Annotated in this window: 50 protein-coding genes, 1 pseudogene and 1 riboswitch; of the genes and pseudogenes, 11 read left to right on the top strand and 40 right to left on the bottom strand. The window is 31.3% G+C overall.

Translation table 11 applies throughout. The annotated features are described in order from the left end of the window. Nucleotides 1–147: 147 nt before the first annotated feature. Nucleotides 148–1413, bottom strand: a complete 1266-nt coding sequence (gene aroA / locus QZ286_RS09375) for a 3-phosphoshikimate 1-carboxyvinyltransferase (RefSeq protein WP_291256703.1) — start codon at nt 1411–1413, stop codon at nt 148–150. Between the two features lie 87 nt (nt 1414–1500). Between aroA and QZ286_RS09370 the strand changes: the two genes are divergently transcribed. From QZ286_RS09370 to QZ286_RS09360, 3 genes are read left to right on the top strand one after another with little or no spacing between them, the layout of a single operon-like run. Continuing rightward, on the top strand, nt 1501–1788 hold the full coding sequence (locus tag QZ286_RS09370; RefSeq protein ID WP_291256702.1) for a chorismate mutase: 288 nt from the start codon (nt 1501–1503) through the stop codon (nt 1786–1788). A gap of 2 nt (nt 1789–1790) precedes the next feature. Continuing rightward, nucleotides 1791–2132: a BMC domain-containing protein gene (eutS, locus tag QZ286_RS09365; protein WP_291256701.1), complete on the top strand. Its 342-nt coding sequence runs from the start codon at nt 1791–1793 to the stop codon at nt 2130–2132. 1 nt (nt 2133) lies between these two features. After that, nucleotides 2134–2556, top strand: a complete 423-nt coding sequence (locus tag QZ286_RS09360) for a EutP/PduV family microcompartment system protein (protein ID WP_291256700.1) — start codon at nt 2134–2136, stop codon at nt 2554–2556. 72 nt (nt 2557–2628) lie between these two features. Here the strand turns inward: QZ286_RS09360 and brnQ are convergent, their stop codons facing one another. The 3 genes from brnQ to yfcC all read right to left on the bottom strand — a co-directional run bounded on the left by brnQ (nt 2629) and on the right by yfcC (nt 6935). Next, nucleotides 2629–3903, bottom strand: a complete 1275-nt coding sequence (gene brnQ, locus QZ286_RS09355; protein ID WP_291256699.1) for a branched-chain amino acid transport system II carrier protein — start codon at nt 3901–3903, stop codon at nt 2629–2631. A 95-nt stretch (nt 3904–3998) separates the two neighbouring features. Beyond that, nucleotides 3999–5360, bottom strand: coding sequence for a sodium/glutamate symporter (locus tag QZ286_RS09350; RefSeq protein ID WP_291256698.1), 1362 nt, complete (start codon nt 5358–5360; stop codon nt 3999–4001). 72 nt (nt 5361–5432) lie between these two features. Further along, nucleotides 5433–6935 carry a putative basic amino acid antiporter YfcC gene (yfcC, locus tag QZ286_RS09345; RefSeq protein ID WP_291256697.1) on the bottom strand — a complete coding sequence of 501 codons (1503 nt, stop codon included), beginning with the start codon at nt 6933–6935 and terminating at the stop codon, nt 5433–5435. A 335-nt stretch (nt 6936–7270) separates the two neighbouring features. Between yfcC and QZ286_RS09340 the strand changes: the two genes are divergently transcribed. Then, a complete protein-coding gene (locus QZ286_RS09340) occupies nt 7271–8638 on the top strand; it encodes an ATP-binding protein (RefSeq protein WP_291256696.1) in 1368 nt (455 codons plus the stop codon). Nucleotides 8639–8704: 66 nt separating this feature from the next. Here QZ286_RS09340 and QZ286_RS09335 read toward each other — a convergent pair whose 3' ends face one another. From QZ286_RS09335 to QZ286_RS09235, 21 genes and pseudogenes are all read right to left on the bottom strand, one after another. Then, on the bottom strand, nt 8705–9163 hold the full coding sequence (locus QZ286_RS09335) for a hypothetical protein (protein ID WP_291256695.1): 459 nt from the start codon (nt 9161–9163) through the stop codon (nt 8705–8707). 317 nt (nt 9164–9480) lie between these two features. Beyond that, nucleotides 9481–9564, bottom strand: a pseudogene (locus QZ286_RS09330) (transposase); the annotation flags it as partial. A gap of 231 nt (nt 9565–9795) precedes the next feature. Beyond that, nucleotides 9796–10080 (bottom strand): type II toxin-antitoxin system RelE/ParE family toxin, encoded by a 285-nt coding sequence (locus tag QZ286_RS09325; RefSeq protein ID WP_291256694.1) that lies wholly within the window; start codon nt 10078–10080, stop codon nt 9796–9798. Beyond that, nucleotides 10061–10345 carry a hypothetical protein gene (locus QZ286_RS09320; protein WP_291256693.1) on the bottom strand — a complete coding sequence of 95 codons (285 nt, stop codon included), beginning with the start codon at nt 10343–10345 and terminating at the stop codon, nt 10061–10063. The genes QZ286_RS09325 and QZ286_RS09320 overlap by 20 nt, the downstream gene beginning before the upstream one ends. Nucleotides 10346–10519: 174 nt before the next feature. Next, entirely contained in the window at nt 10520–11275 is a 756-nt protein-coding gene (locus QZ286_RS09315; protein ID WP_291256692.1) for an MIP/aquaporin family protein, read from the bottom strand. A gap of 18 nt (nt 11276–11293) precedes the next feature. After that, nucleotides 11294–12121 carry an ethanolamine utilization protein EutJ gene (eutJ, locus tag QZ286_RS09310; protein WP_291256691.1) on the bottom strand — a complete coding sequence of 276 codons (828 nt, stop codon included), beginning with the start codon at nt 12119–12121 and terminating at the stop codon, nt 11294–11296. 20 nt (nt 12122–12141) lie between these two features. After that, a complete protein-coding gene (locus QZ286_RS09305; protein ID WP_291256690.1) occupies nt 12142–12699 on the bottom strand; it encodes a BMC domain-containing protein in 558 nt (185 codons plus the stop codon). 72 nt (nt 12700–12771) lie between these two features. Further along, nucleotides 12772–14178, bottom strand: a complete 1407-nt coding sequence (locus QZ286_RS09300; RefSeq protein WP_291256689.1) for an aldehyde dehydrogenase family protein — start codon at nt 14176–14178, stop codon at nt 12772–12774. 9 nt (nt 14179–14187) lie between these two features. After that, nucleotides 14188–15177: a cob(I)yrinic acid a,c-diamide adenosyltransferase gene (locus QZ286_RS09295; protein WP_291256688.1), complete on the bottom strand. Its 990-nt coding sequence runs from the start codon at nt 15175–15177 to the stop codon at nt 14188–14190. A 12-nt stretch (nt 15178–15189) separates the two neighbouring features. Next, entirely contained in the window at nt 15190–15462 is a 273-nt protein-coding gene (locus QZ286_RS09290; protein WP_291256687.1) for a EutN/CcmL family microcompartment protein, read from the bottom strand. Between the two features lie 14 nt (nt 15463–15476). Further along, on the bottom strand, nt 15477–16178 hold the full coding sequence (locus tag QZ286_RS09285; protein WP_291256686.1) for a flavoprotein: 702 nt from the start codon (nt 16176–16178) through the stop codon (nt 15477–15479). A 55-nt stretch (nt 16179–16233) separates the two neighbouring features. Then, entirely contained in the window at nt 16234–16854 is a 621-nt protein-coding gene (locus QZ286_RS09280; RefSeq protein WP_291256685.1) for a phosphate propanoyltransferase, read from the bottom strand. Between the two features lie 9 nt (nt 16855–16863). After that, entirely contained in the window at nt 16864–17142 is a 279-nt protein-coding gene (gene pduA / locus QZ286_RS09275) for a propanediol utilization microcompartment protein PduA (protein WP_176846659.1), read from the bottom strand. Between the two features lie 27 nt (nt 17143–17169). Next, nucleotides 17170–17583 (bottom strand): BMC domain-containing protein, encoded by a 414-nt coding sequence (locus tag QZ286_RS09270; protein WP_291256684.1) that lies wholly within the window; start codon nt 17581–17583, stop codon nt 17170–17172. Further along, nucleotides 17580–17954 (bottom strand): glycerol dehydratase reactivase beta/small subunit family protein, encoded by a 375-nt coding sequence (locus QZ286_RS09265; protein WP_291256683.1) that lies wholly within the window; start codon nt 17952–17954, stop codon nt 17580–17582. The genes QZ286_RS09270 and QZ286_RS09265 overlap by 4 nt, the downstream gene beginning before the upstream one ends. 1 nt (nt 17955) lies before the next feature. Continuing rightward, nucleotides 17956–19770 carry a diol dehydratase reactivase subunit alpha gene (locus QZ286_RS09260; RefSeq protein ID WP_291256682.1) on the bottom strand — a complete coding sequence of 605 codons (1815 nt, stop codon included), beginning with the start codon at nt 19768–19770 and terminating at the stop codon, nt 17956–17958. Between the two features lie 21 nt (nt 19771–19791). Next, entirely contained in the window at nt 19792–20301 is a 510-nt protein-coding gene (locus QZ286_RS09255; RefSeq protein ID WP_291256681.1) for a diol dehydratase small subunit, read from the bottom strand. Between the two features lie 22 nt (nt 20302–20323). After that, entirely contained in the window at nt 20324–20989 is a 666-nt protein-coding gene (locus QZ286_RS09250) for a propanediol/glycerol family dehydratase medium subunit (protein WP_291256680.1), read from the bottom strand. Nucleotides 20990–21005: 16 nt separating this feature from the next. Then, nucleotides 21006–22670, bottom strand: coding sequence for a propanediol/glycerol family dehydratase large subunit (locus QZ286_RS09245; RefSeq protein ID WP_291256679.1), 1665 nt, complete (start codon nt 22668–22670; stop codon nt 21006–21008). A 53-nt stretch (nt 22671–22723) separates the two neighbouring features. Continuing rightward, entirely contained in the window at nt 22724–23515 is a 792-nt protein-coding gene (gene pduB, locus QZ286_RS09240) for a propanediol utilization microcompartment protein PduB (RefSeq protein WP_291256678.1), read from the bottom strand. A 111-nt stretch (nt 23516–23626) separates the two neighbouring features. Next, nucleotides 23627–24733 carry an iron-containing alcohol dehydrogenase gene (locus QZ286_RS09235; protein ID WP_291256677.1) on the bottom strand — a complete coding sequence of 369 codons (1107 nt, stop codon included), beginning with the start codon at nt 24731–24733 and terminating at the stop codon, nt 23627–23629. A gap of 135 nt (nt 24734–24868) precedes the next feature. On the opposite strand from QZ286_RS09235, the gene QZ286_RS09230 reads away from it, so the two are divergent. The 7 genes from QZ286_RS09230 (at nt 24869) to asrC (ending at nt 32353) form a co-directional block, all read left to right on the top strand. Further along, nucleotides 24869–26782, top strand: coding sequence for a response regulator (locus QZ286_RS09230; protein WP_291256676.1), 1914 nt, complete (start codon nt 24869–24871; stop codon nt 26780–26782). Next, on the top strand, nt 26779–27450 hold the full coding sequence (locus QZ286_RS09225) for a response regulator transcription factor (protein ID WP_291256675.1): 672 nt from the start codon (nt 26779–26781) through the stop codon (nt 27448–27450). Before QZ286_RS09230 ends, QZ286_RS09225 begins: the two co-directional genes overlap by 4 nt. Before the next feature lie 15 nt (nt 27451–27465). Further along, complete coding sequence (locus tag QZ286_RS09220) at nt 27466–28278, top strand: PocR ligand-binding domain-containing protein (RefSeq protein WP_291256674.1); 813 nt, start codon at nt 27466–27468, stop codon at nt 28276–28278. A gap of 117 nt (nt 28279–28395) precedes the next feature. After that, nucleotides 28396–29265, top strand: coding sequence for a LysR family transcriptional regulator (locus QZ286_RS09215; protein WP_291256673.1), 870 nt, complete (start codon nt 28396–28398; stop codon nt 29263–29265). A 164-nt stretch (nt 29266–29429) separates the two neighbouring features. After that, nucleotides 29430–30467, top strand: coding sequence for an anaerobic sulfite reductase subunit AsrA (gene asrA, locus QZ286_RS09210; protein ID WP_291256672.1), 1038 nt, complete (start codon nt 29430–29432; stop codon nt 30465–30467). Between the two features lie 4 nt (nt 30468–30471). Next, on the top strand, nt 30472–31281 hold the full coding sequence (gene asrB, locus QZ286_RS09205; protein WP_291256671.1) for an anaerobic sulfite reductase subunit AsrB: 810 nt from the start codon (nt 30472–30474) through the stop codon (nt 31279–31281). A 16-nt stretch (nt 31282–31297) separates the two neighbouring features. Next, on the top strand, nt 31298–32353 hold the full coding sequence (asrC, locus tag QZ286_RS09200; protein ID WP_291256670.1) for a sulfite reductase subunit C: 1056 nt from the start codon (nt 31298–31300) through the stop codon (nt 32351–32353). Between the two features lie 46 nt (nt 32354–32399). Here the strand turns inward: asrC and QZ286_RS09195 are convergent, their stop codons facing one another. The 15 genes from QZ286_RS09195 to tuf form a co-directional block, all read right to left on the bottom strand. Further along, on the bottom strand, nt 32400–34250 hold the full coding sequence (locus tag QZ286_RS09195) for a fructose-specific PTS transporter subunit EIIC (RefSeq protein ID WP_291256669.1): 1851 nt from the start codon (nt 34248–34250) through the stop codon (nt 32400–32402). A gap of 9 nt (nt 34251–34259) precedes the next feature. After that, complete coding sequence (pfkB, locus tag QZ286_RS09190) at nt 34260–35171, bottom strand: 1-phosphofructokinase (protein ID WP_291256668.1); 912 nt, start codon at nt 35169–35171, stop codon at nt 34260–34262. Then, on the bottom strand, nt 35168–35887 hold the full coding sequence (locus tag QZ286_RS09185; RefSeq protein ID WP_291256667.1) for a DeoR/GlpR family DNA-binding transcription regulator: 720 nt from the start codon (nt 35885–35887) through the stop codon (nt 35168–35170). Before QZ286_RS09185 ends, pfkB begins: the two co-directional genes overlap by 4 nt. A gap of 152 nt (nt 35888–36039) precedes the next feature. Beyond that, nucleotides 36040–37242 (bottom strand): cation:proton antiporter, encoded by a 1203-nt coding sequence (locus QZ286_RS09180; protein ID WP_291256666.1) that lies wholly within the window; start codon nt 37240–37242, stop codon nt 36040–36042. A gap of 35 nt (nt 37243–37277) precedes the next feature. Continuing rightward, nucleotides 37278–37336: riboswitch (Fluoride riboswitch) on the bottom strand. A gap of 46 nt (nt 37337–37382) precedes the next feature. After that, the gene (locus QZ286_RS09175; protein ID WP_291256705.1) at nt 37383–39089 is read right to left on the bottom strand and encodes an ABC transporter ATP-binding protein; all 1707 of its coding nucleotides are present in this window, start codon (nt 39087–39089) and stop codon (nt 37383–37385) included. A 51-nt stretch (nt 39090–39140) separates the two neighbouring features. After that, nucleotides 39141–40034 (bottom strand): GTPase Era, encoded by an 894-nt coding sequence (era, locus tag QZ286_RS09170; RefSeq protein ID WP_291256665.1) that lies wholly within the window; start codon nt 40032–40034, stop codon nt 39141–39143. Beyond that, nucleotides 40035–40826, bottom strand: coding sequence for a site-specific integrase (locus QZ286_RS09165; RefSeq protein ID WP_291256664.1), 792 nt, complete (start codon nt 40824–40826; stop codon nt 40035–40037). Nucleotides 40827–40828: 2 nt separating this feature from the next. Next, nucleotides 40829–42496, bottom strand: a complete 1668-nt coding sequence (gene recN / locus QZ286_RS09160) for a DNA repair protein RecN (RefSeq protein WP_291256663.1) — start codon at nt 42494–42496, stop codon at nt 40829–40831. Beyond that, complete coding sequence (locus tag QZ286_RS09155; RefSeq protein WP_291256662.1) at nt 42490–43287, bottom strand: NAD(+)/NADH kinase; 798 nt, start codon at nt 43285–43287, stop codon at nt 42490–42492. Before QZ286_RS09155 ends, recN begins: the two co-directional genes overlap by 7 nt. Before the next feature lie 16 nt (nt 43288–43303). Next, nucleotides 43304–44377, bottom strand: a complete 1074-nt coding sequence (locus tag QZ286_RS09150) for a peptidoglycan DD-metalloendopeptidase family protein (RefSeq protein WP_291256704.1) — start codon at nt 44375–44377, stop codon at nt 43304–43306. A gap of 11 nt (nt 44378–44388) precedes the next feature. Then, a complete protein-coding gene (locus tag QZ286_RS09145) occupies nt 44389–45252 on the bottom strand; it encodes an ABC transporter permease (protein ID WP_291256661.1) in 864 nt (287 codons plus the stop codon). 81 nt (nt 45253–45333) lie between these two features. Further along, the gene (locus QZ286_RS09140; RefSeq protein WP_291256660.1) at nt 45334–46263 is read right to left on the bottom strand and encodes a transketolase family protein; all 930 of its coding nucleotides are present in this window, start codon (nt 46261–46263) and stop codon (nt 45334–45336) included. Next, nucleotides 46263–47084 (bottom strand): transketolase, encoded by an 822-nt coding sequence (locus tag QZ286_RS09135; RefSeq protein WP_291256659.1) that lies wholly within the window; start codon nt 47082–47084, stop codon nt 46263–46265. The genes QZ286_RS09140 and QZ286_RS09135 overlap by 1 nt, the downstream gene beginning before the upstream one ends. A gap of 91 nt (nt 47085–47175) precedes the next feature. Next, nucleotides 47176–47769 (bottom strand): hypothetical protein, encoded by a 594-nt coding sequence (locus QZ286_RS09130; RefSeq protein ID WP_291256658.1) that lies wholly within the window; start codon nt 47767–47769, stop codon nt 47176–47178. Nucleotides 47770–47839: 70 nt separating this feature from the next. Continuing rightward, the coding region (tuf, locus tag QZ286_RS09125; RefSeq protein WP_291256657.1) for an elongation factor Tu at nt 47840–48946 on the bottom strand (1107 nt) is incomplete at its 5' end.

Below are 48946 nucleotides of genomic sequence, written 5' to 3'. Positions count from 1 at the left end.
GGTATATTGTATTAGAAATTTGAAAAAATTTCGAGTACTTTATACCTTTTTTTATTTTAAAAATAAAAAAGCCAAAGAGATTAAAAAATCTCTTTAGCTAATTTTAAAACATATAGCTATTAAGTTTGCAACAGCCCCATTCTTTTTTTATAAATACTCTATTTTTATCTCTAAGCTTGATAAATCTTCAAAAAATTTAGGATAAGATTTATTAATAGCCTCTGCTCCTTCAATAGTAAGAGGTTTATCTAAGAGAGTAGCCATTATAGCCAAACTCATTACAATTCTATGATCTTTGTGTCCAAAAACATCTATACAAGAGTTATAACTACTCTTTCCAACAATAGTTATACTACTTTCATCAGAGGAGATCTCAACACCCATTTTTTTTAATTCAATCTCCATAGCTTCAATTCTATCACTCTCTTTCAGTCTCAATCTTTGAGCATTATAAATTTTAGATTTTCCCTCTCCATAAGCTAACAAAACTGTTAAAATAGGGCCAAGATCTGGACAATTCTCTAAATCTATATCCATCTCCTTAGGAGTTCCACTATAAAATTTATATCCATCTTCTTGCTCTTCAACTTTTAACCCTGCTCTTTTTATGATATTTATAATCTCTCTATCTCCCTGTTTTGAGTCTAACTTCAACCCTTTACAAACTACATCATTATTCAAAACTCCCAACACTGCAAAAAATCCAAGTTGTGAATAATCTCCCTCAACTTTATAATCAGTTGCTCTATATTTTTGATTTCCCTTGATGTAAATCTCCAGTTCATCTCTATATTCAACCTCTACACCAAAAGTTTTAAGCATATCAATCGTTAAATCCACATATGATTTTGATTCAAATGGAGGATTGATTTTTATTATTGAATCTCCATTGAGTAAAGGAAGTATAAATAGTAGTCCACTTATAAATTGTGAGCTGATATTTCCATCTACTACATACTCTCCTGACTTTAAACTTCCATCTATTACAATCTTCTCATCATCTTGCTCAAATACTAACCCCTGATCCTTAAATATTTTTTCATATATCTTCTGTGGTCTTTTTAATAATCTATTTCTCCCATAAAACTCTATATTTTTTCCAGTGAGAGAGAAGATAGGTATAAAAAATCTCAGTGTAGAGCCAGACTCATTACAATCAATTTTATTATCATCAAATTTTGAAAAATCCTCAATCCCCTCTACTATCAGACTATCTTCCATCTCAGAGATATTTGCTCCTAATTTTCTCATTCCTGCAATAGTTGCTAAAATATCCTCTGAATATGCTATATTTTCTATTTTACTTTTTCCTCTAGCTAAAGTAGCACATATTATCGCTCTATGAGCCATACTTTTAGAAGGTGGGAGCTTTATATCTCCTTCAGCTTTAGACGGATATATTTTAACTTTCATCTCATTCTCCTTAATTTAAAATTTTATTATATTTTACAACTTTTTTTTATTAAATAATAGTGGTATAATTAAAAAAAGGAGAGATGTATGAATAGATTAGAATTAGCTAGAATAGAGATAAATAGGGTAGATAAAGAGATTGCTAAGCTTTTTGAAGAGAGAATGAAAGCTGTTGAAGAGGTTATTAATTTCAAAATTGAAAACAACTTAGACATTTTAGATTCTTCTAGAGAAAATGAGGTTATTGAAAGAAATAAAAAACTCATTGAGGAAAAAAAATATGAAAAATACTATGTAGATCTAATTACAAATATGATGAGAATATCAAAAAATTATCAGAAGGAGATAGTTGATAAATATAGTAAGGGGGAGTAAATTTGGAAAAAAATAGGGTTATACAGGAATATGTACCAGGAAAGCAGATAACACTTGCACATATTATTGCACATCCAGATAAGGATATCTGTAACAAATTGGGGCTAAATATTGAAACAACTCAAGCTATTGGAATACTTACAATCACACCTGGGGAAGCTGCAATCATAGGGGCTGATATTGCTACTAAAGCAGGAGAAATAGAGATCGGATTCTTGGATAGATTCAGTGGAACACTTGTTATTAATGGTAAGGTCTCAAGTGTTGAAACATCTATTAACAGTGTCTTAAATTTTTTAGAAAACACTTTAAAATTCTCAATTTGTGAGTGTACGAGGTCATAGTATGAAGATAATGCTAGTGGGAAAAACAGGAAGTGGTAAGACTACTCTCATACAAAGATTAAAAGGTAGTGAAGTTAAATACTCAAAAACTCAGATGATATCCTATGATGATAGATATATTGATACTCCTGGTGAGTATCTTGAGAACAAGATGATGCTTAGAAATCTACTTGTAAGCTCTATGAATGTTGAAAAGGTCATCTTTGTTCAGAGTTCAGAGGACACTCAAACAATGTTTCCTCCTAATATCTCCAATATGTTTATGGGCAAAAAAATAATTGGGGTAATCACCAAAATTGATAAGGGTCAAAATATTAAGATGTGTGAAGAGTGGTTAAAAATAGCTGGAGCTACTCAAATATTTCATATTGGTTTTAATGATGAAAATGAGTTGAATAGATTAAAAGCTGAATTAGATAAATAATTAGCTAAAAAGAGCAAGTACCAACCTGCTCTTTTTATTATTGTCTTAAATTAATAATTTTTTCTAATCGCTCTATTTTTTAGGAATGAACTTAAAAATTACTCCTCCTAATATTGCTGGTAATACCCAAGCTAATCCTAAAGATGTCAATGGAATTACTGAATATATTTTATCAAATAATTCTATACTATATCCCATAGCTTGTAAAGCTTCATAACCACTTATAACCCCAGCTCCAATAACTGTTCCAAAAAAAATATTGTCATTTTTTATATTATTTTTAAATATATTCAAAAATATCAAAGCTATTGCAATCGGATATAGAAAAACTAGTACAGGAACAGCTAGTTTTATTATTATATCCACTCCAAACATTGCAAAGATAATACTTATAACAGTAGTGATCACTGCTAATTTCTCATATGATATCTTTGTAAGTTCACTAAAATAATCAGCCACAGTAGCAGTTAATCCAATTGCTGTTGTTATACAAGCCCCTGTAACACAGATTGCTAAAATTATTTTTCCACTATTTCCCAATAAAGTTTTCACTATTGAAGTTAGTAGCTCAACACTTCCAGCACCTTTCAATGCCTCATCTGTTATTGTACTTCCTATAAAGCTCAAACCACCATAGACAATAGCCAATCCTCCAATAGCAATTAAACTCGTTTGTAGTAAAAATAAAAACTCTTGCTTAGGTGAAAGGTTCTTATCTTTTCTAATTGATTTTAAAATAATATCTGAAAAAACAATAGCTGCCAATGTATCCATTGTTTGATAACCATTTAAAAATCCATATTTAAATGGTGCTAACTCTTTTACAGTTGTAATAGAGTTTCCAATAGGAAAAAATACCCCTTTAAATATTATTATTGCAAGTACTGCTAATAATATTGGTGTCAATATAGCTCCAACTCTATCCACTACCTTACTAGATTTCAAAGAGAATAAAAGTGATACTCCAAAGAAAACAACAATAAAGATAATTTTATACATGTTATAGTTACTACCACCCTTTGAAAAAATCATCTCAAAGGCTGTAGCTCCTGTTCTAGGTAAGGCTAACAATGGACCTATAGCAAGTATCAAAGCCACATTAAAAAACTTACTAAATTTAGGTGACACCCTCTTAGCAAAGCTATCTAAATCCTTTCCAGCAAAAGCTGAAGTAAATATAGCTAAAAGTGGAAATCCAGCTCCTGTCAATATAAATCCTATTGTTGCTAGAGCCCATTTATCTCCATTGATAAATCCTACCATAGGTGGAAAAATAAGATTTCCAGCACCAAAAAGCATAGCAAAAAGAGCAAAACCCGTTATAATAACATCTTTCTTTTTATACATTTTCTCCCTCCAAAATTATTAATATTTACATAGAATACTATATTTATTACTATATAATATAAAAATAATTTTTTACTGTCAATATAAAAATCAGATTATTTTTTTCTATTTATATTATAAATTACAAGTGAGAAAACTATAATTAATATAGTATGGAATATCACTGGTATCACTGGATTATATAGCGAACTCAAAGTTATCGAATATATGATCATAAACGGTCCAACTAATGCTGTTAAAGAGAATCCTAAAGAGTAATCTCCCAATACTGGTGACTTAAACTCTGGATCACAGATTTTTAAAAGTAACATACCTGTAAAAAATACTCCAAAACTAGTTCCTGCCATTGATATTGCTCTTTCAAATGGGTAATTATTTTTGAAATATCTATAACAATAGTATTTTATACAATACCAAGTTCCTAAAAATCCCAAAATTACCATGATAATTATTGGATAAAAATATGTAAATACCGCTTTAAGAGGAAGTGAAGTTATGGCACTCACTATTGCAAACTCTGTAAATAAGCTTGAGATTCTACTCTTCACCTTCACATCTATGCACCACTCTAAATTTAATTTCTTTATAATCTGCCATACAATCATCATTAATAACATTGCAAATATCCAAATAGATATTGATGAAAGAACTGGCACCCTATATTTCTTCACTAAGCTTAAAATTATATAAGCAAGACCACATACTGAGAAAACAAGTGCCATATGAAAAGCTAGAGTATCAATTGATGATGCTAACATAGTCTCTCTTCCCAATGAGTTCTGTTTTGAAATATCTGTATAATACCCTCTTTTCAACTCTAAAGGTATATCACTTGGATTTTTTAATATAGCTGTTTCTCCTTTTTTACATGCTCTATTAATTAAAACTATTCCAAATAAAATTCCACCTATAAGTCCAAAAGTAGCAGTGGTTGTAGCTATTCCTTGAGCTGTCTCCCAATACCCCATATTCATCTCTTGCAAAACTCTTCCTATCATTCCTGCTGTTCCATGACCACCAGCAAATCCTGTATTTAATTCAGCACCAAAAGTTTCATATAGGGGTTTATTTAATATATATTTATAGACAAAATTTACAAAATACCCTATCCACAATTGAAGAAATGTGACTATGAATAGAATGAATCCTGTTATTAAAATATCTCTAAACTCACCCTTACTATTTTTTATCTTTAGATTCATTCCTAAGGGAATACTCGCAATTACTGGAATAATCAATAAACTTGGGAGTAAAGAGATCTCTTTGCTCCACACTACTGGAGTAGAGATATTAAATACTCTCCCCATAATTTCAGGACCTATTAGTAAACCAACTGTTCCACCAATAATTGATGCTGGAATAAATAGATCTTGAAAAATTTTAAATTTTGATTTAATAATAACTCCCAAAATTAAAAGAAAACTTAAATAACATAAAATATAAAAAAATTGTTGCACTATACCTCCTAAAATAAAGAGTGACCAAAAGATATCACTACTATCAATTGGTCACTTAAAATATAATATAAATTACTGTAAGTTCATTAAAACTCCACCTACAACAAATAAAGAACCTAAGAAGAATAAAGCTCCTTGTAGTTTAATTTGATATTTAGCCCAAACTACCCAATCTAGTTTTGCTATTCCTAATATGGCAATTAAAATTCCTGATGTTGGAACTATTAGGTTTGTAAATCCATCTCCAAGTTGGAAAGCAAGAACAGCAACTTGTCTAGGTACACCAACTAAGTCAGATAATGGTGCCATTATAGGCATAGTCAAAGCTGCTTGTCCTGATCCTGATACAACAAAGAAATTGAATACTGATTGGAATATATACATTACCCAAGCACTGAATGCTGCTGGTAGTCCACTTAATCCTTCAGCTACCCAGTTAAGTATAGTGTTTAAAACACTTGGCTCTCCAGCTTCAGAACCACCTAAAACTAATACAATACCTTTAGCCATACCAACAACAATTGCAGCTCCTATTAAATCTTCTGCACCCTTTTTAAATGAGTGTGCAATATCATTTACACACATATTTTCAAGTTTGAATAAAACTCCTATGATTCCAGAAACTACTCCCATTATTACAAATTGAGTTGCTATCTCAGGTAAATAATATCCAAATTTTAATACTCCATATATTATCCAACCCATACCTAATGCTACAACTAGTAAAACTAATTTATGTCCCAATTTAAATTCCATCTCTTGTTGTTCTGATAGATTAAATTCATTTCTATAAAATGCATCTGAAGCATATGAAATAGAGCTTTCTGGATTTTCTTTTACTTTTTTAGCATATCTCAATGTATATGCTATACCTAATCCTGTGAAGAATACCCACATAAATATTCTAAATCCAGCTCCTGATAATACTGGTACTCCTGCTACCCCTTGAGCTATTGCAACACTAAATGGATTCATCCAAGAAGTTGCAAACCCTATCTGAGTTGAAACATAAGTTATTAATATTCCTGTAATAGCATCGTATCCCATTCCAATTACTATTGGTATCAATACCATTGCAAACGGAATCGCTTCCTCTCCCATTCCAAATACTGCTCCTCCTAAAGAAAAGAAGAAAAATACAATTGGAAGTAATAGATATTCTGATCCCTTTGTCTTTTTAATCAATGAAAATAATCCAGCTTCTACAGATTTAGTTCTTAAGATAATTCCAAATGCTCCACCTGTTATTATCAAGAAAGCTATTACTCCAACAGCTGTTCCCCATTTATCTCCACTTACAATCCCTTCAAATACATAGTTAGAAACTCCAACTTCTCCTCCAGGCTCAAAAAACTTTACTCCCTCTACAAGTGGCTTTCCTTGTTCATTTAACTCATAAGAAAAACTTCCTGCAATTGGAACTACTCTTGTTTTTTCTGCACCTGTCTCAGTAATATAAGTTACCTTTTCCATCTGAAATTTCCCCACTGGAACTGTATGTGTAAGTATTGCTGCAAATATTACAACAAAAAATATTATCACATACGTGTCAGGCATATTAAATTTTTTCTTCATTGTTATCCCCCCTATTTTAAAGTTCGTCTATATGATTATACTTTATAACTTCAAATTTATCAATAGAATAAATCAATTTTATATATTACTTTTTTAATATTTTTCAAAAAATTCTTAACTTTTTATAAATTATTAATAAAAAAAATTGATATTGATATATTTTTTTTATGTAAAAAAATAAATTAGTATAAAAAATTATATAAAAATAAAAAATGATAAATTTTTATAATCGGTAAAAAAGATAATCTAAATTATGATAATTTAAATTATCATAATTTGAATTATATTTATTAAAGTGGTATAATATAGTAGAATATAATTTTCGAGGTGATAAAATGAAATTTATTAACAGAAAAAGAGAGATGGCTACCTTAGAAAAAGAATATACTCGAGAAAAAAGTTTTGTTGTTTTATATGGAAGAAGAAGAACAGGAAAAACTACACTTATAAAAGAATTTATAAAAGATAAAAATGCTTTTTATTTTTTTGCTGACAAACAAAATGAATCACTTCAAATTAGTAGATTTAAAAAGCAATTGGCAGAATATTTTAAAGATGAATTTTTAAAAAAAATAGAAATTAATGACTGGGACACAATTTTTGACTATTTTATAAATAAAATTAGAGATGATGAAAAATTTATTCTAGTTATAGATGAATTTCAATATCTATGTTCTGTAAATAAGGGGTTTTCCTCTATATTTCAGAGAATATATGATGAAAAAATGTGTCATAAAAATATTATGGTTATTCTGTGCGGTTCTTTAATTTCTATGATGTATTCTGAGGTTCTATCCTATGATAGTCCTCTCTATGGAAGAAGAACAGCTCAAATAAAGCTTCAACCTATTACTTTTGAATACTATAAAGATTTCTTTGAAAATAAATCAAAAAAAGAACGTATTGAATTTTACTCAATAACTGGTGGAATTCCAAAATACATTTTAGAATTTGATAAAACCGAATCTCCTCTGTGGAATATAGAGAATAATATTTTTAATAAAGATAACTTCCTGTATTCAGAACCAAAATTTTTACTTCAAGAGGAGATTAATGATTTATCAAGATATTTTTCTATATTAAATTCTATAGCTTCAGGAAATACTAAGCTATCTTCTATCTGCTCTAATCTTGAATTAAATTCAAATGGAATAACACCTTATATTACTAAATTAATAGATTTAGATATATTAGAAAAGGAAGTTCCTGTTACCGAAAATTTAGAAAATAGTAAAAAAGGATTATATAAAATTAAAGATAACTATTTGAAATTTTGGTTTAGCTATGTTTATCCTTATCAAAGTTATTTAGAAATCGAAAATTTAACCTATCCTCTAGATAAAATTAAAAATGAATTTAATCTTTGGGTATCTAAAATATATGAGGAATTGGCTAGAGAAACTTTATTCAGTAATTTACAAATTCCATTCCCTATAAAAAAACTTGGAAGATGGTGGAACAATAATGAGGAGATTGATATTGTTGCATTGGGTGATAAAGATATAATTTTTGGTGAATGTAAGTGGAGTAATAAAAAAGTAGGTTTAAGTGTCTTATTTTCATTGAAAGAAAAGAGTAAAAAAGTAAACTGGAACAACAATAGTAGAAAAGAGTATTTTATCCTATTTTCTAAAGAAGGATTTAGTGAAGATTTGATAGCTCTAAGTCAAAAAGATAAAACAATTATACTTTCTGATTTTTGATAATATCTAATATAAAAGAAGGTTGCAAACTAATAATTTTTAACTACTGATTTGCAACCTCCACTATTATTTTATTTTTTCAATAAGATTCAAAATTACATATTCTTCTTTCTTATTTACTGTTATATGTAATACAAGTTTAACTGGAAGTTCAAGTGCTTTTTCTCCCCCCTCTACCCAGAAATCATCAATATTACTTGTCTTATTTATAGATTTTGTAGTTTTTGAGTACGGAGCTAAAACTGTCTTTGGTAACAAAGTATTTCTTTGACTGTATAACTGCCCACTTATAATAACAGAATCTCCATCCAAACTAGAAGAGTTCCAATCTATTTCCAAGACCTCATTTGTTAGATTTTCTATAATTAATCCTATTCCTTTATCTAAAAGACCTAATTTTTCTTGAGTAACTTCTATTTTAACTAAATTTTTATTATTTGTCAAAAATTCTGTTCTTATTAGAGTATTGGAACAACCTACTAAAAGAAATAAAACTAACACTAACATTATATAAACTCTTTTCATAAAACTCCCCCAAAATATTATTTTAATAAATTATATTTTTCCTTCAAATACAGTATTTTATCTATAATATAATAAAGCTTCTAGTAAATTTAAACAAAATCCTCTTGAGTACTTCCAACACTATTAGTTTTATAATGTTGATATCTAAATCTAGGATTACTATTCACTCCAACTCTTCCTTTTGGATAAACTCTCCTTCTGTTATTAGTAACTCTCTAATTTTTTTTAGTCATAACCTAGAAACTCCTATTATTAATATTTTTAATTATAATATAAAATTTACTCTTTTTCAAGTTCAAACTTTTCAAGCGATTGGTTATTGAACTTTTTCCTTTTAAATAACCCATAAAACTTGATACACTTAATTTTGGTAGAATACTTACTAACATATGTATGATATCCTCTTTTGCTTAATTTAATTGGTCAGCAAACCTAACTTTATTATATCAAAGGAGATTTTTTTGTCTATGCATAGCCTTCCGGCTTCTTTAAACCACTCGCTTAGCAAGTGGTTATCTTTATACAAAGAGACCTTAGTAATTTTTTTAATAAATTGCTAAAGCCTCATTGAAATTTTATTTTGTTTTACTTATCAATACTATTTGACAAAGAATCTTTTTAATTAGAGTTTTTTATTTACCTTTTTTATAAATGTCTCCACGACTTCCTATATCTAATACTATAACTACAATTTTATCTTGATGAACTTCAAATAGAGCTCTATTACTTCCAATTCTTAATCTATAGGTATAGTCATTAGAACAATGGTATTTTTTAATATTATATTTTTTTACATTCTCATTACTTTCAGTCAATTCTTTAAAAGCCTTGTAAAACCTTAATCCTTCAATTTTATTAGACATTAAAAATTTTTCAGCACTCTTTTTATATAGAACCTTATAATTGTAATAACTCATCTAAAGAAATCTCCCTACCCTCATCAGTATCATTTTCTAATTTTTTCATTAATTCATCAATTTCATCTTGCTCTTTGCTATCTACGTATTCACAATTATTAGCTAAGAATTGAGCTAGATCCTGTTTTTCAGTTTCTTTTATATAATTAAGAGTTGCTGTTCTCATCACTTCAGAAAAAGATTTTCCTATTTTTTTACAAAAATCTTGAATGATTTGGTTTTCTTCTTCTGATAAAGTAATATTTTTTCTTAGAGCAATTCCCATAATATACCTCCTCATATGTATAGTGTGTATTATAAGTATAGTATATAATAGAAAAGAAAAAAAGTAAATAAAAAAATTCCTTTTGATAAAATTATTATGATACAAAACATATAGCCACTAAAACTGAAAATAGGAGCTTTCAAATTTTTGAAAACTCCCATTTTTTCAAATATCTTAACTAAATAAAGCTTGATATACTAAAGCTCCTATTACCCCTCCAAGGATAGGTCCAACTATTGGTACTAAAGAGTAGCCCCAATCTGATCCCCCTTTATGTCTTATAGGTAATAAGGCGTGCATAATTCTTGGTCCTAGATCTCTTGCTGGGTTTAGAGCATATCCTGTTGGTCCACCAAAACAAAGTCCCATAGCCCACACTAAAAATCCAACTAATAATGCTCCTAAAATTCCAATACTTCCTGTTGCCTTATCTCCATTTGAAAGAGTAAATTCAACTAAAGTATTATGTGAATTTCCTAATCCTAAGATTGAAAATATAAATATTGCTGTTGCTATTACCTCAGTAACAGTATTCCACAGATAATCTCTTATAGCAGGACCTGTACAAAAGATCGCTAATAATGCTCCTGAATCAGTTTCCTCATCAAAATGCTTTTTATAAGCTAAAAACATCAATAGACTTCCAAACATTGCCCCTAATAATTGAGCTATTATATACCCAGGTACAAACTGTAAATCTAAAGCTCCTATAGTTGCTAAGGCTATAGTCACAGCTGGATTAAGATGAGCTCCACTCACCCAACCTACAGTATATACTGCCACAGCTATTCCCAATGCCCAACCTGTTGTTATTACCATCCAACCAGCATCTTTTGCCTTTGATTTTGTCAAAACAACATTGGCTACAACTCCTCCCCCAAAAGCAGTTACCATTGCTGTTCCAATAAATTCTGCCAAATAAACATTCATACTTTACCTCCTAATAGATTATTGTATCTCTAACCCTGTTAAAGCTATTCCTAGTGGTGTTACTAATAATGGTTTATATGTTTTTATGATATTTTTCTTTAATTCCTTTCTAAAAACCTCTTCAAACTCTGTAAATGTACAAGCTCCTCCAACTATATAGACATCTTCCACATCAAAATCTTGTAGGAATCTTTTTACTATATGAGCCATTTTTTCAACTACTGGTCTTATTATTGGAAAGATCTCCCTCTCTCTTGAACTATCTTTTTTCAACTCTTCAGCCTCAGAAAAAGTTATCCCATAATTTCCAGCTAATACCAATGACATATGTGTACCACCAGTAGGCTCATCAGCTGTAAATATCACCTCTCCATCTTTTATCACACTTATACCTGTTGTTCCTCCACCTACATCTACTACTGCACCATTTTTTATTTTTAAAACTTGTGCTGCTGCTGTTGGTTCATCTACTACCTTTTCTACATCTATTTCAGCAGAATCAATAACATTCACTATAGCTTTTACACTCCCACTCTCTACTCCTGGTGGAATTGCTGTATATCCCTTTGTTATCTCAATCCCCAATCTCTCCTCTAATCTTGCCTTCATCTCTCTTACTATTCTTATTGCTCCAACAAAATCAACCACTATTCCATCTTTTACCACTGAAGATTGATAAACTTCACCAGCTACTGGATTTCCATCTTTATCTACAACACTCATGACAATATTAGCAGTTCCTAAGTCTACACCAACATAAAATTCGCTCTTATCAAAATCTAAAATTGGTTTATCTATAACTTGATCAAATCTTTTAATGTACTCATTTACTCTATTTAAATCCATATACTCTCTCCATTCTTTCCTTAGATTTTAAAGCTCTTTAAAAAATTTTCAGAAGGTGAGTTTATAGATTCTGCACTTACCAACTCTTTTATCCCTCTACTTTTTACTCTCTCAATTGCATTTTTTACTGCTGATGTGTCCCCTTCAAATAAAACAACACCCTTATCAAACATTCCAACTCCAGCTCTAATTGTTATAATCTCAACTGGACTCTCATCTTCTAAAAAATCTCCTATCTCAATAGCTCTAATACTGTTTGAAAACTCTATTAACCCCAAACTTCTAACCTTGTCTTCATATTTTATAGCCCTATTTAACTTTCCTAAAATACTGATACTCACTCCACTGACAACTATTTTGCTTATATTTTTATCTGAATATTTTGACTTTAGCTCTTCAAGATAATTATCTAGGGATACAATTTCACCCTGTAATCCACTACATACTATCATATATTTTCCTGGACATAGGATACCCACTCTTTCTATATCTACATTAAAATTTTTAGTAATCTCATCTAAAAATACAAATCCTGTCCCTATACTCCTAAATTCTAAAAGTAAAAGTGTTTTTTTCATCCATGTCCTCCTTTCAAATTTTGGTATAGAAGGATGAAAACTTCATCCTTCCTATCAAAACTCAAATTTTTTCTATTTTATTGAAAGTCCTCCAACAAGAACACATCTTCTATTTCTAGCAAAGCTTTTTGCAGAAGTTAATCCCTCTCCAGTAGGTCCTGCTATAGTAAATGTAGTATGTCCCTCTCCACCTACTCCTATTCCTGCATATGAAGGTCCATTTTTAACTAAAATAGTTGTCTCCATCTCTCTTGCATATTTTGTTAATACATCTATATTTTTTGAGTGTATCATTGAAGTGTGTCTTAAGCCATGCTCTAACTCCTTAGAAACTTCTATTCCTTCCCAAGCATCTTTGACTCTTATAATTGGAAGAATAGGCATCAACATCTCTTTAACTGCAAAAACATGTTTTTTGCAAGTCTCCATTATGATTACTCTAACTTCATCTCCAACTTCTATTCCTATATCTTTTAGTATAACTTTAGCATCTCTTCCCACATATTTTCTGTTAGGTTCTCCATTTTTTAATGTTATCTCTGCCAATTTTTTTATTTGTTCCTCATCTTTTATTAAATATGCACCATTTTTTTGCATCTCAAATATTAAATAATCTGTAATTGAGTCTACAGCCACTACCTCTTTTTCAGCTATACAAGGAAGGTTGTTGTCAAAACTACATCCTGCTACTATATCTCTTGCAGCCTTTTCTATATCTGCTGTTTCATCTACTAATACTGGTGGATTTCCAGCTCCAGCTCCAATAGCTTTCTTTCCACTAGACATTACACTTTTTACTACACCTGGTCCTCCAGTTGCAACTAGCATCTTAACATCTGGGTGAGCCATCAATTTATTTGTATTCTCTATACTTGGCTCATCAATAGTTACCACTAAGTTTTCTGGTCCTCCTGCTAATCTTATAGCTTCATTTACAAGCTCTACTGCTCTTAAAGATGTTTTCTTTGCTCCTGGATGTGGAGCGAAAACTACAGCATTTCCAGCTGCTATCATTCCTATTGAGTTACATAGTATTGTTTCACTTGGATTTGTTGAAGGAGTTATTGCTCCTATTACCCCATATGGAGTTAATTCTAAAACTGTTAATCCATCATCACCACTAAAAGCAAATGCTCTCAAGTCTTCAACTCCTGGTGTTTTTTCTATTGTAACTTGATGTTTTAGAGCCTTGTCATACACTCTTCCCATTCCAGTTTCAGCTACTCCCAATTCTGCTAACTCTTGAACATATTTTGCTAGATGCTCTCTTATTGATTTTATTATCTTATCTCTAACTTCCAATCTTGAATCAAATAGCTCTCTTTGAGCCTTTTTAGCTGCTGCTACTGCCTCCTCAACACTGTGAAACACTCCATTTTTTCCACAACAAACTGTATTATCTCCTTCAAGATTTAGCTTATTAAGCTCTTTCATTATTAAATTAACTACTGTTTCCATATTGTTTGCATCTATATTCATCTTTTCCTCCTATATCTTCTCAAAAGCTTCAACACAAGCTTTGGCTACTGCTGTATCCTCTTCAACACTTCCACCACTGACTCCTACTGCTCCAACTATCTCTCCATCTATCTTCAGTAGTTCACCGCCACCAAAAACTATATATCTACTATCATTTTGTAGTCCATATAGTGATCCTGTTGGTTTAGTTAATTCTGTTAAATCAGAGGTAGCTATTTTTAAAGCTGCTGCTGTATAAGCTTTTTTAAAGGCTATATCTATACTTGCAAAAATAGCTTCATCCATCTTTGCTTCCAAGATAAGTTTTCCATCTTTACTCACTACTGCAATAACAAAATCTAATCCTAACTCCTTAGCTTTTTTCTCTCCTGCTTCTACTATCTTTTTAGCACTCTCTAAATTTAATCTTTTTTGAACAATATTTAAATTATTTAAAATCACTTTTGAAATTGTTTTTACTTTTATATTATCTTCTACTACTCTGGAAATTACAAATAACACATCTGATACTCTATTTACATATTTTAATAGTCTTGGGTCGATACCCTCTTCTCCCTTTAGAGCTACCATTCGTCTTTCACTTCTTCTCACTACTGTTCTAGCTATATGTAAACTTGCACTCTCTATGCTCTCTCCAGGGATTATAAATTTATATAGTGGAAGTAGTGTCTTAGAATACTTATCTATCACTCTTTCTAGCTCCTCAATATCACTATCCTCTATACTCTCTTTGAGCTTTCCTATCCCTTTTTTATCACTAGCTAGATGAGCTCCTACTACTAAAAATTTTTCCTGTATTTTATATAGAATATCTTTTAATTCCCTATCTTCTAATCTGGCTCTAGCTTCTCCTATAAAGGCTGCTGCTTCATCTATACTGCCATAAGCCTCCACTTTTAGACTATCTTTGGAAATTCTACTTCCTCCAAATAATCCTGTTTCTCCTGAGTCACCCTTTTTTGTATATACCTTTATCAAATTGGTGTAGACATCTTTCAACTGTATCACCACCTAATTTTTTTCTATTGTATCTATTATTGCCACAATAGCAGAATCAATAGCTACATTTCCATTTTCAGCAAAAGCATAAGCAGATACACTTCCTGTTGTAATTAAAACTAAATCTCCTATTCCAGCTCCTACACTATCTATGCTTACAATCCTCTTTTCATTTACTAGATTTCCGTCCATATCTACTGGAGCTGTAATTAGGATCTTCTTTCCATTCAATCCCTCATCTTTAGTTGTAGAAACAACCTTTCCAACCACTTTTGCTAAAAACATAAGACCACCTTCCACTATTTTTCCTGCTTAAACAAAATTCTATTCTCTTGAGCTTTCTCTTTAGCTAATGTTGTAACAATAGCTTCTTTAGAAATTATAACTTTCTTATCTTTTATACTAAAGATATCATCTGCTGTAATTATCTTTTTATCCTTCAAATTCAAGTATTGATTTTTTTGCTCTTTCAATACATAGTCAGCTAAATCTTTACTTTCTACAAAAGCTATTCCATAACTTTGTAATTTCTTTATATTTAAATTTAGTTGTTTTCCATACTCATTATCATCTCTAACTCTACATGAATCATACACAGCAACTATTTTTTTCCCAGCTAAAATCGCCTTTGATATCACATAGGTTGAGATATTATCTCTTATTCCCACTGCTACTTTTGCACAAGTATTTTTAGTCAATAGTGGTAACAAGATAATTTCATTTTGGTTTATCAAGCTACTACAATTCTCCATTGTAATGTTTTCTTTTATCTCGAAGTTTTTTAATTTTTCCTCTCCAACTATCTTTTTCCCAGCTTCTGAAAAAATTACCTCTACTTCATACTCCTGTTTTATCTTCTCTAACTCTACTAATATTTGATCAAGATTAGCAGTTCCACCATTTATTATTACTAATCCTCTCTTCTTTTTAGAAATACTCTCTTCCTCTAATCTCTTCAATACCTCTTTTACTATATAATCTACCATAAGATTAAATTCCATTTTACACCCCTTTTATCAGGGTTTTTATTTAGAGGACACCCTAAGGTGTCCTCTCTTAATCCCTTATTATTTTTACATAATCATCATTTTTAAGTCCAGCAGCGTTGGCTTCGTCCATATCTAAATGTATCTCCTTTGCCATATTACTTCCTACTCTCAAAAGTACATTGTATAGCACTACTTTTCTTTCGCCAGAAGTCTCTACTTTCACAAGTTCTCCATCTTTATACCCTTTTATATCAGCTATATATTTAGGCATATGTATGTGTCTTCCAGCTACTATTACTCCTCTTTCTTTAACAATACTTCCCTTTGGACCTATTATTTTTATTCCAGGAGTTCTATCCAATTTTCCTGACTCTCTTATTGGAGGTTTAACTCCTATTTTAAAACTATCTGATATTGATACCTCAACTTGTGTCTCTTTTCTCACAGGACCTAAGATTCTCACACCTTCAAATCTTCCTTTTGGTCCCTCAATAGTCACTGTTTCCTTTGCAGCAAATTGACCTGGTTGTTTCATATCTTTCATCTTAGATAAGCTGTATCCCACTCCAAAAAGCTCTTCTAAATCCTCTTGAGAAAGGTGTATATGTCTATTTGAAACTCCAACTACCACCTCATCAGAGATAACTTCATTTAGAACCTCTCTCAATGTACTCTCTAATGATTTCATAACTCATCACTATTTAACTAATTTTGGAAGTAATTTTTCTGTATCTGTATGTGGTCTTGGAATTACATGAACTGATTCTACTTTTCCTACTCTCTCAGCTGCTGCTGCTCCTGCATCTACCGCTGCTTTAACAGCTCCTACATCTCCTCTTACCATAACAGTTACTAATCCAGATCCTATTTTTTCATATCCTACTAACTCTACATTAGCTGATTTTGTCATTGCATCTGCTGCTTCTATTGCTCCTACTAATCCTTTAGTTTCTATTAATCCTAATGCGTTTCCCATTTTGATTCCTCCTTATTATTTATCATTTTATTTGTTTTTTCTATTTTTTTTACCAGTTGTTTCAACTACCTCTATTTCAGTAGCTTCTTTCTCTTGCTCTACAACCTCTTCTACCTGTTTCTCTTCTACTTCCTCTTTTATCTCTTCCACTACTTCTTCTGTCACTTCAGTAGGTTCTACCATTTGTCCCACTTCAACAGAAGGTCTTGCTATAACTAATTTACTAACTACAGTAGTCAATCTCTCAGCAGCCATAACTCCAGCTTCTACTGCTGCTGTTACTGCAGATACCTCTCCTTCTATCTTAACAGTAACCATTCCACCACCTTTTGTAAGCTCAATTCCTATCAATCTTACATTGGCAGCTTTTACAGCTGTATCTCCTGCTTCTATTGCTCCCACTAGACCAACTACCTCTATCAATCCTAGTGAACTTATCATTTTTCCCCTCCTGTCTCCTCTGGGATAATAAATGGATTTCCCTTGATCAATCTAGCACCATTAATTCCCAAAGCTCTTAGGATATCATTATTACTATGAATATCATATTTAAATAATGGTTTTTCTAATTTTAACTTCTCATGATAAAGAGTGATCTCTTCTCTTCCAATCCCTATTCCTACCTGTAGCTTAGATTCTTTTGCTCCGTTATACCCCAATATCTTAGCATCAGGCTCATTACAGCTCCTTAGTATAAATGGTATCTCTTCCTCTTCTATTCCCCATAGAATATTACTCAATCTCTCATCTATCTCTATTTCTGAAAAATAGAAAATATTAATTCCTATCTCCTCTTTTTTTCCTCTCTGCATATTACTCACCTTCATAAGAGAGAGCTAATCCTGTTGCAACTGCATTTCTTGGTCCCTCTACTCCTCTTATATTTCCTCTTCCTGCTACAACTCCATAGTATGATAGTTTATCTGTAACCATTTGAGGAACTTCAAAGTCAAGTGATGAACCTCCCACAAGTACCACATGCTCTATATCTCTTATATTTCCACTTGGAGTAACTTTCTTCAATGCCCTTACAGCATTTACCACAAAGACCTTCTCCTTAGCATCCCTTCTCACTCTCTTAATCTTCTCAATAGGTTCATCTAATTCCAATGGAATCATTGCCCCCTCTTTTAAGATTACTACTCTTGCAAATGTTTTTGGATCCAGTGGTTCATCAAAGAATTGAACACTTCCATCTTCATGTCTTATATGAAATAAACTCTCCACTTTTGCTAATGGATATTTTTTTATATCTTCAGCTAAATCAAAGTTGCCTAACCCTAGCTCTTTATCTATTAGCATTGTTACCATATTTCCAGCCCCTGCCAAATGACAAGAAGCTATCTTTCCATCTCTAGTTATTACAGAAGCATCTGTTGACCCTGCTCCCATATCTATTATAGCCAGTGGTTTATTTGTTCCCGGTGTTGTTAAAGCTCCTATTATTGCCATCTCTGCCTCTACTCCTCCAACTACAACCCTCTTTTGGAGTTTTTCTTGTAGATCATTGGCTATCATCTCCATTTGTAATCTATCAGCCTTTACCATTGCAGCTAATCCAATGGCATTCTCCATTGAAAACTCCTCTGCAATTCCCCCTTTGACCTTTTTAGGAACAAAAGTATTCACTGCCAATAGGTCCTGAATATTGATATTTTTAGGATCTTGGTTAGTAAGTTGTGCCATTACAATTCTTACTTTCTCCAACATTCCACCAGCATTAGTTCCCTTTTCTCCCCAGATATCAGTTACTGGATAACAAACTTCTAAAGCTTCCATTATCTCCTCAGCACCCTTATCCACAGGGATATCTCTATTTTTACTCTCACCAGCTATATGTATAGATCCTGCTGGAATAACTCTTGATTTTACATCTCCCTTTGGAGTTTTTATAACAACTGCTGATCTATTTCCTATTAATGCTCTTGAAATTGGAACTATCATTTTAGTCTCTTCTGAATTTAACTTAAATAAAGTTGCTATTCCATATGGATTGGAAAGCATTGAGATTACTTTCCCCTTCTCTGCCACTTCCAATGCTGTCAACATATTTACTGGTATCTTTTCAAAATAAAGTACTTCATCTACAATTGGCATCTTTCTATTCAATCTATTATTTATTAAGACTGCATCATCTTTTTGAGCTATGGCACCCTTTATCTCAACTCCTCTTTCCACCCACATATTTATTATGTTAGCTGCTTCCTGGAAGTCTATCTCTTTTGAAATAAGTGCTACTATCTCTTTTCCAATCATAGTATTATCTATTTTTTCAATAGGAGTGGATATCCCCACTCCTATCCCTGCTCCCCCTGGAGTAGTAGGATTATGACCTATCATAGTAGATTCTGTTATTATAGTCTCTGTTATAGTTTCCATAGCCACATCTCCAATTACTGGAGCTGCCTCATTTATTCTCACCAAAGATAGTTCAGAGATATCTCTTCCGGCTTTTTTAAAAGCTTCATTTAAAGATGAGAACACTCCCTTCACATTCTCCTTAGTTCCTTTTATTCCAGTTGTCTTAGCTATTCCACTACTCAAAACTCTTATATCTTTTCCATTTACTTCAGCTAGAGTACTCTCTGTTGTTGCATTTCCTATATCTATCCCTATAATAAGTTTCATTCTTCCTCCCTACTGGAAAGATTAATCTTTTCTTAATCTATCTCTTTTTTCATATAGTTCTGCTGCCTCTCTTACAAATTCAGCATTTACTTTTGCAGCATATTTATGCTCTAACTCATCAGCTATCTCTAATAACTCTGCTTTTGTTGCTCTATATGGTCTTAAATAGTTATATATCTCTAATATTCTATCGTCAGGTATAGATATCAATTCTGCTGCTCTTCTTAAGTTTCTTGCAAAAGAGTGTCTATTTACACTCTCAGCTACTTGAGCTTGCATCTCAAGAGTTTCTGGAGCTATTCTACAGTCTGCTGCTCCTATTGTTCCATTCATTACATTTTCCATTGTAAACTCATCTAATTTCTTTCCAGTAGCTGATTTTACTACATCTGCTTTTTTCTTGCTCAATGGATAATCTTCTTTAGTTGTTGTTCCACAAGTTTTTGTTACTGTATTTATACTATTGCTCTCTCCTTTAGCCATAGAAAGCATAACTTCTCTTATCATTTTTTCAAGTAATTGTTGGTCCAAATCATTCACCACCCTTAAATTCTTATTTGAAACTTACTTTTAATTCAACTGGTTTAGCGTTTACTACAACGTGTTCAGTCTCTTTGATATGTAATAATGCTGCAATAGCTTGATATTTAGGTCTTGCCATCTGATCGTTCATTTGAGTTACTGGTTTTGGAGATTCTCCTTTAGCATACTTAGCAGCATTTTTTCCTATCATTCTGTAGTGCTCTCTCTCTAATAATGGAGCTTGTGGGAATAATTCTAAGTTAGTTAATGGGAATAGATCTTTTTGGTGAATTACTGTTGTCCCTTTAGATTGTATTCCTATTCCTATTCCTGATCCACTTAATTTCGCTCCGTCATTTGCTAGTATAGAAACATCTGAAGTTCTTAAAACTCTAATTACTCTTGGAGTTAATCCCTCTTCCTCTATTCCAGCCATCAACTCTTTTAATACATCTATATGTGGTATATGAGTTATTGTTTCAGTTTGGAATTTTCCAAAAGCTGGTGCTAAAGCTATTACCACTTCATCACTCTTTGTACTCTTCTTAGCTTCTCCAACTTCCTCTATAACTAAATTTCCAGATGTAACTACTTTTTTCTCCTCTTTTACTGGAGTAGGAGTAGCCACTTCCTGTCCTGCATATCTTCTTATAACTTCTTCTATTAATCCTCTGATTTCATTTTCATTAAGTTGCATCTGTTACCTCCTACTACTATTTGATTTTTGATGCATCTACTGCATTTCCAATATTTGAAAGTTCTTCCCATCTTTCTGCAGAGATTTGATATCCTGTTCCAGGTCCACTGTAATCATTTCTATCATTAACTGCACTGATTACATTGAAATCTCTATCTAAGATAGCTGATGTATGTAAGTGGTCTCCTGCTACTCTTAATTTCATAAGTTTTAGTAGATCAGATGCAACATCATCAAATCCTTTTGTTTTAAGAGCTTTTACAACGTCCATTCCTGTAATTCCTCTTTCCATCATCTCTGTTGCAGCTTTCATATCTGCTACCATATCTCTTTCAGGCATATCTTTACTTCCATGAGCATATGTTGCTGCTTCTACCTCTGCATCTGTGATCTCTGGTAATCCCAATGCTTCAAACACAGCTTGAATTGCTTTAGCAGCTTTATTTCTAGCTCTTACAACATCTTCCTCTTTTACCGGTCTCAATCCAGCATCTATTTTAAGGTCTCTTTGAATTATATTCCAGTCATCATAGTCTTCTGCGTCCCAGTTTGATCCTGCAAACATATTATCATAGTTAGGTGTTGAACTGTATCCTGAACAGATAAAGTCAGTTCCAGGAATCATTTGCATTAGTGATCTTGCTACTCTTCTTAAATCTGAGTGAGTAAATGTTTGGTCATTACTTGATGCACACTCTAGGTCTAACATCATAGCTACTAAGTTTTCAGCTAATATCTCTCTTACTCCACTTGGTACTGCTCCCGGTACTCCTACACAACTTACTGAACCATTTTGAATTCCTTGAACCCCTGCTCCTTTAGTTATGAACAAGCAACGAGCTTCTAGATATAACATTGAACATCCTTCAGCATATCCCATCAATACCTCTGATCCACTTCCAGATGTATATCTCATTTTTAATCCTCTAGATGCATAAGCTGATGCTAAGAAAGATTTTGACCATGGAGTGTCATCACCATCTATAAATACTGGCTCTGTTCCATATACTGATACTGTTTCTGCATAAGCAGTTAGTCCTCTCATTCCTAATAATAACTCTGTAGCTTCCTCAACTGAACATTGAGTAAGTATTCCAGGTCTACCAACTTGTGATCCAACCAATAGAGCTATTGCATTGAAAGGAGCATATCTTGTTACAGCTACTGTTGTTTCCTCTTCAGCAAATCCTCTCAATGAAGCTTCTGCTGCATCTGCAGCTATCTGTACTGGATTATCTTTTAAGTTAGTAACGTGACATTGGTTAGAAGGAGTTTTTCTAGCTCTCATCTTGTTAACTGCCATCATCATCTCTAGTACAGACATTTTTCCCATTACCTCTGCAACTTTTGCAGGAGTTAGAGATAGAGTTATCTTTAATATCTCATCTCTAGATACGTTTATATCTACAAGTTTTCTAGCTATTTCTAATGAATCCATAGCCATAACTTTTTCTGCATTCTCTACTACTATTCCATAATCTGCTATAAAGTGATCTAGTAAGTCAAAGTCCTCTCTTCTCTTCCCATCTAGTTCAACTATTTTTCCATTTACAACCTTTACACTTGGTTTTGGATCCAAAGGAGAGTTCATTGATATTAACCCTACTTCTGGCCACTCTTTTACATATCCATCTTTATTTACAGGTCTTTCACCTAACACTTCAAAACGTTTTGATCTCATTATAACCTCCTATTTATTTCCTCCATATCTATTCTTCAATAATGAGCCTCTCTCTAAATATATGGAGTTGATGATGAAGGAGCTGGTCCTCCTAAAGTTTCAAGTAATTTAACTCCTACTTCTTTAGCTGCAAGTATTGCTTGTCTTACTGCTCCAGAATCTCCACATATTGTTAATATTACTTCATTTGAGAAACTTGTTCCTTTGGCTGGTGAACTATATCCTAAAACTTCAACATTAGCTGCTTTAAGAGCTATATCTGCTATTACTACCCCTATTGCTGCTGGAGCTCCAACTATTAGACCAAAAGATTTTCCTAGTGGTGCATTGAAAGCTTTGTTACAAGCATATGATGCTCTTGCTGTATATTGTAATTCAATATGCCCTGCATCATTTCCATATACATCTCCAAATTTTTCAGTTACTGCTGCTATTGCAACCTCTACTGCTCTTTTAGCATCTGACACATCTTCAGCACCAAATAATATTAATGATCCGTGTCCTGCTCCACCTTTTGTATCTCTAGGAAGTTCAATAGCAATAACTTCTGTATTAGTTGCTTTTACAGCCTCATCTGCTGCCATAATAAATGGTCCTGCACCTGTTCTAGCTCCAATTATTCCAATTGAACGATATTTTTTATCTAATCCCATAGCTTCGTGAAGAGCTGGATCTACATTTGCTATTACAAGCCCTATTCCATCTCCATGTGTTGTTACTCCAACAAATTCAGTTAAACGACACTCTCTTGCAGGTACACACTCAACTTTTGGAGCTTCTCCACTCTTTTCTTTTAATTTTTCCATCACTTCTGCCATCATTTTTTCAACTAAATTGTCTTGCATTAAATTACCCCCCTTAATACTAGTCTCTATAAAAAAAACATATCACATTGTAATTATAAAAATGTAAAATGTCAGAAAAATGTCATTTTTTACTTTTAATAAAACAGATTTTTAATATATCATTTCAAAAATCTTTTTCATATCCTCTAGTGTAACTCTCTTTAAATTTCCTGATGTACATATATCATTCATAGCTACCTCTGCCATCTCAGGAATAAGAGATCTATACAAACTCTCCTCTACACCCAAATCTCTAACACAGCTTTGAATTCCTAATCTCTCATTTAATACCTCTATAGCTATAGCTAAACTCTTTGCTCCCTCTTCAATTGTATTTGCTGGTAACTCCAACTCTTTAGCTATCTCATAATATCTTCTTGCTGTTTCTAAATCTGTTGAATTGAATCTAATCACATATGGTAAAACTACTCCATTTGCTCTTCCATGAGCCTTATGAAATTTTCCTCCTATATTATGGGCTATACTATGATTTATTCCTAACCCCGCCTTCTCAAAAGAAAATCCAGCTATACATGAAGCTTTTCCCATCTCCACTCTAGAATCTCTATCAGCTATATTCTCAAACATCTTTAAAAGATTTTTGAATATAGTTTTTATTGCATAAAGTGCATATATCTGTGTATAAAGATTTGCTCCTTTAGAGGTGTATGCTTCTATTGCATGAGTTAATGCATCTATTCCACCATCTGCTACCACTGATTTTGGTAGTGTTTTTGTAAACTCTGGATCCAATATAGCTATCTTTGGTATCATCTTATTATCTTTAATTGGTATCTTCACCATATTTTTTGTATCAGTTATAACTGCATAAGAGGTAACCTCTGACCCTGTTCCACAAGTAGTTGGAATAGCTATCACTGGAAGCTCTATTCCAGATCTCCCCATAAAATATGAAACTGCCTTAGCAGAATCCAGTGTTGATCCTCCACCTAAAGCTATAATCTTTTCTGGAGAAAACTCAACTACTTTCTCTAGTGCTTTTTTTATAGAATCTAATGATGGATTCACTTCAATTTCACTAAATACTTCATAAACAATACCTTTTCTTTTTAAAATATCCTCTATTTTTTTACTCATTCCAATTTTTTCCATCATTGGATCTGTCATAAAAAAATATTTTTTACAAGATATTTGATCTAAAACTTTTTCTGTGTCTATCCCTGCAAATATCTCTGTATCTGCCTGAAATATCTCCATTTTTATACCCCCTTAAAAAAAAGTAGTTGCTATATTTTTAATATTCATATATTATTAAAGTAAAATGTCACATCAATGTCACTATATATTTTTTTAAAACATTATAACTAAAATTTATACTTAGTGGGGTAGGTTATGAAAATACATAAAAAAATAGCTTTTTTCAATACGATTCTTTTTTCTTTAAATACTTTATTGATAATTTATCTTTTAAAACCTCAAGAAAATTTCTCGATATTTAATAACTTTTTATATGTTAAGATTTTTTTTACAACTGTTATTTTTTTTCTAATCTCAAATTTTTTAGCAAAATTCACTCTATTAAATATCTATAAAACAATAGAGAGATTTGATGAGATCATCTCTCTTGTAAACGAAAAGTTTATTACTGAATTAAAAAAAGAGTTTGCAAATATGGAAGAGTGTCTCTATCAAGTTTTCTCCTCTATTAAGATTGATATTTTAGATATCTTAGTCAAAGAGGGAGAGATAAGAAAAGAGAAGGAGAAAGCCCAACTTTTAAGTGATGAGCTCCAGCAATTAAATAAAAATCTTGAGGAGATCGTTTTACAAAGAACGAAAGAATTAAGTATCTCCAAAGAGAATGCAGAATCAGCAAATAGAGCAAAAGATGAATTTCTAGCCAAAATTAGCCATGAGATGAGAACACCACTCACACCTATTATTGGTTATTCAAGATTACTTCTCAAAGAAAATGTGGATCCTAACTTCAAAGAAAAATTGGATATCATTCATACCTCTGGAGTTAAGCTACTAAACTTTACAAATGAACTTCTTGATTTTTCTAAAATAGAGTTGGGAAAAATTGATTTAAATTATGAAAGTTTCTCTGTTAATGAACTTTTTCAAGAGATTTACTATGAACACAATGCTCTCGCCTTACAAAAAAATCTTAAGTTTGAATTGGAGTTTTTACAAAAAGATAAATATATATACTCAGATAAGATGAAAATTTATGAAATTGCTAAAAATATTATTCATAATTCTATTAAATATACAGAAAAAGGATTTGTGTTATGTGAAATTGATATTAAAGATAATTACCTATATTTTAATGTTTATGATAGTGGTATTGGTATTGAAAAAGAGAATTTAGAATATATTTTTGAAAGCTTTGGACAGATTAATAAACTATCTTCTGGGGCTGGACTCGGTTTAAGCATTAGTAAAAAATTAATTGAAATTTTATTAGGAACAATCCAGGTAGAAAGTAAACCAAATGTTGGAACAACATTTAAAATAAAAATACCTATTGAAGTTTATTATAAATATGGTGAGAATTTTTCAGCAGCTTTAAATAAACTTCTCAATTCAAATAATGAAAAACTAAAATCTATTATTCTTATGAGTATCTTAAAATTTCCAATCAGATTAAAGAAATTGAAAGATGCTTATAAAAAGCAAGATATAGATCTTTTGAGAGAGACTAACCACCTTATTCAGGGAACTTACGGTAATCTTAATCTCACTTTGATCTATGAAACATCTCTCAAGATATCTACAGAACTAAAAAAAGAGAACATCAACTTTAATGCTATTTTATATTTGATTGAAGAGATGGAGAAAATGACTCATACCTTAGATTACTCTGATCTATTTAATCAATATCTCAATTTTAGAGAGGAAAAACTTTCTCTTTTAATAGCTGAAGATGTAGAAGATAATCGAGAGTTTTTAAAATCAATTTTAGTTTCAGAAAATATTGAGGTTACCTGTGTTGAGAATGGTTTACTTGCCTTAAAGCAACTACAGACTAAAAAATTTGATGCCATATTCCTAGATATTAGAATGCCTGTTATGGATGGACTTCAAACTATAAAATATATTCGTGATAAGCATCTATACACCAACACACCAATACTTGCTCTAACTGCTCAAGCTATTATTGGAGATAAAGAAAAATACTTACCATATGGTTTTGAAGGATATATTACCAAACCTATAAATGAGTCTGTACTTTTTAGTTATCTATATTATGTAGTCAATTGGAAGAAATTATTACCAGATGAAAAAGGGGAATTACAATGATAAAATTATTGATAGTTGATGATTCAGAAGAGACAAGAGAGCTCTTAAAAATGGTACTTTCAAAAAATACCAATTTGGATATCTCTGAAGCATACAGTTTAGCTACAGCTATAGAAGAGATAAAAAGAACCATACCTGATATTATTCTTTTAGATCTCTCATTACCTGATGGTAATGGAAGTGAGATCTGTAGTAAAATCAGAACTTGTCCCAATATTTATGGGAATCCATTTATTTTAGCTTTAACTGCTGATACATCTCAAGAGAGTGTCAACAAAAATCTTAGACTTGGTTGTGACGACTATATTAAAAAACCTTTTGATTTTACTGAATTATCTATACGTATTGAAAAATTTATTGAAAGAGTTCCTATAGTAAAAGATTATATATCCTATGAAAATATTAAGCTTTTCCCTAATAACAAAACTGTACAATACAATGATGTATTTGTCACTCTATCTAAAAATGAGTTTGAAATACTTCAATACTTCATATTGAACAGAGGGCTTCTACTATCTAGGACAAACATTTTAGACAATGTTTGGAGTGATAATTTTGATATCAGTGATAAAGCTGTAGATCAATGCTTAAAAAGATTACGGAAAAAATTACCTATACTTAATGATTTTTTAGTTTCTAAACGTGGATTTGGATATATTTTAAAATAAAGTTGAGGTATTCTTATGAAAAATAAAGAAAATTTATCAGAGTATTTAGATATTGAATTTTTTCAAACTATTCAGGATAAATTAGCATTTGAATTTGGAATTGGTAGTATTATTACTGATATTAATGGAAAACCGTTAACAAAACAGAGTAATTTCTCAGATTTTTGTAGCAAATGTATCAGAGGAACAGAATTAGGATTTAGAAGATGTATGGAGTGTGATTCCTATGGTGGAAATAAAGCCAAGGAAATAAAAAAACCTATCATCTATAAATGCCATGCTGGTCTTATTGATTTTGCTAGTCCTATCATTATAAAAGGAGAGATTGTAGGTTGTTTTCTATGTGGTCAGATACTATCTGAAAAACCTGATGAGAATAAATTTAAAGAGATAGCTAGAGAGTTAAATATAGATGAAGAAAAATACATTACAGCCCTAAAAAAGGTTAAGATAATTCCATATGAAAATATTGAATATGCTGCTAATTTTTTATATGAACTCTCTTCTAAACTCTCAAACTTCTTAGATTATCAAGAAATTGGTATGAAAACAAGTAAACGTTGCTTTAATAGTATTAGTAAATTTGATAATTTTTTGTGGAGACTTAAGCTAAGAAATTTTATTACTAATAATACTATATCAAACTTTCAAGGTTTTTTTAAAAGAATCCACGATACACTTTTTAAAAAATTTAATATTGATGATGAAAAACTATATAAAATTCAACACAATATCTCTTTCTTATCGGAAGAGACAAATAATATTTCACAAAAAATAAAAAATACAGAGAAAAATTACTCTAATTTTGACATAAACTCTTTTAAATAATAGGTAGAATAATTGTTCTACCTATTATTTAGTATTTAAATTTATAATATTTTGGAGAGATTTAATAAAACTTTAAAATAGGGAGGGAGTTACTGAAATTTATTCAGTAGCAGAATTATGAATTTAAAACATTTACTCATATTTATTGAGGTTGCTTCTTGTAAAAAAATGAGTCTAGCCGCAAAAAAACTATCTATGACACAGCCTGCAGTAAGCAAAGCTATCTTAGATTTAGAAGAGTATTATAATGTGAAACTTTTTGAAAGATATCCAAGAGAATTATGCATTACAGATATTGGAAAACTATTTTTAGTACATGCTAAAAGAATTACTAATCTCTGCAATATCTTAGAAGAAACAATGAAAAGTTCAAACTATGTTCAACCTATACAGATAGGAGTGACTATTACAATTGGAAATTTCTTTTTAGAAAAGATATTAAATACATATAAAGGTAGAGATAAACTGAAAGTTTTAGTTAATAATACCAATAAAATTGAGGAAAAATTATTAGCCAATGAATTAGATCTAGGAATTGTAGAGGGAATTGTTAAGAGTAATCATCTCATTGTTAAACCTATACAAGAGGATAGATTAATCTTAGTTTGTGGAAAAAATCATAAATATTTTGAAAGAGATGAGGAGATAACACTACAAGAGTTGCAGTATGAATCCCTTATAATACGTGAACAGGGAAGTGGAACTAGAGATATCTTTGTAAAATATGTAGAAGATAGGGGTTACTCTCTCAATATTGGCTGGGAATGTAGTGAAACTAGTGTGATTATAAAGGGTGTTATAAACAATTATGGAATAACTGTTATCTCTGAATGTTGGGTACAAGAGGAGTTAGCCCAAGGGAAATTAAAAGTAATAAAACTAAAAGATTTTAACTTAACTCGAACTTTTAATTTAGTGTATCATAAAAATAAATTACTATCTCAAAACTTAAGGAAGTTGATCAATGAACTCTCTTTAAAAAAATAAAGTTCAATAAAAAAAAGTTATATAACATACAACTAAAAGTAATATATATTTGTTAATTTTTCATCAATAAGTCTTAAATTTGATCAGTTAAACTCTAAATAGTGATATAATTGAAAAAGGTAAATTAAAATATTGAAACCATTAAAAGAAAAGGAGGAGTTTTAATGGGTTATAAGTTAACTTTTGATGAATTTAGCAAAGTTTTAAAAGAATTAAGTAAGGAGAATAAGATCTATGCTCCTAAATGTTTTCCAAAACAAGGGAGATACTCTGATACTGATATAATTAGATACGACAAAATTAAATCAGCTGAAGAGATTGTATTTGATCTTAAATCTACTTATGCTACAAAAGAAGTATATCACCCTATAACTGAAACTATTTTATATTTTAACGATGGAGATTACAAAGAAAAAAGAGTTACTGATGATAGACCTATCATAATATTTGCTAGAGCATGTGATATCCATGCTATTGAAAGATTTGATGAGATCTTTTTAAAGAATGGTGGGTTTGAAGATTATTACTATAAAAGAGTTAGAGAAAAAGTGAAGTTTGTAGTTATGGAGTGTCCTACAAATGGTTGGGATACTTGTTTCTGTGTATCTATGGGAACAAATAAAACTGACAACTACATCTTCGGTATAAAAGTAGATGGAGATAGTGTTTCTATCGAAATAAAAGATAAAGAGTTTTCAAAATATTTTGAAAATCAGGAAAAAATGGATTTCAATATCTCTTTTGTTGAAGAGAATATAAGAAAGGTAAGAATTCCAAATATTGATACTCCTGAACTTAGAAATAAAGTTAAAAACTTAGATATGTGGAAGGAATTTGATAAGCGTTGTTTAATGTGTGGAAGTTGTACTGTAGCATGTTCTACTTGCACTTGTTTCACAACATATGATGTAAACTACACACCAGATTCAGATGCAGGTGAAAGAAGAAGAATAACTGCTTCTTGTCATGTTGATGGATATTCAGATATGGCTGGAGGTCACTCTTTTAGAAGAACTGCTGGAGAGAGAATGAGATTTAAAGTTATGCATAAGATACATGATCATATGGCTAGATTTAAAACTCATAATATGTGTGTAGGTTGCGGAAGATGTGATGATAGATGTCCTGTATTTATCTCTTTCTCAACAACTGTTAATAGATTAGCTGACGAAGTAGACAAATTGAAGAGAGGGGAGGAGTAGTATTATGGAAAATATCATTATGCCAAAACCATATAAAATTTTAAATATAACAAAAATGACAAATATAGAGTATCTATTTAGAGTAGAATACCCTTTTGCTGAAAATATAAAATTTGGACAATTTATGCAACTATCTTTACCTAAGGTTGGAGAGTGTCCAATATCTGTTACTAATTTCTCTGCAGAAGAGGGTTGGGCAGAATTTTTAATCAGAAAAGTTGGGGTTGTTACAGATGAGATCTTTAATTTACAACCTGGAGATATAATTCCTATGAGAGGTCCTTATGGAAAGGGATTTGATCAAGTTGATATAAATGGTAAAAAAGTTATCATTGTTACTGGTGGATCTGGATTAGCACCTGTTAGATCTCTAATTCATCATATCAATAAAAATCCAGAACAAGTGGAATCACTAGAGTTATTATTCGGATTTAAAGATCAAAATTCAATTCTATTCAAAGATGAAATTGTTAACTGGAGAAAAGATCATCCTATGATTTTAACAGTTGATAAAGGGTGTGGAATTGATGGTGAATGTGTTGGTTTAGTTACTGAATATGTTCCTCAATTAAAATTAACTACAGATGATTTTGATAATGTGGAAGTTATAATAGTAGGACCACCTAATATGATGAAATACACAGCTTTAGAATTTGAAAAATTGGGAGTTCCAGCAGACAAAATTTGGCTTTCTTTTGAGAGAAAAATGTCTTGTGCAGTTGGAAAGTGTGGTCATTGTAGAATAGATGAAGTCTATGTATGTTTAGACGGACCTGTATTTAATTATACTAAGGCTAAACATATGGTAGATTAGTCGGTAGGAGGTTATTATGAATCATGATATTAATATAAATAAATTAAAAACAAACTGTTTTCGTCAATCTAAAGTTCCTGGAGAATTTATGCTTCAAATGCGTGTTCCTGGTGGATTAATAGATGCTAAATACCTATCTGTAATTCAAGAGATTGCTGAAAAATGGGGAAATGGAACTTTCCACCTTGGATTGAGACAAACTTTTAATGCTCCTGGAATTAAATATGAAAATATAGAAGCTGTTAATGCTTTTTTACAAGACTATATTAAAGATATTGAAATAGATCTATGTGATGCTGATATGGAATCTGATTGCTCTGGTTATCCAACTATTGGAGCTAGAAATATAACTTCTTGTATCGGAAACTCTCACTGTATCAAAGGAAATATAAATACTTGGGAGTTAGCAAGAAAATTGGAAAAAGAGATATTCCCTAGCCACTACCATATCAAAATGTCTATCTCTGGTTGTCCTAATGACTGTGGAAAAGGACACTTTACTGACTTTGGAATAATCGGTGTAACTAAACCTATATATTTAAAAGATAGATGTATCGGTTGTGGAAGATGTGTTAAAGTGTGTGAACATGCTGCTACTAGAGTTTTAAAACTTGTTAATAACAGAATTGAAAAAGATACTTGCTGTTGTGTAGGTTGTGGAGAGTGTGTTGAAGCTTGTCCTGCATCAGCTTGGGTAAGACCTGAACAAAAATTATATAGAGTAATTTTAGGAGGTAGAACAGGTAAACAATACCCTAGAATGGGAAAAATGTTCTTAAACTGGGTTACTGAAGATGTTGTAGTTGCAGTGGTTAAAAACTGGCAAAATTTCTGTGCTAATGTACTTCATCACAAACCTTTCTATATACATGGTGGACATCTAATCGATAGAGCTGGATATCAAAAATTCAAAGAGATTATCCTAGATGGAGTTAAATTAAATCCAGAAGCTCTAGTTGCACAAAGAATATTATGGGCTGAAACTGAGTATAGAGCTAATATCAATGTTAGACCAATATCTCAACACCCTAGTCCTGGAGAAGTATACGTTCCAAAAACAACTGAAGAGTAAAAATAAAAGAGGGTAGAATTTTCTATCCTCTTTTTGTAAATAATAATTATTCAGTTATAGGTTTTTTTAACATTCCCAATAATAAAGCCGTAACAACTGATCCTGCTATTACTGCCACTAGATACATCATTGGATTCGTCATCACTGGAAGTACAAATAATCCTCCATGTGGTGCTGGTAATTGCACCTTAAATAACATTGATAATCCCCCTGCTAATCCCGCTCCTATTACACACGCTGGAATAACTCTCATTGGATCTGCTGCTGCAAATGGGATTGCACCCTCTGTTATAAATGAAGCTCCCATTATATAACAAGTTTTTCCTGCCTCTCTCTCATCTTTAGTAAATCTATTTTTATATATAGTTGTTGCTAAAGCTATTCCTAAAGGAGGAACCATTCCACCAGCCATTACTGCTGCGTGAGGATAATAATTTCCAGCTGCTATCATTGCAATACCAAATGTAAAACTTGCTTTATTGATAGGTCCACCCATATCAATAGCCATCATCCCTGCAACAATAACTCCAAGTAAGACTAAGTTTCCTGTACCAAGTCCACCTAAGAAAGATGTCATTCCATTATTAAGAAATACTACAGGAGTTAAAATAACTTTATACATCAATACTCCTGTTATTAAGATTCCAAATACGGGATAGAATAAAACAGGTTTTAATCCTTCTAAACTTTCAGGTAAAACTCTCAGTACTTTTTTTAATAAAAGAACTATATATCCACCTAAAAATCCACCAATTAATGCACCTAAAAATCCAGCTCCATTATTTGCTGAAATAAGTCCAGCTACCATTGCTGGTGCAAATCCAGGTCTATCTGCTATACTCATTCCTATAAATCCAGCCATTACTGGCACCATTAGGAAAAAGGCATTTTTACCACCAATATCACTTAATAATGTTGCTATTGGACTAAAACTTGGATCTGCTGGATCTGCTGCTTTTATTCCAAACATAAATGAAAGTGCTATCAATATTCCTCCACCTACAACAAAAGGCAACATATTTGAAACACCAGACATTAAATGCTTGTAAAATCCTTTTTTCTCTCCAGAACTACCTGCTGTTTTTCCAGATTGAGCTTTATATATCTTTGCTTTTTGTTCAACTGCATTTTTTATAAGCTTTTCAGGATTTTTTATTCCCTCTACAACTGGAACAATCTCAACATGTTTCCCATGAAATCTATCCATCTCAACATTTTTATCTGCTGCTACTATTATTCCTTTAGCATTTTTTATCTCTTCATCAGTTAATCTATTTTTTACTCCAGTAGAACCATTTGTTTCTACTTTAATAGCTATTCCCATCTCTTTAGCTTTTTTCATAAGGGTATCTGCTGCCATATATGTATGGGCTATTCCTGTTGGACAAGCTGTAACTGCCAAAACTGTAAAATTTTGATTGTTATACTCTTTCTCTTCTTCTTTAACCTTTCCCTCGTCTAATAATAAATTTAAAATCTCATCTTTTGTTTCTGCCTTAAGTAAATTTTCTCTTAAATTATCATCCAATAATAGAGTTGTAAGTTTTGATAGTACTTCTATGTGTGAATCTGTTGCATCAGCTGGAGCAGCTATCATAAAAAATAATTTTGAGGGTTCTCCATCAAGAGAATCATAATCAACACCTTCTAAAGATCTTCCAAAGGCGATACTTGGAATTTTCACTGCTTTTGTCTTAGCATGAGGAATAGCTATCCCCTCTTCTAGTCCAGTAGAGCTTTGAGCTTCTCTTTTTAAAATCTCTTTTTTATACTCTTCTCTATCATTTAATCTACCATTATCCATCAACATACCTATCATTTCATCTATGACTTCTTCTTTTGTTTTTCCTTTAAGATTTAAATTCATACAATTTTTAATAAGCATATCTTTTAACATTTTTACCTCCTAAATTTTTTTTATTTCTATTTCATTTAATAGTTTTTTCATACTTTCAAAATCTGTCAATCCTTGAGAGAAAGCTGTCGAACTTCCTGAAGCTATCCCATATCTATATGATTCTTCTATAGTTTTTCCTGTTGAAATTCCGTAAATTATTCCAGCTACCATTGAATCTCCAGCCCCTACTGAGCTGATTAGTTTCCCATTGGGTACATTTCCTCTATATACCCCATCTTTTGTTATAAGGATAGATCCATCTTTTCCCAAAGATACTAGAACATTTTCACTTCCTAATTTCAATAATTTTTTCCCAGCCTCTATAATCTCTTCATCAGTTGTATATTTTTCTCCAAAAAAATCTTCTAATTCATGATTATTGGGTTTAACTAAAAATACTCCTTCCTTTAAAACCTTTTTTAAAGTTTCTCCTCTAGTATCTAAGATAATTTTTACTCCTTGAGGTAGTTCAGAAATTATTTGCTCATATATATTTTGAGGAAGAGAACCTGGTATACTTCCAGATAATACCAACATATCTCCAGATTTTATATCTTTTATCTTATTTAAAAATTCTTTGTACTTCTCACTGCTTATATTTGGAGATTTTCCAGCTATCTCACTTTCATTTGACAAAGTTTTTATTTTTAAATTTATTCTTGTCATATCTTCTATATTTACAAAATTTTCTTGAATTCCTTCAGATTTTAGATTATTTTTTATATAATCCCCTGTAAATCCTCCTACAAATCCTAAGTTTATACTCTCTTCTCCAAAATTTTTAAGAACCTTGGATACATTTATACCCTTTCCTCCTGATAGTGTATAGGCAGATTTAGCTTGGTTTAATCCTCCCTCTTGAAAATCTTCAAGTCCTATATAATAATCAACAGCTGGATTTAAAGTTACTGTATAAATCATTTTTCTCCTCCTATATCTTCTGGTATATCTTTATCAGATATTATTTTTCCATCTTTTAATTCTGCAAACTTTATAAAACTTTTCTTAAAAAATTTAGTGTGATCACATAAGAAAAATTTTTCTTTTGCTCTTTTTATAGCCTCTACTTTTACAAGTGCTTCATCTGGATCTGGGGTAAAATATCCATCTTCACTTACTCCGTTAGCTCCTAAAAAAGCTATATCAAAATTAAAATTTTTAAGTGAATTAACCGCTATTCCACCAATCATAGCTCCTGTTTTTTCCTTCATTTTTCCACCCAAAAGATACACTTCACTATGTTTTAATTTTAATAACTCCTTTATATGATGAAAACTATTTGTTACTATCTTCAACTCTTTATAATTATTTAAGTATTTTATTAAGGTTCCAGTTGTACTTCCAGCATCAATATATATCATCTGCCCATCTTCTATATACTCTATTACTTTTTTTGCTATAATATCCTTTTCTTCAATATTGATCAGTTTTTTATAACCAATATCCTCTTCCTTTGTTTCTACTAAAACTGCTCCCCCATGAATTCTTCTTATTTTTTTCTTATTTTCTAAAAAATTTAAATCTCTTCTTGCAGTTGCTTCAGATATCTTTAATTCTTCAACAATCTCTTGTAATTTTATATTTTTTCTTTTCTTTATTAACTCTAATATAAGGTTATATCTCTCTACGCTTAACATCTTATCACCTCAAGACAATATTATCACATTTTTATAATAAAAACAATATTTTCTTTCAAAATCTTTTATTTTCTTTCAAAATCTTTCAAGAAAAATATAAAGTTCATTCTCTATAATAAAAAATAGAGTAACTTTTAAAGCTACTCCATTTTTTAATCTCTATTTATCAATCTATCATAAGTCAAGTTTATTCCAATAGCTCCTAAAGGTGCAGTTATTAACACACTTAAGATCGCTATTGCCTGCATAATCTCTCCACCTATCACTCCCATTTGAAGAGGAATTCCAGCTTTAGCTGACTGAACAGTTGCCTTTGGAAGATATGCTATTATACAAAATAATCTCTCTTTATAATCTAAATCTGTTCCTATTAGAGATATCAATACTCCAATAGATCTAATTGTTAGAGAGAAAAATAATATCACTACACCAATAAAGAAATATCCACCTATAAGTCTTGGATTTATTGCCATTCCTACAAAAGTAAAGAGATATATTTTTCCATATTTCCAAATATTATTCATACCTTGATGAATCTCTTTATACTTTTCTTTTTGATAATAACGTATAAAAAATCCCAAAGACATTATAGTCAAAAGAGAGTTATATAGATTAAAATGAAATCTATTTTCAATATATCTCAATCCTAAACAAATTAAAAACACGGTTACTAATCTAAGCTTTATATTTTTTATAAGTAAAAAACTTTTACTTCCAATATACCCTACACAAGCTCCCACTAAAAGACTCACTATTATTGAGATAGGAAGGATTATTAACTGTAACTTCAGATTAAAATCTCCTCCATTTATCCCTTGAAAATATATAGCTAAAAAAGAGGTAAATAGTGTTATAGCTATTGAATCATCTGCTGAAGCTCCTACCAATAGTAGTTGTGGAATAGATTTTTTCTGACCAACTTTCTTCTCAATTAGATTTACCATTGCTGGTATCAAGACTGCTGGACTTACCGCTGCTATTATAAAGCCTAAAATAGCCCCTTGAACAAAGGTAAAATCTAAAAATATTGTAGCTAAATAAGCTATTGTAAATCCCTCTAAAGTAGCTGGAATAATACTTAAACAAACAGCTGGTCTTCCAATTTTTTTTATCTGATCAACACCTATTCCCAATCCACCTATAAAAAGAACTGTCACCAAAGCAATATCTTTTAAAGTTGGTGATATTTTTAATGCTAAATCTGGTATCTTATCTAAACCATATGGTCCTATTATAAGCCCTGCCGCCATCATTCCTAGCAATGAAGGTAATCTCAATTTTTCAAACAACTTACCAATAAAGTTTGAATAAAAAGCTAATACTACTAAAAAAACTAATGTAATCAAATACTGCATATGTAACCTCCTAAAAATAAAAAGACCCCTACCCTTAAAGAGTAGGAGTCATTAGCTTTCGCACTTAAAGGCGAACTCCATCGCCTATTATTTAATATCTAATATTATAACATATTTTTTTTCTCTTGTAAAATAAAGTTTTACAATTGGCTCATACTATGCAATTTGTAATAGAAACCTTTGCTCTCTAATAACTCTTTGTGTGTTCCTCTCTCCTGTATTCCGTTATCTGTCAAAACAATTATCTCATCAGCTGCTTGAATTGTAGATAATCTATGAGCAACAACAATTGTAGTTCTTCCCTTACATAGTTCCTCTAATGACTTTTGAATAAGTCTTTCAGTAATATTATCCAATGCAGAAGTAGCCTCATCCAATATTAATATTGGTGGATTTTTTAAGAAAATTCTGGCTATTGCTATTCTCTGTTTCTGTCCTCCAGAGAGTTTTGTTCCTCTCTCTCCTACATTTGTATCATACCCTTCTGGCATCTCCATAATTAAGTCATGTATATTAGCTTTTTTAGCTGCTTCTATTACCTCTTCATCAGTCGCATCAGTTTTTCCTATCAAGATATTCTCTTTAATAGTTCCTGTAAATAGGAATACATCTTGCTGAACTATTCCAATATTTCTTCTTAATGAATCTACCTTAACATCATATATACTCTTACCATCAATCTTTATATCTCCACTGTCAACATTATAAAATCTTGGTATTAAGTTACATAGAGTTGTCTTTCCTCCACCAGAAGGTCCTACTAATGCTAACATTCTTCCTTGAGCAATATTTAAATTGATATTGTCAAGAACCTTTTTATTTTCGTGGCTAAAGCTTACATTTTCAAAAGTTATCTCTCCAGATATATTCTCTAAATCTTTTGCATCCTTTCTATCTTTCTCTCTATCTACCTCTATGATCTCCATAAATCTTTTAAATCCACTCATACCATTTTGATACTGTTCTACAAAAGCTATCAATCTTTTTATAGGTTGAGTAAATATCTTGATATATAGTAAATAAGCTAGGAAATCTCCGATATTTATCTTACCATTATAAGTAAAAATAGCTCCTACTATCAATACAGAGTAATCTAGTAAATCTGTAAAAAATCCAACTCCAGCTGTATATTCTGCCATTACCTTATATGAATATGACTTAGCTTGTACAAATTTTTGGTTTCCCTCTTCAAATCTTTCTTTCTCATCTTCATCAATTACAAAGGCTTTTGATACTCTTATTCCAGATATGCTATTCTGCAATTTTGCATTGATATCCCCTGTTTCCACTCTTGTTTTCATAAATGATGCCAATAATTTTTTTCTCTTGTACATACTATACCATATTATTATTGGTAGTATACAAAATACTATCATAGTTAGAGCCACATTTATTTTTAGAAGCACTATAAATGAACCAACTATCATAAAGAAAGATATAAATAGATCCTCTGGTCCATGGTGGGCTAACTCTGATATATCCTGTAAATCATTTACAATTCTTGACATAATATTTCCAGTTTGATTGTTATCAAAATATTTCACTGGTAATTTTTGAAGATGTTCATATACATCTCTTCTCATATCAGCTTGCATTCCAACACCAACTAGATGTCCCCAATACTGCATCCAATAAGCACATAACATCTTTATTAGATAGATACCTAATAATACGACTCCAAATACAATTATAAATCTAAACTCTCTATTTGGAATAACAACATTTACAACATTTCTTGTTATCATAGGATATACTAAATCACACAATGCTGAAACTGTTGCCACTAACAAATCCATAAAAAATAGTTTTTTATATGGTCTGTAATAAGAGATAAATTTACTCAACATTCCTTTTTCAATTTTAATACTATTCACTAATTCTTTCTCCTCTCCTAGATATTATTTTTCCTCTACATAACCCATCTCTTTCAAGAATGGTTTTTTCTTTCTCCAATCATCCTTTACTTTTACCCAAAGTGTTAAGAAAATAGGCTCTCCAATTAACTCTTCTATCTCTTTTCTTGCCTCTTCTCCTATCTGTTTTAACATTTTTCCACCTTTACCTATGATGATTCCCTTTTGAGAATCTCTCTCTACATAGATATTTATATCAAACTTATCTTTACCATTCTCTCTTCTCTCAACATTTAAAATCTCAATAGCCACTGAGTGAGGTATCTCATCTCTCGTTCTCAATAGTATCTTCTCTCTTACAATCTCTGTTATTATCTTATATACAGAGATATCTGTATACATATCATCAGGATAGTATTTTATCCCCTCTTCTAAGAATGGATCTATTTTCTCTAATAATTTAGGAAGTCCTATTGCATATTGACCTGATATCTCAACAATACCATCAAACTCTCCTAATTTCTCTTCAATCTCGATTCTTTTTGCCTTTAACTGCTCATCATTCAATTTATCTATCTTATTAACTACAAGTATTCTTGGAGTTTTTCTAGCTTCTTTTACCTTCTCCATTACAAATTGATCCCCTGTACTTATCTCTTGAGATCCATCTAATACAAATAATATTACATCTACATCTTTTAACACTCTTATTGCAGAGTTAGTCATATACTCTCCCAATAGGTGTTTAGCCTTATGTATCCCTGGTGTATCAATAAAAATATACTGATTGTCATTAAAGTTTAAAATCCCTTTAATGTTATCTCTTGTCGTTCCAGCTTTATCAGAAACTATTGCTACTTTTTCTGATACAAGCTTATTGATCAGTGTAGATTTTCCAACATTTGGTCTTCCAACTACAGCTATAAATCCTGCTTTCATCTAATCATCTCCTATTCCTATTCTCATATACTGCTCTCTTATTCTATCTAAAAATGATAATCCCTCTTCATCTCTTATCTTCTCTTCTACTATGATTTTCTTTATCATATTTGGGGATATATCTCTATCTAGCTCAGCTCTTTTTCCATAATTTATAAATCTCACACGAAAACTCTCTCTAGTTAATCCAGAAAAAATTTTATTATTGTTTGTATACATTTTTACTGAACTTTCCTCTGAAAATTTTTTCAAATCTTCAGCTAATTTTTCACTCACTCTTTCAGTAACAATCTTTGTTGATGAGTATAGGTTTATCATTTTATACTCATATTTTTCTAAGTTCTCTCTATCTAAATTTAAAATATCTCCTATCTTCAGTCCTGTTTCATAGAGTAATCTAATTACCAAAGAGTCTCTTCTCTCCTCATAATTTTCATTACAAACATCTAATATTTTTTTTAACTCCCATTTTTCTAGAGCCTGTGTTGATCTCTTTACACGATTGGACAACTCTATCCCTTTTATAGGAGTTTCATCAATTATTTTTGCCTTTAATAGATATTTATAAAAACTCTTCAAAGAACTGATCTTTCTATATACAGACATATCACTATACTTCTTTTTTAACTCTTCAATATATCTAACTACATCAATAGTCTCTACATCTATCAGTTCTTTTCCAACTATAAATCCATCAAAATCCTCAATATCTTTTCTATATATAACCAAAGTTGAAGAATTTATCTTTCCATCAGCCTTTGTTTTTTGTAAAAATTCCTCTATAAAATCCATAACTATCTACTCTCTTTCAAAAGTTCCTCAGCATGTTGGAATACTGCTTCTGTTACATTTTCTCCAGCTAACATTCTAGCTATCTCCTCTATTCTTCCACGCTCATCTAATCTAGTTACAACTGTTGAAGTATTATTTTCTAAAGTGTATTTTTTTATATAGAACTGTTGGTGTGCTTTAGATGCAATAGCTGGTGAGTGTGTTATAGAAACAACTTGGGCATGCTCTCCTATCTCTCTCAATTTATCAGCTATCTTTCTAACTGTCTCTCCTCCAACCCCTGTATCTATCTCGTCAAATATAAGTATTGGAACATTATCAACTCTAGAAAATATAACTTTTAGAGCTAACATAATTCTACTTACCTCTCCACCAGAAGCTATCTTCCATAAGGGCTTCATATCTTGACCAATATTTGTAGATATAAAGATCTCCACACTATCAGCTCCATTTGCTCCCATACCTTCACTTTCATCTACTACAACATGTATTTTGGCATCCCCCATCTTCAAGAATTTTAATTCCTCTTTCAGGTTTTTCTCTATCTGTATAGCCTTCTCTTTTCTCAATCTTCTAAGTTGATGAGCATTTTCCCAATAGCTCTCCTCTATCTCTTTTCTCTCTTTTTGGAGTTTTTGAATCTCAAAGCTATCCTCTTCCAATAGATTTATCTTCTGTGCAATACTCTCTTTAAATTCGATTATCTCCTCAATAGTTGCTCCATACTTTATCTTCATCTTATTGATTATATCCAGTCTATCAACTACTTCCTGCAATCTTCTATCATCTATATCTATATCATCATCAAGAGTATCCATAATGTCAACACAATCTTCCAATTCATAATACACTCTTTCCAACTTATCTAAAAGTTCACTGAAGTCATTTCCATATTTACACAAACCCTCTATATTTTTTTTAGAGTTGTGAATAAGATGTAGAGCACTAACCTCTCCATCTCTCAAGTAAAGTGTAGAATTTTCTATCTTCTCCTTTATCTTTCCAGCATTAAAAAGTTTTTTATACTCATCTTCTAAGAGTGTATCCTCATTTTTCTTAGGATTTATCTTCTCTATTTCAGCTAATTGAAACTCATAAAACTCTCTTTTCTCTATTGCTTCTTTTCTGTTTTTTTCTATCTGCTCTATTTTATTATCTAGCTCTTTATATCTTGAAAAAAGTCTATTACTACTTTTTAATAGCTCTTTTCCCTGCTCTCCTAAAAATTTATCCAAAAGTTTTATATGGTTGTTCTTATTCAAAAGCATTTGATGAGAGTGCTGACCTACTATATCTACCAAAGATCCCATTATCTCTCTTAGATTTGTAAGAGAAACTCTTATCCCATTTACAAAGACTTTTCCCTTACCATTTATATCTAAGGTTCTTCTCACTATCACTTCGTTATCTTCAGCATCAATTGCAAATTTTTCTATAAGTTCCTCTCTCTGTTCATCATTGATCTCAAAAACACCTTGAGCAGATAGAGTCTTCTCTCCACTTCTAATCATATCAGTAGTAGCCTTCTCTCCTATCAAAAGATTTATACCACTCAATATAATTGATTTTCCTGCCCCTGTCTCTCCTGTAAGAACAATAAATCCATCTTCAAATTCTAAATCAAGTTTCTCTATTATAGCTAAATTTTCTATTTTGAGCTCTCTTAACACAGATTATCTCCCCATTTCAATTTTTCTCTAAGTACACTATAATAATTTCTATCCCTTGGAATAACTAAATTTAAAGTATACTTAGAATACTCCATTCTTATACTTTCCATACTTCCAATTTTCTTATTTGTTTGACCATCAATTATCAATTGTCCCATTCTCTTCTCATCTTCAATCTTCATCTCAATCCTCTCATTCCAACCTATTACGATAGGTCTTGTATTAAGATTGTGTGGAGCTATTGGAGTTATTACAATAGCCTTCATATCAGATTTTAGAATGGGTCCACCTGCTGACATTGAATAAGCAGTTGAACCTGTTGGAGTGGCTACAATTACTCCATCTCCTTTATAGGTACACATATACTCTCCATTTGTTTTAAAATTTACTCTCAATACTCTAGAGGTAATTCCAGCTTTTGAGATAACTACCTCATTTAGAGCATAGTATATCTGTCCATCAAGCTCCACTTCCAATATATGTCTCTTCTCATACTTGAATTTTCCATTTAAAAAATTATCATACTCTTCAAGCATCTTCTCTTTTTTTATCTCGGTTAAAAAACCTAGACTTCCAGCATTAATAGCTATTACATATAGATTTTTTTTAAATATAAAGTTTCTAAAAGCTCTAAGTAGTGTCCCATCTCCACCAATAACAACTCCAAAATCAGCTTTATTAGCTTTGTCCACTATCTCTATATTCTTCTTTTTAAAATACTCTACACTTTTATTATATAGCTCTTGAGCCACTGGTTTGTCCATATTGTACATTATAAAAACTTTTTTCATTATTCCTCCACCAAAGTTATTTAAACATTGGAACAGGGTCAATAGGTTTTAAATTAAATCTTAGTTCATAGTATAGGTTTGGTTTACCCTCAACAGATAATCCTAAAATTCCTATCTCTGCACCTTGCTGTACCTGTTGATTCAATTTAACTTTAGTTGCTATTAAGTTTCCATATACTCCTATCATATTATATCCATAATCTATCATTACAACATTTCCCAATCCTTGGAATACATCTGCATATATTACTTTTCCCTTTGCTGATGCTTTAATCTTAGATCCCATTCTAGCTTGTATCTCTATTCCATTACTTGTTACCTCTTGTTGTTTTTTCTGATTAAATCTTACAACAATATTTCCTGTAACTGGTTTGATTACTTTTCCTAATTTTGAATATGCTTGAGATTGATTCACTATCTTTTTATCTGTTTTAGTTCTTGCAACTATTATCTCTTTTATTTTCTTCTCAATTCTCTCTTTTTCTTGTTGGAGTTTACTTATACTTTTTACATGACCACTTTTCTCTCTATTTAATTGATCAATTAGTTTACCATGCTGACTTTTTTTACTATCCATCTGTTCCAAGTTTAAAGCCAATTTATTTCTAAGCTTTGAAAGTTTTAATTTTTCCCCTTCAATATCTGCTTTTACTTTCTGTATATTGCTTTGGACTTTCTTAATGTGTTCCATCTTTTGCAAATCTCCATATAGGAGATTTTTAAAGTCTTTCTTTAACAAAGTATCCTCTATTAGATTCTCTTCTCTCTCTTTAGAGTATCTATTCCAAGCAATAATCTTTGCTTTAAACTCAAGTTTTTTTCTCTTTAACTCACTTGAGGTTATATTTAGGTTTTGTCCACCATATTCGATATTTTTAGAAACTGTCTTTATATCATTTAAGATCTTTTCTCTGTCTTTAGCTATCTCTAAAATATCTCTCTCTAACTCTAGGATCTGTTTTTCCAATTTTTGAGTCTGTACATCTATATTTTTTATCCTCTGGTTTTTCTGTGAAATCTCTCTGTCTATGGCTTTTATCTTCTTCTCCATATCAGTTAATGTATCTGAAAAACTAAGAGTTGCCACCATTAAAAATAAAATTACTTTTTGCCATCTTCTATCCACTTTAACACCCCAATCTTTATAGGTTTTAACCAGATTAAAAGATTTATAATAAAAATAATAACAAATTGAATTACAAATATCTCTTTCAATCCTAACAATAGATATTTGCTACTGATCAAAAGCAGATTTTTTCTAAAATAACTATATACATTAAAAAATATTAAAGTTCCTATTACTGAACTAGCTGTAAACGGAAGCAAATTGACCTTTCTTGCTCTAGCCTTACTAGAGTTATCATCTCTCCCTATCTCAATATTATTTATATAATCTATTGAAATAGCACTATAGAATATGTAGTATACAATTCCTAACATAGGCAATATACATCCTACAAATATTCCTACCATTATCATTCTATAAAACTTTAACTGCCTTCCCTTATAATTGATAAATTCTCCATCTACAAAAACTTCTTTAATATTTTGATTATTTTCTAAACTAGTTTGAATTTTCTCTATATCTGAAGGTTTTTCAAAATAAATTACTAGACTATCTGAAAGTGGATTTTCACCTCTAGGTATAGCTACATCCAATTGATACTGTAACTTTTGGAATGCTTCCTCTTTCGAAATATATCTAACCTGTCTAACTCCCTCTAATTTTAATACTTCAATCTCTGTTTTTTCCTTATCTATCTCCGCTACATTTCCTTGAAAGTCCGCTGTAAAAAAATACTCTCTCTCTATTTTCTGAGTTATCCCTTGAGTATTGATGAAAAAAGCCAAGAAAAAGTTTAAGATGATAAAAGCCAAAATATTTAAAATAAATGTTACCTTTTTTATCTGAATCCCACTTTTCACTATTTTTTTCCCCTCTCTTATCACATTAAAATTATTCATAGCCACCTCATTCTAAAGTTTATATAAAAAGATGAGGACTGACCATAAAGGAGTTTATGCCAGCCCTCCCAAACTTATTTATTACATATTTTCTTTAACCATTGCTACTAATTTAGCTGCTGTTAACTCATATTTCTCTAATAATTCATTAGCTTTTCCACTTTGTCCAAACTTGTCATAGATTCCAAGTTTTTTAACTTTTGTTGGGTGTACTTCAGATAGAAATTCTGATACAGCTGATCCTAATCCACCAATTACTGAGTGCTCCTCAGCAGTTATTATGAATTTAGTCTCTTGAGCTGCTTTTAATATAGTCTCTCCATCAAGTGGTTTGATTGTTCCAACATTAATTACTCTAACTGATATTCCCTCTTCTGCTAATATCTCTGCAGCTTTTAAAGCTTCAGCTGTCATTAATCCAGTAGATGCAATAGTTACATCTGTTCCCTCTCTCAATGTATTAGCAATTCCTATTTGGAAATCATATGTTGCTTCATCAAAAATTGTCTCAACGTCTAATCTTCCCATTCTTATATAAACAGGTCCATTATATTCAGCTACTGCAAACACCATTTTTTTAGTCTCTACTGCATCTGCTGGAGATAATACTACCATTCCTGGAATAGATCTCATTAATGCTATATCCTCTACTGATTGGTGTGATCCTCCATCTTCTCCTACTGATATTCCAGCGTGAGTTGGAGCTATTTTAACATTTAATTTTGGATAAGCAACTGTATTTCTAATTTGCTCGAATCCTCTTCCTGCTGCGAACATAGCAAATGTAGAAGCAAAAGCTACCTTTCCACAAGTTGCTAATCCTGCTGCTGTTCCTATTAAATCAGCTTCAGCTATCCCTACGTTAAAATGTCTCTCTGGGAATTTTTCTTTAAATAAATTTGTTTTTGTTGATTTTGTTAAATCTGCATCTAAAACTACTACATTTTTATTTATTTGCCCTAGCTCTACTAAAGCCTCACCATAAGCTTGTCTTGTAGATTTTTTACTCATTAATTATTCCCTCCTAATTCTGCTAATGCTTTTTCAGTTTCCTCTTTTGTTGGAGCTACTCCGTGGAATCCACATACGTTTTCCATAAATGATACTCCTTTTCCTTTTACTGTTTTAGCAATTATTATAGTTGGTTTACCTTTTACTGTCTTAGCCTCTTCTAAAGCTTTTAATATCTCTTCCATATTGTGACCGTCGATCTTTATTACATTCCAACCAAATGCTTCCCATTTTGCATCAACAGGCTCTACTCCCATAACTTTATCTACATTTCCATCAATTTGAAGATTGTTAAAGTCTAAAAATGCACAGATGTTATCTAATTTGAAGTGAGCAGCAGTCATTGCAGCTTCCCAAACTTGACCTTCTTGTAACTCTCCATCTCCTAAAACTATATAAGTTCTGTATGAAAGATCTGAGATTTTTGCATTTAAAGCCATTCCGTTAGCTACAGATAGTCCTTGTCCTAATGATCCAGTAGAGATCTCTACTCCTGGAACTTTTTTCATATCAGGGTGTCCTTGTAAAATTGATCCATACTGTCTTAAAGTCATTAGAATCTCTTTATCAAAGTATCCTCTCTCAGCTAAAGTTGCATATAATGCTGGAGCAGCATGCCCTTTTGAAAGAACAAATCTATCTCTATTTTCCATTTTAGGATTGCTAGGATCTATATTCATTTCATCAAAATATAGAGCTGTTAAAATATCTGTTGCTGATAATGATCCTCCTGGGTGTCCTGATTTAGCTTCACAAATCATTTTAACTATTGATTTTCTTATGTTTGTTGCTGTTGCTTCTAGATTTTTAATATCTCTCATCTGTTTTCTATTTCTCCTTTCAAAATTTTTATACTCTCTCTAAATTATATTATTTTATCTCACATATTGTCAAGAAAAGCTATTATTTTACTTAAAAAAATATGTATATTTTATCTATGATATACTTTCCACTCTCTCTTATCAATAAATACAATTCTTTATGTCTTAGACAAGCTATTCCAATCGCAAAAACTGTGAATGAAATTAACGGTCTAAACAGTTTATTCTCTTTAATAGTATCTTTTAAAATTGTTACTACTCCTAAAAAAAATAGGTAATAAAATTCTGCTAAGTTCTCTGTATAGCATATTGCTACAAGAATACTAATAACTGCAGAGAAAAATAATATCATCTTACTTATTTTTGGATTACAACTTATTTTTAAAATAGGGATTTTTATTAATGCCCCTCCACCCCAACCTTTTGGAAATAGGTCAAATATAAAGTGAAGAGCTAATGCCAATGAAAATCCCATCAAAAAATATCTAAAGTTTATATTTTTATCCTGCTCATAGACTCTTATAAATATCAATAAAATTAAGGGACTATGAGTAAGTATACTTCTATGTCTTAATTTCATTTTAAAATCCCAATCAGGAAATTTTATACCAAGAAAAAAAGCTGCAAAAGAGATAAAAATTCCCATTAAAGAAATTTTGGTAAACAAATTTATAAAAAATTCCATACCCTCTCCTTGATAAAAAAAGAGGAGCAGGTATCTGCTCCTCTTCAAAATACCCTATTCAGGTAATTTATTATTTAAGAATTTCAGCAACTACTCCTGAAGCTACTGTTCTTCCACCTTCTCTGATAGCGAATCTTAATCCTGTTTCCATTGCGATCGCGTGGATTAATTCAACTCTCATTTCGATGTTGTCTCCTGGCATTACCATTTCTACTCCTTCTGGTAATGTGATTGCTCCAGTTATGTCAGTTGTTCTGAAGTAGAATTGTGGTCTGTATCCTGAGAAGAATGGAGTATGTCTTCCTCCCTCTTCTTTAGTTAATACGTATACTTCTGATCTGAAGTTTGTATGTGGAGTGATTGATCCTGGCTTAGCTAGAACTTGTCCTCTTTCTACGTCTTCTTTCTTAGTTCCTCTTAATAATGCTCCGATGTTGTCTCCTGCTTGTCCTTGGTCAAGTAGTTTTCTGAACATCTCTACTCCTGTACAAGTTGTTTTTGTAGTTGGTTTTATTCCTACTATTTCAACTTCTTCTCCAACTTTGATGATTCCTCTTTCTACTCTTCCAGTTACAACTGTTCCTCTTCCTGTGATTGTGAATACATCTTCTATTGGCATTAAGAATGGTTGATCTACTGCTCTTTCTGGAGTTGGGATATACTCATCTACTGCGTTCATTAATTCCATGATTTTGTCTACCCATTGTTGCTCTCCATTTAATGCTCCTAATGAAGATCCAGCTATTACAGGGATGTCATCTCCTGGGAATCCGTACTCAGTTAATAACTCTCTTACTTCCATTTCTACTAATTCTAGTAACTCAGCGTCATCTACCATATCTGATTTGTTTAAGTATACTACGATGTAAGGTACTCCAACCTGTCTAGATAGTAAGATGTGCTCTCTTGTTTGAGGCATTGGTCCATCTGCTGCTGATACAACTAGGATTGCTCCGTCCATTTGAGCTGCTCCTGTGATCATGTTTTTAACGTAGTCCGCGTGTCCTGGACAGTCAACGTGCGCATAGTGTCTGTTTGCTGTTTCATACTCTATGTGAGCTGTGTTGATAGTTATTCCTCTTTCTCTCTCTTCTGGTGCTACGTCGATGTTTTCAAAGTCAACTCTTTGAGCTAGTCCTAAGTCTGCTAGTACTTTAGAGATAGCTGCTGTTGTAGT

The organism is Fusobacterium sp., assembly GCF_019012925.1.
Taxonomy (GTDB): Bacteria; Fusobacteriota; Fusobacteriia; order Fusobacteriales; family Fusobacteriaceae; genus Fusobacterium_A.
Note: the sequence above shows the minus strand (reverse complement) of the source record. Positions and strands in the feature narration are given on the sequence as shown.

Bases quoted from the DNA above. Each gene is read 5' to 3' on its own strand.
- QZ286_RS09305 (WP_291256690.1), bottom strand. From the start codon at position 12,699: ATGAAAAAAACACTTTTACTTTTAGAATTTAGGAGTATAGGGACAGGA.
- pduB (WP_291256678.1), bottom strand. From the start codon at position 23,515: ATGCAAGACAATTTAGTTGAAAAAATGATGGCAGAAGTGATGGAAAAA.
- QZ286_RS09340 (WP_291256696.1), top strand. From the start codon at position 7,271: ATGAAATTTATTAACAGAAAAAGAGAGATGGCTACCTTAGAAAAAGAA.
- QZ286_RS09215 (WP_291256673.1), top strand. From the start codon at position 28,396: ATGAATTTAAAACATTTACTCATATTTATTGAGGTTGCTTCTTGTAAA.
- QZ286_RS09145 (WP_291256661.1), bottom strand. From the start codon at position 45,252: ATGAATAATTTTAATGTGATAAGAGAGGGGAAAAAAATAGTGAAAAGT.
- eutJ (WP_291256691.1), bottom strand. From the start codon at position 12,121: ATGGATTTAAATAGAGTAAATGAGTACATTAAAAGATTTGATCAAGTT.
- QZ286_RS09370 (WP_291256702.1), top strand. From the start codon at position 1,501: ATGAATAGATTAGAATTAGCTAGAATAGAGATAAATAGGGTAGATAAA.
- asrB (WP_291256671.1), top strand. From the start codon at position 30,472: ATGGAAAATATCATTATGCCAAAACCATATAAAATTTTAAATATAACA.
- QZ286_RS09360 (WP_291256700.1), top strand. From the start codon at position 2,134: ATGAAGATAATGCTAGTGGGAAAAACAGGAAGTGGTAAGACTACTCTC.
- QZ286_RS09140 (WP_291256660.1), bottom strand. From the start codon at position 46,263: ATGAGTAAAAAATCTACAAGACAAGCTTATGGTGAGGCTTTAGTAGAG.
- QZ286_RS09315 (WP_291256692.1), bottom strand. From the start codon at position 11,275: ATGAATGTTTATTTGGCAGAATTTATTGGAACAGCAATGGTAACTGCT.
- aroA (WP_291256703.1), bottom strand. From the start codon at position 1,413: ATGAAAGTTAAAATATATCCGTCTAAAGCTGAAGGAGATATAAAGCTC.
- QZ286_RS09250 (WP_291256680.1), bottom strand. From the start codon at position 20,989: ATGCAACTTAATGAAAATGAAATCAGAGGATTAATAGAAGAAGTTATA.
- QZ286_RS09185 (WP_291256667.1), bottom strand. From the start codon at position 35,887: ATGTTAAGCGTAGAGAGATATAACCTTATATTAGAGTTAATAAAGAAA.
- QZ286_RS09265 (WP_291256683.1), bottom strand. From the start codon at position 17,954: ATGCAGAGAGGAAAAAAAGAGGAGATAGGAATTAATATTTTCTATTTT.
- pduA (WP_176846659.1), bottom strand. From the start codon at position 17,142: ATGGGAAACGCATTAGGATTAATAGAAACTAAAGGATTAGTAGGAGCA.
- asrC (WP_291256670.1), top strand. From the start codon at position 31,298: ATGAATCATGATATTAATATAAATAAATTAAAAACAAACTGTTTTCGT.
- QZ286_RS09150 (WP_291256704.1), bottom strand. From the start codon at position 44,377: ATGGTGGCAACTCTTAGTTTTTCAGATACATTAACTGATATGGAGAAG.
- QZ286_RS09195 (WP_291256669.1), bottom strand. From the start codon at position 34,250: ATGTTAAAAGATATGCTTATTAAAAATTGTATGAATTTAAATCTTAAA.
- QZ286_RS09130 (WP_291256658.1), bottom strand. From the start codon at position 47,769: ATGGAATTTTTTATAAATTTGTTTACCAAAATTTCTTTAATGGGAATT.
- QZ286_RS09155 (WP_291256662.1), bottom strand. From the start codon at position 43,287: ATGAAAAAAGTTTTTATAATGTACAATATGGACAAACCAGTGGCTCAA.
- QZ286_RS09225 (WP_291256675.1), top strand. From the start codon at position 26,779: ATGATAAAATTATTGATAGTTGATGATTCAGAAGAGACAAGAGAGCTC.
- QZ286_RS09235 (WP_291256677.1), bottom strand. From the start codon at position 24,733: ATGGAGATATTTCAGGCAGATACAGAGATATTTGCAGGGATAGACACA.
- QZ286_RS09335 (WP_291256695.1), bottom strand. From the start codon at position 9,163: ATGAAAAGAGTTTATATAATGTTAGTGTTAGTTTTATTTCTTTTAGTA.
- QZ286_RS09280 (WP_291256685.1), bottom strand. From the start codon at position 16,854: ATGAAATCATTAGAGAGTACATTGAGAGAGGTTCTAAATGAAGTTATC.
- asrA (WP_291256672.1), top strand. From the start codon at position 29,430: ATGGGTTATAAGTTAACTTTTGATGAATTTAGCAAAGTTTTAAAAGAA.
- QZ286_RS09320 (WP_291256693.1), bottom strand. From the start codon at position 10,345: ATGGGAATTGCTCTAAGAAAAAATATTACTTTATCAGAAGAAGAAAAC.
- QZ286_RS09270 (WP_291256684.1), bottom strand. From the start codon at position 17,583: ATGATAAGTTCACTAGGATTGATAGAGGTAGTTGGTCTAGTGGGAGCA.
- QZ286_RS09245 (WP_291256679.1), bottom strand. From the start codon at position 22,670: ATGAGATCAAAACGTTTTGAAGTGTTAGGTGAAAGACCTGTAAATAAA.
- QZ286_RS09180 (WP_291256666.1), bottom strand. From the start codon at position 37,242: ATGCAGTATTTGATTACATTAGTTTTTTTAGTAGTATTAGCTTTTTAT.
- QZ286_RS09175 (WP_291256705.1), bottom strand. From the start codon at position 39,089: ATGTTGAGTAAATTTATCTCTTATTACAGACCATATAAAAAACTATTT.
- QZ286_RS09290 (WP_291256687.1), bottom strand. From the start codon at position 15,462: ATGTTTTTAGCAAAAGTGGTTGGAAAGGTTGTTTCTACAACTAAAGAT.
- pfkB (WP_291256668.1), bottom strand. From the start codon at position 35,171: ATGATTTATACAGTAACTTTAAATCCAGCTGTTGATTATTATATAGGA.
- QZ286_RS09220 (WP_291256674.1), top strand. From the start codon at position 27,466: ATGAAAAATAAAGAAAATTTATCAGAGTATTTAGATATTGAATTTTTT.
- yfcC (WP_291256697.1), bottom strand. From the start codon at position 6,935: ATGAAGAAAAAATTTAATATGCCTGACACGTATGTGATAATATTTTTT.
- era (WP_291256665.1), bottom strand. From the start codon at position 40,034: ATGAAAGCAGGATTTATAGCTGTAGTTGGAAGACCAAATGTTGGAAAA.
- QZ286_RS09165 (WP_291256664.1), bottom strand. From the start codon at position 40,826: ATGGATTTTATAGAGGAATTTTTACAAAAAACAAAGGCTGATGGAAAG.
- brnQ (WP_291256699.1), bottom strand. From the start codon at position 3,903: ATGTATAAAAAGAAAGATGTTATTATAACGGGTTTTGCTCTTTTTGCT.
- QZ286_RS09260 (WP_291256682.1), bottom strand. From the start codon at position 19,770: ATGAAACTTATTATAGGGATAGATATAGGAAATGCAACAACAGAGAGT.
- QZ286_RS09135 (WP_291256659.1), bottom strand. From the start codon at position 47,084: ATGAGAGATATTAAAAATCTAGAAGCAACAGCAACAAACATAAGAAAA.
- QZ286_RS09325 (WP_291256694.1), bottom strand. From the start codon at position 10,080: ATGAGTTATTACAATTATAAGGTTCTATATAAAAAGAGTGCTGAAAAA.
- QZ286_RS09230 (WP_291256676.1), top strand. From the start codon at position 24,869: ATGAAAATACATAAAAAAATAGCTTTTTTCAATACGATTCTTTTTTCT.
- QZ286_RS09300 (WP_291256689.1), bottom strand. From the start codon at position 14,178: ATGAATATAGATGCAAACAATATGGAAACAGTAGTTAATTTAATAATG.
- QZ286_RS09285 (WP_291256686.1), bottom strand. From the start codon at position 16,178: ATGGAATTTAATCTTATGGTAGATTATATAGTAAAAGAGGTATTGAAG.